The following is a 57671-nucleotide window of genomic DNA, read 5'->3' as shown; positions in this document are numbered from 1 at the left end:
TTGGCATGCCCATAATCATAATAACTAATCTCATAGTCATTAAGATCTACAACATCACAATCTACAACTTGTTGTAATTGATTTACTACTTTTGAGGTATCTCCATTAGAACGGGAACTTGCTAGGATAATAATCGTTTCTTTCTTCATATATATCTTAATATATTATGTTCTTTTATATCCATTTCTAGGTATGGAAATTCCAAACCCTTGTATTTATTGGCAAGTTCACAATTTCTTTTTCAAAACCTTGCGCATAATAAAACAGTTGTATTAATGAATATTTGAACCCTTCATCTGTGGTATTCATCAAATGACTAGTATCCTCTACAGCACGTTTATAAGTATATAGATCTATTAGTTTTATGTCCTCTAAAATGTTTTTCGCTTCTTTCTTATCATCTTCATCATCCCCAAAATGAATAACTATCTGACCGCAATAAGCTAGAAAATAATTAGAAAAATGATGTAAGTCTTTTATCAAACAGATTTCCATTTTATTTAAATCATCTATGTCTTCAAAAAAAAATATTTTCTTTTCATAGTTCCAGAAATAATCGTGGAAGATTTCTAAAAAAGCTCTGACAGGCGTTTTTGAAGGTATTTCAAAAAATAAATTAACACCATAATGCTTTAAAAACTTTAATTTATTCATTTTTAAAACATCTGCCCTAATACTACCCGTTTTTCGAATTTTACGTATTCTATTCTGATAGCTTCTATATAATGTATCATGTAAATCATCTAACCAAAAATATAGACATTCTACTTCAAGAATTGTAAATGCATTTGGATTATCAATTACTTTATCAAGCAATACCTCTTTAGACACCTTATACCAATACTCTTTCAAAAATCTTTTAAGATGCGACTCGATCTTTTTATCAATAAAAGGAGCCAAGTTTTCTTGAATTTTCTTCGTGTCTAATGCAATCATATATAACTCTTGTCCCATATTAACAAGAGTTTTACGGCGTACTTGCAGAAACTTGTAATAACTTTCCGTTATAAAATTTATTTCCTGTCAAAGAAAAATCAGCTAGGTATTCAGCCATTTCTTCAGCCGTAAGTGGCGCTTGATAGCCGGGAAATGCTTCTTCTAGCATTTCAGTTTGCACAGCACCTAAAGCCACTACATTAAATGCTATTTGTTGCTCCTTATATTCTTCAGCGAGGAGTTCGCTCCATGTAATAACAGCCCCTTTACTAGAACTATAAGCTGAAAGTCCAGGAAACTTCATACTTCCTTGCACACCTCCCATACTACTCACCGTCACTACATGAGCTCCTTCTTTCATATATGGAAGTACCACACGCGTCAATTCTGCCACACCAAATACATTTACTTTATAGACCGCTTCAAACGCTTCCATAGTCGTTTCGGCAAAAGGTTTATTAAGCAATGCACCTGCATTATTAATCAATATATCAACGCCTTCCCAATCACTTTCTATAAAATCAATGACTTTTTCAAAATGACTCGCTTGTGTGATGTCAAAAGAGAATGCTGTAATATTCTGTTTATTTAGGAGTTTACACGGAGTCTCATTTCGCGAAAGCGCAAGAACCTGATGCCCTTGATTGGCTAATATTTGAACTAATTCATATCCTATTCCCCTACTGGTTCCTGTAACTATAATTCTTTTCATATCCGTGTAGACGGATATCTCAATCCGTTATATCTATAAATGTCCATTAATTCATTTTAATCTCCTGTGCTGCCGTATTTGCCATACGTTCTAGACCCGGAATCAGTTTTTGTATCACATTTTCCATAAACGAAATATCCATTTTATCTGCCTCATCACCTACGCCATGATAATGATCAAAGTTGGTGAAATCAAACGAAGAAATCGTGTGTGCTGGTATCCCAAACTCTTGATAGAATGGGTAATTATCACTACGTCTAAAAAGATTAAACTCTTTAGCTTTAGGTAAGAAACCTATCACTTTTTCTCCTGCATATTCATTAAACTTTGCAGGCATATTTGAAAGATCATACCCAGAAATATACACTAAGTGATCTTTGTCTTTCATAGGAACTCCAATCATTTCTATATTAAACATCACATACGGCGTGATATTCTGTTTTTTAAGTTTTTTTGCTAGATGCTTTGACCCTAACAATCCTTTTTCTTCAGCAGAATATAATGTGAAAATGATGGTTCTTTTATTGGTTTTCGCTTTCGCGAAATGATCCGCAAGTGTCAACACAGCTGTAGTACCTGCTGCATTATCATTAGCTCCATTTGCAATCACATCATCACCTACAGGTTTTCCATTTCCTATATGATCGTAATGTGCTCCTATGATAATAATTTCATTTTTAAGGGTTGGATCATTTCCTTCTACTACTCCTACGATATTAAAAGCATCTTCTCCTTTTGCTGAAAAATTATCTCTATAGGTATCAAAATAAGGAGCAACACCCGCATTTTTAAAGCGTGCTTCTATAAATTGAGCAGCGATTTCTATGCCCGGACTTCCTGTATTTCTTCCCTGTAATTCATCTGCTGCAAGAAACTCAATAGATTTCTTTACAGAAGTCATGTTACTAATGTTAGGAAAAACCATAGTCACCTGATCTTTTGTAGGATCTGGCTTAGGCGTATCTGGTATTGATACTGGTGGCGGTGGCGGTGGCGGAGGAACATTAGATTCATTTACGGGTTGTAATGCAGTTCCGCATGAAATAATTAAGCTTCCTAATACTAGATAAAAAAATAGTTTCCTCATAGGTTTAAAGATAAAAAAACCCATCTTTAAAGACGGGTTTTATATGGTAAAAGTATATTAAAAGCATTATGCAAGCATTAATACTGGATTTTCAATATACATTTTTAGTGTTTGTAAGAATTGTGCGCCCGTCGCACCATCTACGGTACGGTGATCACATGCCATGGTAAGCTTCATAGTATGACCAGGAACAACATGTCCATCTTTCACCACTGGTTTTTCTACGATAGCACCTACAGATAAGATCGCTGAATTAGGCTGATTGATTATAGATGTAAAATCGGTAATACCAAACATTCCAAGATTTGAAATTGTAAATGTACTTCCTTCCATTTCTTGCATGGTTAACTTTTTATTACGAGATTTTCCTGCAAGTTCTTTTACCTCAGCGTTAATTTGCGGTAATGACTTTTCATTTGCAAAATTAACTACAGGTACTACTAACCCATCAGGAACTGCAACTGCAACACCAATATGCACATGATGATTTAGTTTCATCTTATCATCAAACCATTGAGAATTTACTTGAGGGTGTTTCTTTAAAGCGATAGCTGTTGCCTTTACAATCATATCATTATATGATATTTTTGTATCTGGCAATTGATTAAACTGCTTTCTAAATGCGATTGCATTTTCCATATTGAATTCCACATTTAAGTAATAATGTGGTGCAGAGAATTTAGAATTTGAAAGTGCTCTTGCAATGGCTTTACGCATTTGTGAGTTTGGCACTTCTTCAAAACTTTCCTCTCCTGTTGCAACAAATGGTTGTACACTAGCTCCTGCGCTCGCTGTGCTTGGCGTATAGTTTTCTACATCTGCTTTTACAATACGACCATTCTCTCCAGAACCATTTACGTGTGCTAAATTGATTCCTTTCTCTTCTGCTATTTTCTTTGCAAGTGGGGAAGCAAATATGCGTCCACCATTTGAAGTAGCTGTTGTATTTGTTGAAGAGCTTGCTTTTGGGGCTTCTACTTTTGGAGTTTCCTTCTTAGGTTCCTCTTTTTTAGGAGCTTCTTTTTTAGGAGTTTCAGCAACTGCTTTTGGTGTTGTTGATCCAGATTTAAAATTGGCAACTACTCCAGAAACATCTGTTCCTTTTGGTCCTAATACTGCTAGAAGGGCATCTACTTTTGCAGTAGCACCTTCTTCAAGTCCTATGTATAATAAAGTTCCTTCATTAAAAGACTCAAACTCCATTGTTGCTTTATCAGTCTCTATTTCTGCTAGGATATCTCCTTCTTCTACAGTGTCACCAACTCCTTTAAGCCATGTCGCTACCGTACCTTCTTCCATCGTATCAGAAAGTCTTGGCATGGTTACTACGACAACTCCATCAGGAATTGCTACTGCTTCTGTAGTCGTTTCTTCTATTGTAGCTTCAGCAAGAGTTTCTACTGTTTCTTCTTTTACAGGAGCTTCAGCTGTTCCATTTAATAATGCAGAAATATCTTCTCCCTCATCACCTATAATGGCTAGCAATTTATCTACTTGCGCCGTTTCTCCTTCTTGAATTCCTATATGAAGTAATGTTCCATCATAAAATGACTCAAACTCCATTGTTGCTTTATCAGTTTCTATTTCTGCTAGGATATCCCCTTCAGCGATAGTATCACCTACTTTTTTGAGCCAAGTAGCAACAGTACCTTCTTCCATCGTGTCGCTAAGTCGCGGCATATTTATTACTTGTGCCATAGCTTATAGTTTATGAGGTAAAAATGGATAATCTTCTTGTTCGTATACGACATCGTACATCACATTCTTCTCAGGGAATGGACTTTCTTCTGCAAATTTTTCGCATTCTGCAACACGTTCTTTTACACGTTTGTCCATTACTTTAATTTCATCTTCAGTAGCATATCCTTCTTTTAACAGAATATCTTTTACTTGCGTAATAGGATCTATTTTCTGGTATTCTGCTACTTCTTCTTTTGTTCTATAATGCTGTGCATCACTCATAGAGTGTCCTCTATAGCGATATGTCTTCAATTCTAAGAATGTAGGACCATCACCTCTTCTTGCTCTATCAATGGCTTCATCCATAGCTTCTGCTACAGCTACAGGATTCATAGCATCTACAGGGCCACATGGCATTTCATACCCAAGACCTAATTTCCAAATATCTTCATGATTTGCAGTACGAGCCACTGATGTTCCCATGGCGTATCCATTATTTTCCACACAGAATACGACAGGTAACTTCCAGTTCATCGCCATATTAAAGGTTTCATGTAAAGAACCTTGACGTGCTGCTCCATCTCCAAAGAAACATAATGTAACCGCTTCTCTTTTATGATATTTATCTCCAAAAGCCATTCCAGCTCCTAATGGAATCTGACCACCTACAATACCGTGACCTCCATAAAAACCTTTTTCTTTTGAAAATATATGCATAGATCCTCCAAGTCCTTGTGAGGTTCCTGTTGCTTTCCCATACAATTCTGCCATCACACGTTTAGGGTCTACGCCCATACCTATAGGTTGTACGTGATTACGATAGGCAGTAATCATTTTGTCTTTGCTTAAGTCCATCGCATGTAATGACCCTGCCAATATAGCTTCTTGGCCATTATAAAGGTGTAAGAACCCTCTAACTTTTTGCTGAATGTATACTTGAGCTAACTTGTCTTCAAACTTACGCCAGAAGAGCATTTCTTCGTACCAATTAAGATACGTTTCTTTAGTGATTTTCTTCATCTATAACGAGTATAAAAATGACTTTACTAAAAGCCACTAACAAAAATAAGGTATTAGATAGATACCGCAAAAAGGGTTTTGCATAAAAGTTACGAAAACGAAATAGTAATGCGCTTTATTCTGATTATTTTGTTAAGAAAACTGTAATGCTTCAAGTATACGCTTTCGCGAAAGCGTACTCATTAATAATCTCAATAATAAAAGAATGTTTTTTAAAGGTATTTTGAGGTAAAAAGTAATGGAAGTAAGTTTTCTAAAGAATCACTTTTCCATACCTCCCCTTGATCTCCCATAAAATAAATAGGAATCGCCTCTCCTTGTCGTATCTCATATTCTGCAATTGCTTGTCTACAAGATCCGCAAGGTGGAATAGGTTGCGACGTTGCTTTATCCTTCCCTTTTGCACTTATAGCGATAGCTTTAAAAGCCGTATTTGGATATTGCGCGGAAGCATAATAAATCGCAGTACGTTCTGCACATAAACCAGATGGATATGCTGCATTCTCTTGATTACTCCCTCGTATTATTTTTCCGTTTTCTAATAAAACAGCGGCTCCTACAAAAAAGTTTGAATAAGGCGCATATGCAGTATCTCTTGCAAGTATAGCTTCTTGCATCAATGAAAAAATCGTTTTTGGAAGCTCATCTATAGATGGGTATACTTCCAAAAACGATTCTATCTTAATTTTTTTCATATTTCTTTTCCGTTTACACGGAAATCATATTTCCTAGTATTCATCAAACTCATCTCCAAAATGGAAAGTAAGTCCAAAACGTAAGGTATTTTCTAACGGACTACGTACCGACCCAGTAGAGAAAAGATATGATAAATCTATATCAATAGCATTAAATTCAAATCCTGCGCCTAAGGTTGCAAATTTACGTGCTCCTTTAATATCACTTTCATTAAAGTATCCTGCACGAAGCGAAAAGGCATTGTCATACACATACTCAGCTCCAAGTGACCATGTAAATTCTTTAAGCTCTTCACTAAATCCATCTGGTGCATCTCCAAATGATTGGAAAATCCCCTGAAAGAAACTTACATTATCATCTTGTCCAGCAATAATATTTCCTTCTCCATCTCTTCTAGGAGGAGTAGGCACTAATAATTTATTGAATTCTAATCCAACAAATACTCTATTATAACCATCTAAGATAAAATCAAATCCTCCACCAAGCTTTAAGTTAGTAGGAATAAAATCATCATCATTATCGGCATCACTATACGATACTTCTGGTCCTATATTAGAGATATTAAATCCTCCTCTCCAACGACCATCGAAACTATTATAGGTGATTTCTTCAGATTGATAGTATCCTGAGATATCTACTCCAAAAGAACTCGCTGCTCTAGCATCTGGATCTAACTGTTGGATTCTAAGATCACTTCGTAAATAACGTCCTGACACTGCCATAGAGAAACGCTCACTTAATTTAAGTGCGTAGGTTGCATCTATTGTAAATTCATTAGGACGAATATCCAATCCAGGATCATTAGGTCCTGTAGTTGTCGTAATTGTTCCTAAACTAAAATATCGAAGACTTGCTCCAAAAGCACTTTTTTCATCAATACGATTTGCATAGGCAGCTTGTAAAATAGCAATATCATTTACTAAATTCCCTAAATAAGGTGTATAATTAACTCCTATATTATGCTTTGTATCTAAAAAAGCTAGTTTAGCAGGATTCCACTGTACGCCATATACATCTGGGCTCGTTGCTACTCCTTGTTCTCCAAGTCCTGCAGCACGTGCGTCTGCAGCAATAACTAAGAATGGGACCGCCGTTGTAATTGTATTAGGCTCGTCTTGGGCTTGCACCGTTGCGTTAAAAGCGAAACATGCTCCTAAGCACAGCATCATCATTTTCTTCATAAAAATTTCAAATTTGAACAAATATAGACTTTTTATAGATTTATATTTTATAGAATTACAAGCTTTTCAAACTTTTCGACTTGCTTGTTAGTTAACGTAGATTTTACGGTTATCTTATATACATACACTCCTTTTCCAATTGCCTCTCCAAAATCATCTAATCCATCCCACACGATGTCTCTAGACAAAAACCCTTCATTCACAACTGTTTGATTAATGGTTTTTACCACTTTTCCACTCACTGTAAATATCTGAACTTGTACATCAAGAGGCTCAAAAGGTCTATTATGATTGAACCAAAACTCTGTGTAATTTACAAAAGGGTTTGGATAATTAAGTACATTTTCAAGCTGCAATTCTCCATCTCCAACTACAACAAACTGTAATTCTGCTCTAGAAGAATTATTATATACGTCCCACGCGATGAACGTAAGTGTATGAAGACCTTCTTCTAAATCTCGAAGTCTCCTGCTTGCTGTTCCTCTTGTAAAATCATCTACTTCTGTTTCATAGAAATCATTTAAAATAAGAGGATTTGTTTCATCACCATCTATAATTGCTACAATATCATGCCCTATACCTCCAGCGGTATTAATTCCATTTTCATCTTCTAGTTTTGCCAATATAATAGGAGAATCGTCTGTAATCCCTCCATTCACAAAACTTTCATCATTCATAAACAATCGAATACGAGGTCCTAAATTATCGGGTGGTGCATCTTCATTAAGTCCGCCTATAATAATATCTCTATTCACACCTGCTTGATCTTCTAGCACACCTAATCGTTCTGAGTAAAAATTTAACCGTCCTTCTCCTAAAGGGATGGCGGTATCACGCGGCATAATAAATTCAAATTCAAATTGTCCATTTGTAACCGAAGCTTGTCCTCTGTACAATACAGCTCCTAACGTTTTAAAATCTAAAATCCCTAATTCTCCATCTACTATCGTACCATCATTACCTAATGTTTGACGTTGTATATCTTTATCATATAAGGTAACTGCTAATGTACCTGTATAATTAGAAATTACCTGCCCTAATTCACTGGTAACAGCACCATTTATTTTCACACGATCTAAGGCTCTTAATGTAGGTAACTCTTGTCCTACAGGAACATCATTTACAGCGGTCAATCGGATATCAGGCCTTGGAAATGCCAATGTCATCGCTGGATCTCCTAAAAAGAAAATTACCCTACGTTGACTATTTCCCTCTTGATTTTTTGCACGTCGTACATGTTCTGCAACACTTACAAGCTCGTTATTATTAAATCCAAAAATTTCTGCAGCAATGTCATCATTAAAATCTAAACCAAGACCAACAAATATCTCTCTAGTTGTTGCGATCATAGCTACTGCCCCACCATCTGGACTCCAAATAAAACCTTCTCCTCCTGTAGGACGACGTGGATTATCAAATTTTGTAAACTCACAGGTTACAGTAATGAGCAAAGGAAGACGTTCATCATTTGCGAGTTCATCTACTTCATTCTGTGTAATAATGGCTTCAGAAGCTAACAATTCTTCTCCGCCATGCCCTAAATAAGTCACTACTAAAGACCCTAATTCTAAAGCATTAGAAATCGTTTCATTTACTTGAGGATATCGATCTCCTCCTGCAGAAGATTGTTGCTGAAAAGCATCACTATATATTTTTATAACATTTGTAGAAGGTCGTTGTTCTTCAATCTCATCACTCAACGCATCTAGATTTACTTGTAATTCATAATGAGCTTGTCCTGGTTCATCAGCATCATCAGAGATCATGACTAAATTATTACGCCAGCGGCCAAATGACTCTCTTGTATCATAACTTATAATTTTATCTACAACCGTCGTAGCCAGCGATGGCGTATCTGCTACAATACGTCCTACTGCGATATCTAATCGATCATTTCCTCCTCCATTAAGCTCAACAAAGCCTTCATTGGGATCCATAAATCCAAAGTAGTCATCAGACACTATAGAACTAGCGAGACTAAAACTCTGTTCAGTCTGAAAAGAAGGAATAATATTATTGTTACCAAAAAGTCGATCTTTATAATCTACAGAACCATCTCCAAACAAACATAGATATTTAATTCTATTGGATTCTGAAGATGCATTATCATAGACATACTTTACTAAATTGCGTATCGCTCCGATATCTTGCCTACCACCTCCAAATTCTTCATAAATATCATTAAGCGTGACTACTTTTACATTCAGTCCTCTAAACGTTCTATTATGTTCTGCTAGTCGTTCTGCCTGTGGTCGTAATAAATCACCAGTAATCATCAAGTAATCTACATCTTGAAACGCTCCGCTATTATTTTGAAAGATCGTCCCTTTTAAATTTTGATTAGCAACTCTTGTATTATTACTCTCTCTAAAAGGAGTAAAATAATCTGAAGGAGTTACTGCCACAAAACGACGTAATGTCCCTAATTGACTTCTAAAGCTAATATTCCCTTGTCCTCCATCATTAAGGGTTGTTGTTATGGATGTCTGATCAGTTACGTCCCAAATTTGAGAATAATCGCTAGCATTACTAAAAACATATTCTCCTAAACCACTTAACGTAGCTGCTTCATTTTTCTTAAAATTAATTTGTTCTCCTGTACCTTGAAGTGCTCTTGGGACATCTAGACTTATATAATCAAGGTATCCTAAACTAGAAGGATTACCACCATTGTTATACGTTATTGTTATTGTTACATCTGGAGTTGAGATCGGAATATCTATTTCAAACGTTCTCCCAGTAGCTAAGCTTATATCATTTATAGGGTTTAGTATTGCTGTTCCTACTGAAGAACCATTTACAGCAATTTCAAAAGAAGTTTGAGATTCTGAAGCTGCTGCTAGAAGGACTCTCAATGCAGCTGTTTGGCTAGAAACTATGTTAGGAAATGTAAAATCAAAAGTTTGCTCGTTTTCAATATTAAATTGTTCTCCAAACCATCTACGTCCTACTAAGACAATATTTTCTGTATCTTCTTCATGGAACTGGTAATCATCAAATGTTGTAAATGTAGCATCTGGAGTTCCTGAAGGCTGACTCATGGGCTGTACACGTAAACCTTCACTTCCGCCTGCTGTTACATAATAATACGACCTATCTGAATATGGATTTATGTTTGTATTTAATTCTTCATGAAATTTCCGAGAACTTTCTCCAAAAAAGAGAATATGATCATTTCCATTAAATGTCCCATCCTCACCACCTACTACTTGTATTGGAATTTCTCTTAGATCAAACACTTCATCTCCATTATCACTATTACGTAGTGGTAACGGTGAACCACCTAACCCATATACTTTAATTGTTTGCGGATCTATTCCATCTAATGGCATCCCCATACTTTGCAAAAAATTACGCGTAATTTGATGTACTCCAGTTTCTTCTACATAAAACTTATAATAATCACCACTTGCTAATATCGAATTTGTAAGAGGAATAGAAGATATCGTATTGCTTGCTCGTGTAAAAGCATACATAACCTTAGCACTTTTAATACGCTTATACTGTCCATTAGTAATAATAAAAGGACTCACATTTAAACTAGCATAATATGTATTTCTAGCTTTTGAGGTTTGTATTGTATATGATATCTCTGATTGAATTTTACTCTTATCTAATATAGACAACTGAGAACTTGGAATAGGTTCATAAACTACATCATTAATACTCACACTGGAACTTAAAATAGGTTGATTTACTTCCCATTGAGTTAAATAGCTCCATGATGCGTCTTCATTTTGAGTAAAATGTAATGACCTATTTAAAGGGGTATTAACATCCACTAACATTTTCTCCCAATCTAATGACAATCGCTTTTCTTGAGAAAAACCTAGGGAAGAAATAAAAAACAAAAGTATAGCGTAGCGTATTTTCATCATATATCGTAACGATAAATGCCAATCAATAGTATCAAAAAAGATGATATTTTTTGATTATTTTTTTTGTTTACAATAATAAAGAATAAATACCTACGTTACTAATGGGTTGACTAAAACCACTAAAAAATAAATTTGATGACTGCTTTTAATAAATTAATATTGTCATTTTCGTGTTAATTGTTATATTGCGATCCCAAATCTACTTAAGCAAAAACCGATGAAATTAAATCTTGCTCTAAAAATCTTTGCTGTGGCCACTGTTGCCCTAACAGTTGCTAGCTGTAGCAAATCTAATAACTACAAAGACAGTTCCCGAGGTACTGGATGGAAAGTTGATGGTAAAGACGGAGGCTTTAAAGCTAATACCGACTATACCGAACAAGCGACTGGTCCTGGACTCGTGTTTGTTGAAGGAGGAACTTTTACAATGGGAAAAGTTCAAGATGACGTCATGCATGATTGGAATAACTCTCCAAATCAACAGCATGTTCAGTCTTTTTATATGGATGAAACCGAGGTTACCAATGTAATGTATTTAGAATACTTAGATTGGATCAAGAAAGTATTCCCTCCTACAGACGAAAATTACCGTAACATCTACTTAGGTGCATTACCAGACACATTAGTTTGGAGAAATCGTTTAGGGTTTAACGAAACGATGACAGAAAACTATTTACGTCACCCAGCTTTTGCTAATTACCCTGTTGTAGGTGTAAGTTGGCTTCAAGCTGTTGAATTTTCTGATTGGAGATCAAACCGTGTTAACGAATTAATTCTTGAAGAACAAGGATTTACTGCTCGTGGAGCACGTAATGATGTAGAAGCTACTTCTACTTTTGACACAGAAACATATTTAAATTCTCCTACGTTAGCATATGGAGGAAGTGATAGTCTCGCAAGAGGAGGACGTGCTAGTGAGTCAAGAATGAAGAGAAATGATAGCACTAACATATTTGTACAGCGTAAAGACGGTATTCTTTTACCAAAATATAGATTACCAACGGAAGCTGAATGGGAATATGCTGCATTAGGACTTTCTGAATTAAGAAGTTATAATGTATATAGAGGTCGTAAAAAATATCCTTGGAATGGATCGTATACAAGATCTGCTTCTAGACGTACACGTGGTGATCATTTAGCAAACTTTAAGCAAGCTGATGGAGATTACGGAGGAATTGCAGGTTGGTCTGATGATAATGCAGATATTACTGCCGAAGTACAAACATATGAACCAAATGATTTTGGATTATATGATATGGCTGGAAATGTTTCTGAATGGGTAGCCGATGTATACCGCCCAATAGTAGATGATGAGTTTAATGATTTTAACTACTATAGAGGTAACGTATATACTAAAAATGCAATTGATGAAGAAGGAAAAGTTAGAGTTGTAACTGTAGATTCTATTGTATATGACACGTTAGCTAACGGAAAAGTAGTTGCTAGAGATTTACCTGGAGAAATTCTTCAAGTGCCAGTAGACGAAGATGAAACATATTTACGTACACAATTCTCTCAAAGTGACAACCGTAACTTTAGAGATGGCGATAGAAGATCTACTCGTTACTTTGAATCTTTTGATGACGATGAAGATCAGAGTGAAGCTCCAGCAATGTATGATGCTCCTAGACATAAAGTTTCTAGTGATAGTACAGGGACATTAAGTCGTGAGTTTGATGAATCAAATAGTAGAACAACACTCATTAATGACGAAGTAAGAGTATACAAAGGAGGATCTTGGAGAGATAGAGCATACTGGCTAGATCCTGCACAACGTCGCTTCTTACCACAAGGTATGGCTACAGATGATATCGGATTTAGATGTGCTATGTCACGTGTAGGTTCAAAATCTAAAAGTGGAAAAAGAGCTAGATAATTTTAGCAATACACATAGTAAAAAAGCCCTCTTGTAGGGCTTTTTTAATACCATAAAAAGTATAAATCAAGAACCCGCTAGATACTAACGAATTCAGAAAATAGCAGGATTAGCTTAACTTACAATGTTGATATGTCTTATAGGCTTTTAAACATTGAGTTTCACTAATAAATTATGAATATAGAACAATTACATCATCTCTTTTTAAAAAGTACAGGCATATGTACTGATACAAGAAAATTAGAAAAAGGACAATTATATTTCGCCTTAAAAGGAGCTAATTTTAATGGAAATCTATTTGCAAAAAAAGCAATAGAACAAGGTGCTACTTATGCCATCATTGATGAAACACAAGGAGAGCTTGAATATACTATTCTAGTAGAAGATGTATTACAGACATTACAACAACTGTCTACCTATCATAGAGAATACTTAGATATTCCCATCATTGCGCTTACAGGAAGTAATGGAAAAACAACAACAAAAGAACTCATTAATTCTGTATTATCCCAAAAATATAATACGACTGCTACCATTGGTAACCTCAACAATCACATAGGAGTCCCTTTGACGCTTTTGTCTATGACAAAAGAAACTGAGATAGGCATCGTCGAAATGGGTGCAAATCATCAAGGAGAGATTGCAGCTTTAAGCGAAATTGCCAAACCAAATTTTGGATATATCACAAATTTTGGAAAAGCACATTTAGAAGGTTTTGGCGGTGTGGAAGGTGTTATAAAAGGAAAAAGCGAACTATACAAATACATACAAAAAACAAATGGTCTCGCTTTTATCAATAAAGAAGATCCATTACAGATAAAGCAATCTACAGGGATTCAGGTCAAAACATTTGCACCAAATAATGCAGATTACACCATTACTTTTAAAGGAGCCTCACCTTATGTACATATAGATTTTGATGACCTTACTATCAAAACACAACTAACAGGAGCATACAACGCATTAAATGTTGCTGCAGCTATTGCCATGGGAGCCTATTTTTCTGTAGATAAAGAAGTTATAAAAAAAGGCATCGAAGGGTATATTCCAGCTAATAACAGATCTCAAGTTATTAAAAAAGAAAATAATATTACTATTATTTTAGATGCGTATAATGCCAATCCTACCAGTATGGAAGCTGCTTTAGATAACTTAAGTAAGCAATCGTCTCAACACAAAATTGCTTTCTTAGGAGATATGTTTGAAGTTGGCGAAACCACACTTCAGGAGCATCAGCATATTCTTAGCTATGCAAATACATGTTCTATTGACGAAGTCTATGCGGTGGGGCCTACTTTTGGGGTTTCAACTCCTGAAAATAACAATCACCTTGTTTTTCTGACATATAACGCTTTCGCGAAAGCGTATACAGGAGACATTCCTCCCGATACAACCATCCTCATTAAAGGATCACGCGGTATGGCAATGGAACGTGTTTTGGATTTAATAAAATAATAGTGGGTCATACTGGATTCGAACCAGTGACTTCTACCCTGTCAAGGTAACACTCTGAACCAACTGAGTTAATGACCCTTTTTGACAGTAAATATAAACAACATCTTAAGACTATAAAAGTGTATAGTGCACCTCATTTTGTTCTTTTATAGTTGCCGCAGCTTGTTCAGCCGTAATATCACGCTGTGGATTGGCAAATAACTCATACCCTACCATGAATTTCTTTACCGTAGCCGACCTCAACAATGGCGGATAAAACGACATGTGCATATGCCACTCAGGATGCTTTTCTCCATCTGTTGGAGCTTGATGTATCCCTGAAGAATACGGAAAAGAAGTTTTAAAAATATTGTCATACTTAATCGTAAGCCTCTTTATAGCTTCTGCAAAACTCATTTTTTCTACTGCTGTTAAATCAGTTATAGCAGCAACTTTCCTTTTGGGTACAATCATCGTTTCATATGGCCATATTGCCCAATAAGGAACTAAAACAACAAAATGTTCATTCTCAAAAATGATACGTTCATTAGTTTCGAGCTCTTGATTGATATAATCTCCTAAAAGAGAACGCCCATGCTCTTTCCAATAGGATGATTGTCTATCTGTTTTTTTAACTACTTCTTCAGGAATTGTACTTTGCGACCATATTTGCCCATGCGGATGCGGATTACTACACCCCATAATAGGTCCTTTATTTTCAAATATTTGCACATGATTAATCTCTTGTTTCCCACCCAAAGTAGCATATTCTTCTTGCCATAAAGAAATTACTTTCTCAATGTCTTCAACCTCCATAAGTGGTAACGTTAAAGAGTGATTTTCAGAAAAGCAAACAACTCTACATTCTCCTTGTTCTCCTTTTGCAAGTAGTAAGCCATTTTGCACTGTTTCTGACGATGTATTTGAAAGTAATGCTGCAAAATCATTGGTAAACGCATAAGGCGCTTTATACTTTGGATTTATAACACCCCCAGCTCGTTCATTGCCTGGACACAAATAACAGGTTGAATCATAAGAGATTGATTCTAATAAAGCAGGAGTTTCACTTTTACCTTGCCAAGGTCGTTTCGTTCTATGTGGAGACACAAGAATCCATTCTCCTGTTAAGATATTAAATCTCCTATGCGGGTGTTCTTGTAAAGATGCCATATACTATGAATACATTGATGTTCCTTGACTCGGAACGGTTACAAATGATGTTAGATCTATATCAAACGTCTTTTTATATGCTTTTGATGCTTCTTTAATAAAAGTATCTACCATATCTCTATGAATTAAATTAATTGTACAACCACCAAAACCACCTCCCATCATTCTTGCTCCAAGTACTTCTTCTTTTGTTTCTGAAAAATCTACTAAGAAGTCTAACTCAGGGCAACTTACATGATATTGATGCTGTAGTCCTCTATGTGAAGCATACATCAAAGAACCAAATTGCTTTAAATCTCCAGTTCTTAAATAGGCAACTGCCTCTAGAACCCTCTCATTTTCTTCTAAAACATATGCCGCTCTTTCATAATGAACACTTGACAATCGACTCTTATATTCTTCTAATTTTGAAAGTGTAATATCTCTTAAAGAAGACACTTTAGCATCCTCTTTTTGAATCATTTGTACTACAAATTCACACTCTTCTCTACGCGTATTATACTCACTAGACGCTAGATTATGAGAAACATTTGTATTTAAAAGCAATACAACATACGGATCAAAATTTACATCTATATATGTATGTTTATTCACTAAGCAATCTAAAAGCAATACAGTTCCCTCTTTACTTTTCATTACTGCATATTGATCCATAATACCACATTTTGTCCCTACATAATTATGCTCTGCGTTCTGTGATAATTGTATCATTTGCAATGTAGACATGTCCAATTCAAAAAGTGCATTCACTCCATAAGCGATTCCACATTCTAAGGCTGCCGAAGAACTTACACCACTCCCTAGCGGAAGGTCACTATCTATAATACAATCAAAAGCACCAACACCATTAGTTACCTTTTGTATTTCTGCAATCACCCCTACGATGTAATTCTCCCAAGTAGCTTCTCTAATTGTAATTTCATCAATAGCAAAAGTAAAAAGCTTCTGATATGTTGTACTTAAAATAGTACACTGAGTTTTAGAAGAAGCCTTTCTAAAAGAAAATGTAATTTTCTTATCAATAGCGGTAGGAAGCACAAAACCATTGTTATAGTCGGTATGCTCTCCAATAAAATTGATTCTACCAGGTGATATTACTTTTAATTCACTCTTAAACGAGTTTACAAAAGATGTAATTTGTTCATTCATAGCTATAAATACTACATTTAAAATCTGTGCTACTCTAGTCTACTCGCAAAAATAACAATCCTATAGAATAATCAATTTATTTTGAGTTATATTTATTAAAATAATACTTTAGCAAAGTATCCTAATTACATCATATGTCTTCGTTGTTCGAAAAAATATACGATTTACAACATATTCCTTCTATATCTAAACATGAACAAATCGTTCATGGGATTATGAATGCCATTGACGCAGGTGTATTAAGTGTTGGAGACAAACTACCATCTATTAATGTGATGGTTGCCGAAATAGGATATGCCCGTAAAACTATAGTAAAAGCATATACAGAATTAAAAGAACGAGGACTTGTAGAGTCTAAAAACCTTAAGGGGTATTTTATAATAAGTCAAGAAACAAATACGACATTAAAGGTTGCCTTAATTTTATTTGCATTTCATAGTTTTCAAGAAGATTTTTACAATACGTTTAGAAAAGAATTAGGGAAAAGATTTCAAATTGATATTTTTTTTCATCACAACAACCTTAGTCTTTTCAAAACGATCATGGATAACATAAGTAGAAAATATGGAGCCTATGTGATTGCTCCTATACAAGACCCTGAAGTTATTCCACTTATGGAAACAATACCTCCAGATAGACTTTTAATCGTTGACCGCCATTTAAAACTCCCTTCTATATATTCTTATATAACGCAAGAATTTGAAGAAATCACCTATAATAAACTTGTAGAACTTGCCCCACGTCTTAAAGAATATGATAAAATGATTTTATTCTTTAAAGCAAATACAGACTTACCAAAAGGGATTTTAAAAGCCTTTCAACGATTTATAACAGACTACAACATCAAAGGGGAAGTATTTCCTGATTACCGTTCTAAACTACTTAAAAAAAGAACGGTCTTTTTCACGATTGCAGATTCGAGCCTATGGCAAATTTTAAAAGATGCTCGAAAGCTTGAATATCGTATTGGACAAGATATCGGCATATTAGCACATGATGATAATATTGTAAAGGAAATAGCCTTTGGCGGAATCTCCACAATCTCTACAGACTTTACCTTAATGGCCAAAAAAGCTGCTGCCTATGTCAAAGATGGAAATCCTATCCAAGAAACGATTCCTACGTATCTAAGACAACGAAACTCTTTATAGTAAATAAGGTGTTTCCACATCTAAGAATCCTTTTTTTCTTACAAAAGACAATTATTACATCCACACTCAAATAGGATTATTATTGTCATATTATCATTTTTTTTAACACAAAATTATAAAAAACAGAAAAAATACTGTACTTTTGAAAAGTAGCATAGTGTATCATAGCATTATTTAAACTACAAAACACAAAGCATGTCTAATCAATTTATAAAAACCAATTGTATGAATCTAACAAAACTCAAACCTATTGTTACGCTTCTAATGGTCATTATTTCCAGTTGTTTATATGCACAACAAACAATAACTGGAACCGTAACAGAAGAATTAGGACCATTACCTGGTGTAAATATTCTTGTTAAGGGTACTCAAAATGGAACAACTACTGATTTTGATGGTAATTACACACTTTCAAATGTTACTGATGATGCCATAATCGTTTTCTCTTATACAGGTTTTACGACACAAGAAGTCCCTGTAGATGGACAAACCATTATTAATGTAGTAATGCAAGTAGATGCAGCTGCATTAGATGAAGTAATTGTTGTAGGATTTGGATCTCAATCTAAACGAGATGTCACAGGTGCTATCTCACAGATAAAAACGGAAGATATTGCACAGGTAGTTACTGCAAACCCAACTTCAGCATTACAAGGGAAATTAGCTGGGGTGCAGGTTGAAACTGCGGGGGGTGCTCCTGGGAGCCCAGCAAATGTTTTTGTACGTGGGGTAAGTTCCTTAACAAATTCTGCTCCTTTATATGTAGTAGACGGAGCTATATCTGACAATATTAATTATTTGAATGCAAAAGATATTGTAAACATCCAAGTATTAAAAGATGCAACTTCAGCCGCTATTTATGGATCGCGTGCTGCTAATGGGGTTGTTATCGTAACTACAAATAGAGGTAAAACTGACACTGCTCCTACTGTAAACATTGATATAAGAAGTGGTATAAATACACAGGGAAGAACACTTGATTTCCTGAATGGTCCTGAATATATTGCTTTCCTTAACCAACGACTTATTAATGATGGTCTTGAAGGAAATATTCAAAACCCAGGAATCGATACTGATTTTCAAGACTTAACTATTAATTCAGGTATTATTCAAGATTATGGATTTAATGTATCTGGTGGCGGTGAAAATGCAAGATATTTCTTTAGTGCCAACTATTATGATGAAGAAGGTTTACTAATTAGTGAAGATTTCAATCGTAAAAATATACGCTTGAATAGTGAATTTAAACTAGGTAAATTAAAAATCCAAGAATCATTTGGTTTTTCTGAAAATCGTTTTACACGAAATAATGCTTTTGGTAATCAAGGAGGTACTGTTCCTATCATAAGACCTTTTGTTCCTGGAAATTTAGGAGGATTTGAAGCTGTAGATGGTAATACCTTTGGTGTTGGAGGCGCTAATAAATTTGCGCAAGCACAACTCGTAAATGACCAAAATACAGAGCGTAACTTCTTAGGAAACATCAATTTTTCTTATGAAATTATAGAAGGGCTTACTGCTAAATTGAACATTGGTACAGAATACACAAGTATTTACAGAAATAACTTTCAGCCTATCTTTAACTTAGGCGGACCAAATGTAGATTCGCCAGTATTTGATCAGGTATTCAACCTAAATGCACTTAATGACTTAACAGAAGTTAGAGGAGAACGTTATGCAACAAACGTAGAACCAACTATCAATTACAAAAGAAGTCTTGGAGATCATAATTTTGATGTATTATTAGGAGGCGCACGTCAAGACATCACAGACAATAGTCTTGCCATCTACGCAGAAGGATTACCAAGTAATAGTATTACGAATGTTGCACAATTTGCTGATAATATCATCAACTCTGGAGGAGGTCGTTTTGACAATAAGCTTTTCTCTGTTTTTGGGCGTATTAATTATAATTACAATAAGAAATATCTATTTACAGCCATTGTGCGTCGTGATAGGACTTCGCTTTTTTCTGATGGTTTCAACGAAGGAACATTTCCCTCATTCTCTGCAGGTTGGGTAATTAGCGATGAAGATTTCTTTAATAAAGATGGTCTTTTTAATAGTCTAAAGTTGAGGGCTGGTTATGGAGAATTAGGTTCTCAAAATGTTCCGCCATTCTCTAATCAATCTGTTGTAGGTTCTACCTCTCCAATTACAGTAGGAGGTATTTCAGGGCAAATTCCAGGATTTGCCATTACCTCTATTGTTGACCCAACGTTGAGTTTTGAAACCTCTACAACAATTAATATTGGTGTAGATGCAGCATTACTTGATAATGATTTAAAATTAAGTTTAGATTACTTTAATAGAGACAATGATGATGTTATACAAGCAGTAGCTATTCCAGATTCTAATGGATCTGTAACTCCTGTATTTCAGAACGCTTCTTCTATTAATAATAAAGGATTTGAATTTGAGGCACAATACCATTATGACAAAGGAGGAGATTTCACTTTTGACGTAGGCTTCAATTTATCTGCTATTCGAAATGAACTTACTAGCTCTCCTAATCCAATTGTAGGTCCTTCTTATAATGAGGAAGGATTGAGAGCAAATCGTTTTGAAGTAGGACAGCCATTAGGTTTTTTCTTCGGATTTAAAACAGATGGAATTTATAACGATCAAGCAGAGATAGACAATGATCCATTTCTTGCAAATGACCCAGATAGAAGAGCTTTATTACAACCAGGAGATTTTAGAAGAGTTGATGTAAATGGAGACGGTCGTATAAATGATGAAGATCAAACAGCTATCGGAAACCCTACACCAGATTTTACATATGGTATTAATTTTTCTGCAAATTATAAAAAGTGGGATTTATCAGCATTTTTTAATGGAGTACAAGGAAATGAGATTTACAATGTCACTAAGTTTTTTGGATATTTCTTCTTAGACGATAATAAACTAGGTATTGTTAGAAATGCATTTACTCCTGAAAATCCGAATACAAATTTACCTAGAGTGTCTGTACAAGATCCTGCAGGAAATCAATTACCGTCAGATTTCTTTGTTGAAGATGGTTCTTTCCTTCGTTTAAAAACAATTGAACTAGGATATAATTTTACTGATTTTATTGGAAAAGAGTGGGTTTCAAATGCACGTGCTTTTATAAATGTTCAGAACTTATTTACAATTACAAATTACTCTGGTTATGATCCTGAAGTTGGATCTAATAATGCTGGATTAGGTACAAATAGAGGCTTTTTTGGATTTAATCCTACTTTTGCTTCTGACGCTGTCTTTGATAGAGGATTAGATATTAGAGCACAACCTAGACCTCGCACTCTTATAATGGGTATACAAATGTCATTTTAAAAAAATAAAAAGAATACGATATGAAAACAATTAAAAAACTATTCCCAGTTATAATACTGCTATTTGCTGTAGTACTTTATTATAGCTGTGATGAAGAAGACTTAGATATTTCAAATCCAAATAATGTAGCAGAGCCTGAATTTTTCCAATCTGAAGGTGATTTTAGACTTGCTGTAAATGGTATGTATCATCCTATTACTGCTGTTTTCTTTTGGGGACGTGTGATTCATACTGGAGCTATGCTTCGTTCTGATGCCTATAATGTAATTCCATTCCAGCAAAACACGACCATGTCTACATTAGAAGGACAACCTGGCATCTCAAGATGGGCTGTAGATATGTATCCACAATTATATCAATCTATATCTAGAGCTAACAGAATTATTGAAGAAGATGCAGAAAACGGAGTCCTATCTGGAGACGTTCAAAACGAAATTTTAGGACAAGCACATTTCCAACGTGCATTTTGCAACTGGTATTTATTAAATCTTTTTGGAACAGCACCATTAGTAATGCAAACACCAGACCCTCAAAACCCAGATGAATTTTTCCCAACCAATGCTACTCCTGCCATGTTTAATGAAGCTATTATTGCAGATCTTACTGAAGCAGTTAATAGATTACCAGACACATGGGGATCTGAAGATTTAGGACGTCCAACAAGAGGAGCTGCTTTAGCTTTACGTGGTAAAACCTATTTATATATGCAAGACTGGGCCAATGCGGCTGCAGATTTTACTACGGTAACAACATTAGGATATTCATTACTCTCAGGTGCAAACTATGGGGATAATTTTTCTTCTGACTCATCTCTTGAGAATAACAGTGAATCTATTTACGAATTACAATATGTAGGACAAGATAACTTTGTATGGGGATCAGACACTCCGCTTACAGGAACACAATCAAACTGGCATATTGATTACTCGCCACCTCATGTAAGTTTAGATCAAGGTCATGTTATAAACCCACATATTCGTGATATTTTCGATGCAAATGGAGATACTGTGAGACGTAATGCTACGATGGTATTTGATTATCCAGGCGCAGAAGGGTATGCAGGAGCACCTTATTTAGAAGATTTTGCACCTAGTATAGAAACTATAAATGCACTAGGAGTAGAGCCTATTTTTTCTGTAAAATACACAGGTATTGAATCAGGATTATCTAGTTCTTCAATTTCTGGATTTGGAAATGATTTAGGAACAAATTGGCGTATCATACGTTATGCAGATGTATTACTAATGCTAGCAGAAGCACTCAATGAAAGTGGTGCTACTGGACAAGCTGTTGGTTTTATAAATCAAGTACGTGATAGAGCTCAAATCAGCACATTAGCTAATAACATATCACAAGCAGATTTACGACAAGCAATTAGAGATGAACGTGTAATGGAATTAACAGGAGAAGGACACCGTTTCTTTGACCTTGTAAGATGGGGGATTGCAGATGAAATTCTTGGTCAAGGATCTACCGTTGCTGATGGAAATCATCCAAAATCACTCGCGGGACCTGCTGCATTTTTCACACCTAGTCAAGACGAAGTTTTATGGATTCCATTATCAGAATTACAAGCAAACCCTAATCTAACTCAGAATCAAGGGTATTAAATGATGTATTTTTTTAAATTATAATATTTGAATTTAGTTTGTTTTTAATTTGTCGAGCAGATCTTATCTTGTGGTCTGCTCGACGTTAAAAATAACCCCTTAAACACTATACAATTTGAAGAATAGCCTGTATATTTTTCTTATCGCACTATACTTCTCATGTCAAGGAAGAGATACAAAAACTCAACTGTTTTCGTATGTACCTCCATCACATTCCCAAATAACATTTGAAAATACAATCACAGAAAATGATACTATAAATGTCATCAACTTTCAATATTGTTATAACGGAGGCGGTGTAGGCATTGGTGATTTTAATAATGATGGGTTATCTGACATTGTATTTACAGGCAATCAAGTTGCTAGCGCTATATACCTCAACACAGGAAATATGAAATTCAGAGATATTACCATTCCTTCTGGGGTAGTTACTGATCGTTGGGCAACAGGGGTAAGCATTGTAGATATTAATACCGATGGATATGATGACATCTATATAAACGTAGGTGGTGCACATTGTAACAATGATTGCCCAAACCTACTCTACATCAACAAAGGACTTAATGAAAATGGGATTCCAATTTTTGAAGAAAGCGCAAAAGCATATGGACTAGATGATGCACAGTATAGTCAACAAACACTCTTTTTCGACTATGATTCAGATCATGATCTAGATGCTTACATTGTGAGAAATGGGAATACCAAATATGGCAGGAATAATCCAATACCAAAAGATAAATTCCCAGATCACTTACAAGATGTATTATTAGAAAACAAGACAAAAGAAGGGAGTTCTCACCCTGTTTTTGAAGATGTTTCTGAAGAAAAAGGCATTACCCATAAAGGTTTTGGACTCGGTATTGCCATCACAGATTATAACAATGATTTATTGCCAGACATCTATATTACCAATGATTTCATTACAAATGATGTATTGTATATAAATCAGGGGAGTGCTGCTGAGTACGCTTTCGCGAAAGCGGACACCGACATACTTACAACACAAACATACAACGCTATGGGTGTAGATATTGCCGATATCAATAATGACGCATTACCAGATATCGCTGTAGTAGATATGCTTCCTAATGATTATGAACGTCAAAAAAAGATGCTTGGCTTTAATAATTATGACAAATTCTTACTCTCCCAACGTAATGGATATACACCACAGTATGTTCAAAACACCCTACAAATCCATAATGGTATACACCAAGGCATTGCCTTACCTGCTTCTGAAGTAGGATATAAAGCAGGGATTGCAAAAACCGACTGGAGTTGGGCACCCCTTATCGCCGATTATGATGGTGACGGACAAAAAGACCTATACATTACAAATGGATATGTAAAAGATATTACTGATTTAGATTTTATTAATTATTCTGGGCAAAATAATGTTTTTGGAACTCCAAAATCGCGTGCTAAAAAATTACAAACACTCGTACAGAATCTTCCTGGTATTTACCTCCCAAATTTTATGTTTAAAAACACAGGAGATAGTTCTTTTGAAGATGTATCTGAGCAATGGATCGCTCCTGAAAATTCATTTTCAAATGGTGCAGCATATGCAGATTTAGATGGAGATGGAGATTTAGATATTATTGTAAATAATATTAATGCCCCTGCCTTTATACTTGAAAACCATGTAGACAAAAACGCGAATGATTATGTACGCATTCAATTAAAAGGGGCTCCAAAAAACAAAGCTGCCATAGGAGCTAAGGTTACTATGTGGCAACAAGGAACATCGCAAACACATTATCAGTCTGTTGTAAAAGGGTATCTATCTTCTGTAGAACCCGCCATTTATTTTGGAATCAAAGCTGCTCCTATAGATTCTCTAGAAGTTATATGGCCAGATGGAAAATCTTATACCACTAACGAGGTATCTGCAAATTCTGTAACTGTGTTAACATACCAAGACACTGCGACAAAAAAAGTATCAAAAAACACCCCTCCTACTATTCTACAAAAAAGAGATCATATTCTATCCTATAAGCATTCTGAAAACCCTGCAAATGATTTTATACAACAATCATTAGTCCCACTACAATTCAATGCAAATGGACCTGTCATTATTGCTGGTGATATCGATGGTGTACTTGGTGATGAATTATTTATAGGTGGTAATAGCAAAATACCAAGTCAGGTATTAAAAGAAAATAACCAAGGTACCTATGAAGTAATCCAAACATTTACGCAAAACTCTGATGTTACTTCGGCACTCTTTGTAGATATCGATCAGGATAATGACCTAGATCTGTTTATTGGTTATGGCGGTACAGATGCACGTGACAAAGTAGACGAAATATTGCTTAATACGGGCAAAGGTAATTTTGTAGTTCCTAAAGAATTACTAGTACCAATAATGGATATAAATACGACTAGTGTAACTAAAACAGACTATGACCAAGATGGAGATGATGACCTATTTGTTTCTGGAGGTGTTTTAGCAGGCAGTTACCCTCTTGGAATGGAAAGTTATTTATTAGAAAATAAAAATAAGAAATATCATATTGTAGATACGATATCTAATACTAATGGTTTTTTAAAGAGTTCAACTTGGGCCGATATCACGACAGATGGAACTAAAGAACTTATTACTATCGGTCATTGGAATGGTGTAACAGCATACACGACAAAAGAACATCAATTAGAGGAAATTCCTTTACAGTTTAAAAATGAAAACGGAGCGTCTGTCTCTATGCAAGGATGGTGGAACACTATAGAAACTGCAGATATTGATAATGATGGTGATATAGATATACTACTAGGAAACCAAGGAACTAATGGATTTATAAAACCTAGCCAAGAACAACCTATATACGTATATACGAAAGACTTTGATACTAATGGGAGTATTGATCCTGTACTAGCACAATACTTTACGCAAGCACAGACATCTACACTAAAGCCTATCCATACCAGAGATGATATTTTTAAGCAAATAGTTTCTTTAAAAAAGAGGTATGGAACGTATAGCGAATTTGCAAAAGTAGATTTTAAAACACTTTTGAATATTCAAGATATAGATACAGATACATTTCATGCGACTACTTTTGAGTCTGTTTATGCAGAAAACATAGGTGATGATACCTTTATTATACATGCGCTCCCTCAAGAATGTCAGCGTGCCCCAATACAAGACATCCTTATACAGGACATTGACCGAGATGGATATAAAGACGTCTTACTTGTAGGAAACGATTATACTGCCGAGTCTAATTACGGAAGACACGACGCACTTATAGGTGTGTTTTTAAAAGGAAGTGATAAAGGATTTACTGTCCTTAAAAATCAAGAAAGTGGCTTTATAGTTCCGAAACAATCAAACTATATAACTACAGCAATTAGTAACAAAAAACAAGTACGTGTTATTGCCTCTCAAAGTAATGAAGAAGCATGCGTATTTGAAATTAATCAAGGAGATAGCCCGACTATAAACGAATAATAGGCTTACATGGAAGAAGTAATTACACATCGTTTTAATATCACCAAAAGTTCAGATGCTTTTGATGTTACTATTACGCCACATACGAAGGATAAAAATATAGATATTTATTCAATACGCTTTTCAGCATATAAGGAGTTCATTCCTGTACCTGTAACAATATCTTGGAAAATTCCTGCAATAAACATAAAAGGAGTTTGGAAACCTACTTCAGATTTTTCTAAACGCATTATGGATGACTGGGAATTAAACCATATGGAATCTCGTATTTCTGTAGATGCACCTGTCCTATCTCTATATGGACATGATGACACAAACACACTTACATTTGCTTGTGCTGATGCGATCAATACAACATCTTTAAATGCATTGTATAGAGAAGAAGATAATTGCATCTATTGCCACATTACATTATTTCCAGAACCTCATCATGCGATTACCGAATATTATACAGAATTACGAATAGATCAAAACAATCGTCATTTTTCTAAAGCATTAAAAGACATAGGGCTTTGGTGGGAAAGTTTTGAACATTTAACACCTATTACTACGCCACCACTCGCACAAACACCAGTGTATTCAACGTGGTATCAATTTCATCAAAATCTTGAACCTGAACTCCTTTTACAAGAATGTAAATTGGCTTCAAAATTAGGATATGAGCTCATGATATTGGACGACGGTTGGCAAACTAAAGACAGTAATAGAGGCTATGACTATACAGGAGACTGGGAACCAGAACGTATTCCTGATCTCGCTGAATTCACAAAAGCAGTTCATGATACAGGTATGAAATTAGCCTTATGGTATTCTGTTCCTTTTTGTGGAAAATACAGTAAAGCGTATCAAAAGTTTAAAGGGAAGTTTCTCACTGAAAATCATCGATGGGCTCCTGTATTTGATCCTAGATACCCAGAAGTGAGAGCATATCTTATTGGTTTATATACTAAAGCACTTACAAATTGGAATTTAGATGGTTTTAAACTGGATTTTATTGATGAATTTAGAGCCTATCCAGACACGATATTAACACAAGAAAATGGAAGAGATTTTTCTTCCATTAATGAAGCAGTAGATAGATTATTAACAGACATTATCACTTCTTTAAAAGCGATCAAGAAAGATGTTGTGATTGAGTTTAGGCAAAAATATACAGGTCCAGCAATGCGTAAATATGGAAATATGTTTAGAGCATTTGATTGCCCTGGTGATACTGCCATGAATCGTGTACGTATCGCCGATATAAAAATGATCTGTGGAGATACAGCTGTTCATAGTGATATGTTTACATATCATAAAGATGAACCTCTTGAAATAAAGGCATTACAACTTATCAATACATTATTTGGTGTTCCTCAGTTATCTGTTTTATTAAAAGATACCTCTCAAGATGAGGCAAAAATGATTGCATTTTACACAAACTACTGGAATCAGAATGCAACGACATTATTAAAAGGAGAATTTACACCTCACAAACCATTAGCAAATTACCCTATATGTGAATCTTTTTTGAATGATCAACATATTATTGGTGTTTTTGATAATTATAGCATTCCCATCACATCGAAAGCTTCAAAAATTGATATCATAAATGGGCAAGTAAACGATCATGTAATTATAGATTGCTTAAATAATTTAGGGGATTATAATATCGTCATTTACAACTGTACAGGAGAAAAAACACATGAATCATCTATATCATTACAAAAAGGAATTTTGAAAATTGAAGTTCCTTCTAGTGGGTTAATAAAACTATCTAAGAATACTTATCTTTAAGAGCAAAAGAATCTGTCTTATACACTATGAGTAAAGAATATATTATCGCTTTTGATCAAGGCACAACAAGTACACGTGCCATCATTTTTGACAAAAAAGGCAACATATGCGGCATCGCTCAAAAAGAACTAACCCAACAGTATCCAAAACCTGGATGGGTAGAGCATGATCCTATTGAAATTGTAACACACCAACAAGAAGTATTTGAAGACGTTATAGAAAAATCTTCTATATCAATAGATCAAATTGCAGCTATTGGTATTACCAATCAACGAGAAACTACTGTTGTCTGGGATAAAACTACTGGCAAACCCATACACAATGCTATTGTATGGTTAGATAAACGTACATCAGGAATTTGTGAGCAATTAAAAGCACAAGGGTTAGAAGAGTATGTTGCAAAAAATACAGGACTTGTTATCGATTCTTACTTTTCTGGAACAAAAGCACGATGGATTCTTGATCATGTAGAAGGAGCTCAAGAAAAAGCTGAGAAAGGAGAACTCTTATTTGGAACCATAGACAGTTGGTTGATTTGGAAATTTACACAAGGAAAGCATCACGTAACTGATCATTCGAATGCATCACGCACCTTACTCTATAATATTTTAGAACTAGATTGGGATTCAAAAATGCTAAATGCATTACAAATTCCCAAAGCGATGCTTCCTAAGGTACAGCATTCTTCATCAGATTTTGGGCACTTTACATATAAAGGGCATGAGATTCCTATTTATGGAGTGGCTGGAGATCAACAAGCGTCATTATTTGGACAAGGAGGGTATAAATCTGGAATGGCTAAAAACACCTATGGTACTGGCTGTTTTATGCTTATGAATACAGGTAAAAAACCATACCAATCTAAAAACGGATTATTAACGACACTCTGTGCAAGCTTAGAAACTGATAACATAAAATATGCCCTAGAAGGAAGTGTATTTGTTGCAGGAGCTTCTGTACAATGGTTACGAGATAAACTTCAGGTGATTGACCATGCCAAAGAAACAGAAGCCATTTGTGAGGCAACCACCTCAGCAGACGACTTATATGTTGTACCTGCCTTTGCAGGACTCGGTGCGCCGCACTGGGATATGAAAGCAAAAGGTGCTATCTACGGACTTACATTAGATTCTGGTAAAAATGAAATTATCAAAGCAACCATAGATGCACTTGCCTACCAATCTAGAGATGTATTAGAAGCTATGGTAGAAGATAGTGGTAAGCAAATGAAATCCCTCAAAGTAGATGGAGGTGCGACTGCAAATAATTATCTAATGCAATTCCAATCAGATATTCTAAATGTAGAAGTAGATCGTCCTAAAATGCTTGAAGTCACTGCCCTTGGAGCTGCATTCTTAGCAGGTATAAAAGCAGGTATTTGGACCAAAAAAGACATTGCAAAATTACGAGAAGTAGATACCTTATTCACTCCTGAAATAACCGAATATACCAGAACCAAGAAATATACTGGCTGGAAACAAGCCGTCGCACGTACCAAGTCTTCTAATCAAAACATGCTTTCTGTAAAAGAAGAAGGCCCTATACGTTTTTCTATTCTAGATCGAGACACGCAATTACGAAGAGCTAAAAAAGAACGCTTTGATCTTATTATTATAGGCGGTGGTGTTACGGGAGCAGGTATTGCACTAGATGCTTCCTCCAGAGGTATGAATGTATGTCTTATAGAAAAAAATGATTTTGCTTCAGGAACCAGTAACAAATCCACCAAACTTATTCATGGAGGACTACGTTACCTCAAACAAATGGAAATTGGACTTGTAAAGGAATCTGGTAGTGAACGAGCAACCGTACATAAATTAGCACCTCATCTTGTGGTTCCAGAGAAAATGTTATTACCCCTTATTGAAGGAGGCACCTATGGAAAGATGATGACTGCCATTGGATTAAAAGTATATGACTTCCTCGCAAATGTTGAAGGAGAAGACAAACGTAAAATGCTTTCTGTAGAAGAAACAGCAAGTAAAGAACCATTACTTAATAAAGAACATCTTGTAGGAGGTGGTTATTATGCAGAATATCGTACCGATGATGCTAGACTTACTATTGAGCTTCTTAAAAAAGCAGCTTCATTTGGAGCCTGTGTCATCAATTATTGTGAGATGAAATCATTTAATTATGACGATGATGGAAAAATCAAAAACCTACATTGTTATGATTATAATACCAAAAGTAGCTTTAAGTTAAAAGCAACAAATTATGTATCTGCGGCAGGACCTTGGGTAGATTTAGTGAGAGAGAAAGATCACTCTATGAATAACAAACACCTCCATCTAACCAAGGGTGTACATATTGTATTTTCAAGAGAACGTTTCCCATTAACACAATCTATTTACTTTGATGTCCCTGACGGTCGTATGATTTTTGCCATTCCAAGAGGCAGATCTACGTATGTGGGAACAACAGATACCAACTATAATGGAAACCTTAATCGAGTAGTAGCAACGAAAGAAGATGCCACCTATTTATTAGATGCTGTAAACAATATGTTTCCAGATGTACAACTCACTATAGAAGATATTGAATCTAATTGGGCTGGATTAAGACCCCTTATTCATGAAGATGGAAAAGATCCTTCAGAACTTTCTAGAAGAGATGAAATCTTTGTTTCCAAAACAGGTCTTATCTCTATTGCAGGAGGAAAACTCACAGGATACCGTAAAATGGCGCAACGTGTGATTGATACCGTATTGAAGAGTGTTCCTGAAAAGAAAAAACAACATCTTATCAAATCGTATACAGAACGTATCCCACTTACGTCTTCTCCCATGAATGATACAAAAGAGGTGAATACCTATGAAAAAGAGATTGCATCTCAGCTCAAAACTATAGGCATCACTGATAGTTATCAAAGCGAATACCTTGCAACTACCTATGGAAAACAAGCAAGCGACATCATACAGAAAATAGATTATTTCTTAAATGAATCTGTAGAAGAACGCTTAATACGTGCTGAAGTATGGTATAGCGTGCACCATGAAATGACCAACTCTTTAGCCGATTTTTTCGTACGAAGAACGGGAAGACTTTATTTTGACATACATAGTGTTCATACATACAGACAACTTGTACAGGAAGACCTCATCAAGTATTTAGGATGGGATGAAGCTCGTGTGATTAATGAAAATAAATGGCTGGATATGTTAGTAAAAGATGCATCACATTATTATGATCAAGAAATTGAAGCATAGCCAAAAACACAACTATAACGTTGTAGTGAATACAAAGGTATACGCTTTCGCGAAAGCGTACTCAAAAAGCAACCCAATATTCAATGAAATTTCATATTTTCACTGCAACACTATAAACTAAACGACCTATGGGAATCATTTCTTTTATTGCATTTACACTACTAGTAGCAGGCTTTGCCTGGTGGAAAACAAGAGGAACAGACGAAAAATCAGCAGATGGATATTATCTAGGAGGTAGAAGCCTTGGAGCTATTACCATTGCAGGTTCTTTACTTCTCACCAATCTATCTGCTGAGCAAATTGTAGGTCTCAACGGGCAAGCATTTTCAGAAGGTATTTTAGTAATGGCATGGGAAACGCTAGCCGCTATTGCCATGGTGATTACTGCCGTATGGTTTCTCCCTAAATATATGAAAGGAGGAATTACTACAATTCCTGAATTTATAGAAAAACGATTTGATGAAAACACAAAGGCTATATTATCTGTATTATTCTTGATAGCCTTTGCCATTGTATTATTACCTACCATTCTTTATTCTGGATCGCTTGCATTCAGTACCATGTTTGATTTACCTGCATTATTAGGCTGGGAAGAATCTTCTGTGATCTGGTTGTGTGTATGGAGTATTGGATCAATTGGAATTATATATGCCATTTTTGGAGGCTTGAAAGCCGTTGCAGTTTCTGATTTGATCAATGCTATCGGACTATTAATAGGAGGATTATTAATTCCTTATTTTGGTTTAAAACTCATTGGCGATGGAGATATGTTTGCTGGACTTAGTACTTTATGGACTGAAAATCAAGATAAATTTGATGTTACTGGAGATGTGACCTCATCAATACCTGTGGGTACTATTTTTACAGGAATGATGATTGCTCAGATGTATTATTGGGGAACCAATCAGTCGATTTTACAACGTGTATTTGGAGCTAAGAGTTTAAAAGAAGGACAGAAAGGAATGATGCTTGCCGCTTTTGTCAAGTTCCTTATTCCTGTTATTGTAGTACTTCCTGGTATTATTGCTTGGAATGTATTTAATGGAGATCTTAGTTCTGCAGATCAAGCATATCCACAATTAGTAAAAGAAGTATTACCTCCTGCCCTATTAGGATTTTTTGCAGCCGTACTTTTTGGCGCTGTTTTAAGTTCGTTTAATAGTTTATTAAATAGTAGTGCAACCCTGTTTGGATTTGATTTATACAAGAAGTTTTTCAAAAAAGATGCTTCTGAACATCAAACTGTAAAAGCTGGAAAACTATTTGGACTTCTTGTGGCTATTGTCTCTATGACCATTGCCCCATTTATTGCAAACGCACCTGCAGGATTATTTGATTATATCCAACAAGCATTGGGTAGTTTAAGTGTGCCTATTTTAGCAGTTGTTATTATCGGAATACTAACAAAGAAAGTACCTGCTCTTGGCGCAAAAGTCGTTATGATTGTAGGTGTTATTATGTATGTGTGTACAATATTTATGAGACCATCATACCAAGAAGCTGCTCTTGCTGAAGCAAAAACAAACGGTATAACAGATATAGCTGAACTGGCAATTATTAAAGCAGAAGCGTTCCCTCACTTTTTACATGTGATGGGAATTTTATTTGTAGTCAACATTATTATTATGCTAGTGATAGGAATGGTAAAACCAAAAACAGACATTTATGTTCCTGAAACCACCGAAGTAATAGATACAAGCCCTTGGAAGTATGCATATATCGTAGGTGGGCTTATTACATTATTAGTATTGAGTACGTACTTGATATTTTAAATAAATCTGAATACGCTTTCGCAAACCTATCTGCCGGCAGGAAGGAGCGTATAAAAACAATAGTCATTTGTATATAAAGGTACACGTAAAAACGTATGCTATATTAAATGGCAAGACACATTAATAAATAGAATATATAGATAGTTGAAAGACTTATCTAATCAAATAATAATTTAGATAGCAGGATGAGATTCCTGCATTCGCAAGAATAAAATGAAGATAGTCGTTACTGGAGGATTAGGATTTATAGGGTCTCATACCGTTGTAGAATTACAAAACAATGGGCACGAAGTGGTTATTATAGATAACTGCTCAAACTCATCAAAAGAGGTCTTAAAAGGCATTACTTCTATTACTGGCACTACACCTATTTTTGAAGAGTTTGATTTACGAGAAAAATCAAAAGTTCAAGACTTCTTCAATAGACATCAAGATATTGCAGGTGTGATTCACTTTGCAGCATCAAAAGCTGTAGGAGAAAGTGTAAAAGAACCATTGCTTTATTATGAAAATAATATTGCTACGTTAATTTATATACTTCAGGAGTTACAAAAAAAGGATCAAGCTAGTTTTATTTTCAGCTCTTCATGTACCGTATATGGGCAAGCAGATGAATTACCAATTACAGAAAATGCACCTGTAAAACCTGCAGAATCCCCTTATGGTAACACCAAACAAATAGGAGAAGAAATTATACGAGATACGTGTAAAATAGCTTCACAGGTAAAAGCAATATCGCTACGTTATTTTAATCCTATTGGAGCACATCCATCCGCAGAAATTGGAGAATTACCTATAGGTGTTCCACAAAACTTAGTTCCTTTTATTACGCAAACCGCTATAGGTTTAAGAGAACAGCTATCTGTATTTGGAGACACTTACCCTACTCCTGATGGTACTGCGATACGAGATTATATTCACGTAGTAGATCTAGCCAAGGCGCATGTAGTTGCCTTAGAACGATTACTTCAAGAGAAAAATAAAGATAACTACGAAGTGTTTAATGTAGGAACTGGTGTAGGTAGTTCTGTACTTGAAGTCATTACTTCTTTTGAAAAAGCAGCCAATACACCGCTCAATTACAAAATTGTTGATAAGCGAGAAGGTGATGTCATAGCAGCCTATGCAGATACACATAAAGCAAATGAAGACCTTGGATGGAAAGCAAAAAGCACCCTAGACGAAGCAATGGCATCTGCATGGACATGGGAACAAAAAGTACGTAGCAAATAAAGCATACTATTTAAGTAAATAGTGACTTATAGCAAACTTTCCTCTAGTATTGGATACATTCTAACAAAACTCTCCCCCTTAATTATGTTAAATTTTAAGTTTAACTGTTAGAGAGAAGTTAATTTGTGTCGGGGTTTACCTTCACTATAAGTGATAATTGTTATTTTAGCGCCCTAAAAAACTACAAATATGTTAAGAACCCTTATCATCGCACTATTATTATGTTCTACGGTAGTGTGTGGACAAAGCGAAGGCGTAAACCCAAACAACAATGTACTTATTGGACTTACAAACTTAGGAGCAAATAGAGCCGCTTTTGGATCCCCATCTCTTATTAAAAATCCTAAAAAACCCATTGATGGTACTGTATATATCTATGATGAATGGGACAACAATGGGACTGTATCTTCAGAAGAAACAAAAGTACGTTTAAGCAACTTAAATTTTAATGCACAACGTAATGCTTTTCAATCTAAAATAAATAGAGACTCTGTATTTACATTTAACTTTAGAAATTTAAAAGAAGTTGTAATTAAGGATAAAACATTTAAAAATGTATACTCCCCTATCCATCAAAAAAGCAGAGTTTTTGAAGTTTTAATAGAAAACAAAGATTTTTCTATTTATAAAGATTACCGCATAGAGATTAAAGATGGAAATCCTGATCCACAAAGAGGATCTCCTAATGACAAATATCTTTTACGTTATGATTACTACGTAAGCCAAGGCGAAAATTTTGAAAAGTTTCAACTTAAAAAATCTAAACTCCTAAAACTTATGGGAGATAAAGCAGATAAAGTAGAAGCATATATTAAAAGCAATAAGCTAAAGATTAAAAAGTCTAAAGACCTCTTAAAAATCATGAAATATTATAATGAATTATAATATTAACAATATTTAGATGATAATCCCTTATGAAGCTTCATAAGGGATTATTTTTTTTATAACACACAAAACAATCACTACACACTGTTAAAGTTGTTAAAAAGCTATCCCAATCTTCCTCAGTTAAACACTCTATATAGGATTAAATTTAAAAAAATCGTATCTTAAATGTCAGGTATGTATTATTCTGATAAATACCTTTAAAAGACACAACTATGAAAATTTCTTATTTATTACCAGAAAAAATAGGAAAATTAATGTCAACCATCTTCTTATTAATTTTCCTCGGCACGTACGCCACAAACTTAAATGCACAATCCGAAAACACCATTATAGAAATAAATGGTCAGGTTGTAAACATTACTACAGGAGAACCTATTATTGCAGCATCTATTCAGGAAGTTAACAGTAATACCAGTACCATCACCAATACTGAAGGAGCATTTTTATTAAAGATTAACAATGCAGAAACTATTGTTTTAAAGATTGATGCTCTTGGTTTTAAACCAAAAACTATCAATGTAAGTAAAGATAATGTAAAAGACCTTCGTCTCACATTACAAACCTCATCTATAGAGCTTACAGAAGTAAGCATTACTGCATATAAGAATGCACGTGATCTTGTAGATAAAGTGTTTGAAAACAAACGTTCTAACTATTTAGAAGACAAAACATTAATGACATCGTTTTATAGAGAAACTATCAAGAAGAGAAATAAAAACGCTTCATTGGCAGAAGCTGTATTAAATATCTATAAGCAACCCTATGGAGATTCTAGAGAAGATGTTATTAAATTAATAAAATCACGAAAAAATACAGACTATTCCAAACTTGATACTATTGCTTTAAAACTACAAGGAGGACCGTTTAGCACATTATATATTGACTTGATGAAATATCCAGAATATGTATTCACTTCATATACCATGGAAGGATATGACTTTGAGTTTGGCCCAACATCAGAAATTAATGGAGCACCAGTATACACTGTTAACTTTAAACAAAAAGACAATGTAATAGACCCTCTTTACAACGGGAAGCTATATATAAACACAAATTCACTCGCATTAGTGAAAGCAACATTTAATTTAAATCTTTCCAATCAAAGCGAAGTCGTTAAATTATTGGTAAAAAGAAAGCCGGATAATGTACGTATCAAAGCAAAAAATATAGAATACACTGTAGATTATCGAGAAAAGAACGGAAAGTGGTATTATGGGTATAGTAAGGCAAATATGACTTTTGAAGTCAAAAAACGCAGGAGATTATTTAAATCTATATATTCATTAACATGCGAAATGGCTGTTACAGATTGGGAGCTTTTTGACAATACTCAAGACTGGACTTCAAAAAATACCTTAAGCTCTTCTATTATTATGTCTGATGAAGCTTCAGGATTTTCTGATCCAACTTTTTGGGGAGAGTACAATGTCATAGAACCTGAAAAATCAATAGAAACGGCAATTCGAAAAATACAAAGACGCTTGCAAAAAGAAGAAGGGAAAACAGAAGCTTCTGTAGGTAAAAAACCCTAAATAACACTTTTCATGTAAGTATACATATTAAAAGAGACTCTCTAAAAAGAAAATTCATCATATGTAATGATATCTTTTTAGAGCGTCTCTTTTAGTATAACCACCTATGAACACAAATCGAACTATAGATCATATCGTATACGCAGTTTCAGATCTTGATCTTGCACGTAAAGAATTTGAAAAGAAATTAGGCGTTACTCCTATATTTGGAGGACATCATACCACTGAAGGCACAAAAAATGCACTTATCAATCTACAAGATGGGATGTATTTAGAACTTATTGCAATAGACCACAATACTAAAAATAGCATCCAAAATAGATGGATGGGTGTAGATGTTTTAACCAAAAATCAAATTACACGATTAGCTTTAAAATCAAAAAATCTTGCAAAAGACAGTCGTATTTTAAAAAAATACCATCCCGCTATGGGATTACAAAAACAAGGCTCTCGCCACACAGCAAGTGGCCTAGTATTACAATGGGAATTACTCATGCCTCTACCCACACCAGAAGTAGAGCTTATCCCCTTTATGTTAGATTGGTCAAAAAGTAATACACATCCACATGATATATTGCCTAATATGGGTTGTAAATTAGTAGAAATACGCGCAACACACCCTACTCCAGAAAAAGTACAACCCTTTTTAAAAGAAATAGGTTATCATTTTCATATAGAAAAAGGAGAACAAATAACGCTTCAAGCCGTTCTAGAAACCCCAAATGGAATTATACATATATAACAATAAACAACATGGCACTACTTGATGTATTAAAAATGGGAAATCCGCTGTTACGTAAAACAGCTATTCATGTAGATGAGATAAGAACAAATGAGTTTCAGCAAACTATTGATGACCTTATCGATACCATGCGTTTTCAAAATGGAGCAGGTATCGCAGCACCACAAGTAGGCATTTTAAAGCGAGTATTCACCATGGAAATGGAAGAAAACCCTCGGTATCCTAATAAAACCCCTTTCCCTTTATACGTTGCTATCAATCCTGAAATAGAAATCCTAGATGATACTCTTATAAATAGTTGGGAAGGATGTTTATCCATACCTAATATTCGAGGCCAACTTAAACGTTACAAGCGTGTTTTATTAAAAGCCACAGATCGCAATGGAAATCATTACGAAGAAAAACTAGACGGTTTTGCAGCTATTGTTGCCCAGCACGAACTTGACCATCTTAATGGGACACTTCTTATATATAGAATGGAATCCATGGAAACTCTTAGTTTTCAAGAGGAATATGAGAAATACTGGCTATAGCATGTACTTCTATGCCATTTGAACCAATTCATGTTTAAACGCATATACAACGAGTCCTGCTATATTTCTAACCCCTAATTTACTCACCAGGTTTTTCCTGTGCCCTTCTACCGTTCTCGCGCTTAAAAAAAGTAACTCTGCAATCTCATTATTTGTATGTTCCTTACATATAAGTTCTAAAACTTGTGATTCTCTAGGACTAATAGCTACTGGAATGTCTAAATCTCCTGAGTTCCTCCCTTTATAACGAATAACTTTTTGTAATAGAGAATTTATTTTATCATTAAAATAATAATCATTTTCAAGAACCAAATTTATGCTTTCTATTACATCATCTGGATGCGCATTTTTAAACAAGTAGCCATGAGCACCAAGCTCTATCATACGAATAATATGCCTCGCACTATCATGCATACTTAATACAACAACCTTAATAGATGGAAAATTATTAATTAACACTGTCGCTGTATCAAAACCATCCATCTCTGGCATCCTAATATCTAACAAGACAATATCTGGCAAATGTAAAGAAGTTTCTATTTTGTCTAATAATACCTTTCCATTACTTGCTTCTAGAATGACTTCAAATTGTGAATACCCTTGCAAAATTTTCACAATACCCGCTCTAAACAATTCATGATCATCCGCTATCGCAATTTTTATACTATCTTCTTCTATACTCATACTTATAATTTTAAAGTCAAATATGCTTCCATTCCTCGAGTCTCTACACTTTTTATATCCAATATTGCATCGAGTATTCTTGAACGATTCATCATATTTCTCATACCACTTCCTTTACTACTAGCATCATATATAAATCCGCTCCCATTATCTTGATAACTTAAGGTAAACACTCCCATATTATATAAAACTGACAAGCTTATTTGGGATGCTTTTGCATGTTTAATTGTATTACTTAATAATTCTTTACAAATTCTATAGATAGCTAATTCTTTCGAGAAATCTAAACGTTCTTCTTTCCCTTTACATTCAAAAAGAACAACCAATTGTCCACTCTCTTGTATCTGATAACACAAATCACTTAGCGTTGCTATTAACCCATAAGTTTCTAACGCATTAGGAGTAATATCATAAGAGATTTCCCGCACACTATCTAACAACTCATTCAATTGTTGTCTGACACCTTCGACTTTTATAGAAACTTTCTCTTTAATTGGAGATTGAAAATGGTTTTCTAATCCTGAAATTGATAATAAAATTGTAGAAATCCCACCTCCTATTTCATCATGTAAATCAGCAGCAAACCGTTTACGCTCTTCCTCCTGAATTGCTACAGCTGTTAGAATTAAACCTTGTTGATGGACTAATTGCTCCTCTATAATTTTACGTTTATAGATTAATACAAATAATATAATAGCAATGGCAAGAGCAAACATTCCTGTCATACCTACAATGAGTATTAATGAGAAATCTTCTGACTGGAGACTATCCATACACCTACTGTAATTAATATATAATGAACGATAAGAAAAATACCATGAAGTCCCCATACTTCTCGTATTTTATAACTACTTAGATTAAGCAATAAATTACTAAACCCAAATAATAAAAAAGCACTTGAAAAATAAACAAGTACTGCTGCATTTATCCAAAAAGAAGCATTATACTCCAATCGAGAGACTCTTTTCTCTCTAAACATTTTAACATAATAAGCTATAGAATAAAAAATTAGCAACACACTCTCTAGAGATCTACTATTAGTATTAAAAGTTTCTAATGCTTCCCAAAAAATACTATTGATTATAGCGAAAGCAACATATCCAATCCCAATCCAAAAAATCATACGTTTCATAAACGTACTTTCAAAAAGCAAATAAAAAATAGCAGCCCAACCACAAAACTCTATGACAGTATAATAATGTAATAAATAAAGGTTATTCTCCTTAATACTCCATAAATACCTAGCCACAGTAGATGTCAAAGCAGAGAGAATCAACAGTCCTAAAAGTAATTTTTGTATCCGTCCTAAATGTCTAAAACGCCAACACGCTATGCCTATAGGTACAACAATTACTACTTGAGCTATTTTAATAATCCAATCCAAAAAACAATATTTAAAAAATATTAAAAACTCACACTACACATCGTGATATAAAGGACTCAACATATCACATATATTTGATCCTCTATCATCTTTACTACAAAGAGAGATTTCATTTATCTGGTACACGTCTTTTTTTACATCATATCCATTAATATCGACACCAACCATAATAGCAAGAACTCTATTACTTGTATTTAATCCAAAGTAAATACGTACTCTAGATGCATTTGTATCTCTCATAGCACTATATAGTTGATCTATGTCAAACAAAAAAGACTTGATGTCATATTCCTTTTGCCAAGCTAATGTCCAGATAAATGAATCTCTCATAGAAATTTCTTGAAGTTGTTCTCTACAATTCGAAAACGTTTCTTCTAAATTTAACACATCACAATGCGAAGTCTCTTCTCTATTGGCATGATATAATTCACTTGTCGTATCACAAGTAGAAGGACACGGCATGGGGAAATTATACACTTTACTATTTTGAGCATCCCCTATAAGATCTCTTTTGGAAGAAACTCCAACAGCAACCATATCAACTTGTGCCCCTTCTTTAAGTGCCATATAAAATCGTATACCATCACCACCTGACTCACTTTGAATACAATCTAATTCATTGCGATGAAATAAAAATGCACTTAGAGGATATATACGTTGCCAGCGTTCTGTATACAGCTGTGACTCTTGTGAAGACACTACACGCCATTTATTATTAAATCCAATCACTTTCATAAAAAATTATAATAGAGCAACAATATTAAAAGAATCTCTTCTCAAATCTATAGGTATATACACCTATTTATACGTATAAATCTGCAAAATACACTACGTATTTTCCCGTGGTAAAATTCAACAAGTTTTACTCTTTCATAAAAAACAAACTTCCACCAACTTTGTTACCAGCTAATTATCTCTTTCTAAGTTTCTGGATCCATAGCGTTTAAAGAAGAATAATTACATCAACCATTATTAATTTAAAACTTTACACTATGAGTAAGCATTCAATAAAAATCAATTCTATTTACTGCACACACACCTCTGAAAGCAATATTACAGATGGAGACGAAGTATACTTAGTCTGTCAAGCAGATGGAGGAATACCCATTCGAATTCCATACGGAATCAATGAGGCACATAATATGGAAAAAGGCGACACTTGGAATCTCACCAATAATGACGGGGACTCACTCATTCTCAATTTTGAATACGAAGTTCTTGTTACTCTTTGGGATCATGATTTAAATGACGACCCTAACTTAGCTACGTATTTACAAAGTCATGATTTTCAACCAGGATCTGGTTCGGGATCTATACGTCTCAAAAATTATAATGATGCAGATTACACGATTAATTACAGTTATATAGATTAACTCAGATTATGCATTAGAAAATCTATTACATCTTTTGAACTACTTCAAAGTCTCATAACGAATCCTTAATACATAATCTGGACTTAATCATTCTTCTTTAAATTTAATTATAAAAAACATTCATATGAATACGATATTAAAAACACAAATTTCGGCATATACAGAAAAATATCAATCTTTAGGAACCACAGCCGTTACAAAACCTAAGCAAACGTTAACCATATCTGACACAAAACAAAAAGTACTTAAACAAGCGCAACAATGCTGGGAAAATTATAGTACATCTACTCATGGTGCCGCACAATTAAAAGCAGTAACAACTACAGACTTACCTACCACACAAGCAATGGTAGCCAACCTTATCAATAGCCCTGAATTTGCAGACTTAAAAGCAACACTAGACACTTTAAACATTCCTGCAAGCAGTTTTTCTATAGGATTAAATATAGAAGTAGAGTTTATCATTGGTTTTGCAGCAACTATAGGAGTAGCTATTGGTATTGGAGATTCTAAAGGAGTAGCTACCTCTGAGTTTCTAAGCGTAGGAATTACTGAAGGTATAGACGAAGGTGGTTTAGTAGGTGTACAATTTGGCATTTGGGATAATGCTCCTTCAGACTTAGGAGGATATGCCTGGAGTACAGAAGTTGATCTTGGCTTTGGAGCAGAAATATCTACAGCAGTTTCATATAGTGTATCTGGTGGCATTTTAGGAGCAACATTAACTATAGGTGGAGGTGAAGAAGATGGGATTATGGAAGAAGAAAGTTATACATTTATCATTGGCTCCCAAGAAGGAAATAGCGATGGATATTTAAGACCTGCATATCAACCACAAAAAAACAATTTACTTATCGTTACTAGTCTTAAATGTAAACATCCTTCAAATGATGGAGCAGGAAACGAAAACGAAGTTTACTTTACATTCCAAGCAGATAGCGAAACAATGTATTACTATCCTACCTATGATTATTACTCTATGAAAGAAGGAGATACCTGGTCCTGTGGTCGCTCTATTTGGTTTAATGAATCAATAAACATAAAGATATATGATGATGACGGTCTTCATAGTGATAATGATCTCATGGGCAATTATGTTATTAATCTTTCTAATCTAGTCCTAGGAGAAACAAAAACCTTTAATAGTACAAAAGATTATTCTCATGGTCTTGACAATATAGAATATACCATCAACGTAAAACTTGTCGCACAAAACGCGCAAAATTAATTAAAGTCAAAATTCGGTCACTTATAAACAAAAGTGACCGAATTTATTTATTGAGGTATTCCATCTTATAAAGGGCGCTCCCTTTATCCTGAAACACATTCAGAATAAAAGTCGGGCTATTCATTATATCTTTTTTGAGCATAAATGCCACTCAAAAAAGGATGCCATTCCTATCCCTAACGCAACAGAAATAAAAGCATACACTCATTTTATTATAATTTGAAATAAACTACCTCGGAGCCAGTCCACTAGGTATTTACACGAAACTGAATTTTAATTTCGAGGCAAGCCTCGGAGTATTAAACCTTTTGGCGGTGCCAATAAAAAATAAAAGACTGCTTCAAGATGTGTGGCAAGAAAATCTTAAAAGCAGCCTTTAATAAGTGGTACTATACATATGTGAAAGTCCATCTAGACACTACAAACGTCTCATCTTATTGTTTGTTTTGCCCGTTTAGGGTCTTGTGGAGAATCACATATAAAAAGTAAAAAACTACCTGTATGATGCTCGTATAAAACATCGGTCTTATACACTAATTAGGCATTCAAATTACTCCCTAGTCCCACTCAATATGTGAACAAATAAGGTCTATAGCCACCTCATTTTTTTTATTTTCTTGATTGACCAGCAATGAATTGGTAGTAAACTCACAATTACGTACTACCTGAGTAACAATATCATCGTCATTCAAATAACTAACAATAATATCAAAAGCTGGAATATTTTGTAATTCTTCATCTTCAGAAAGCACTTGAAGAATCACATTTATACTATCTCGATTCAGTGTCATTGAGGCCTTTGCCTCATAAGCATTGCTTTTTGAAAACACTGGAAATCCATCTATTTCATAATGACTTTCTTCTCCTATAGAATCGCTATATCGAACAGAAGTAATTCCTGTAATAATTTGATCTAGCACAAACACTTCTATACTAGACCAGTCATATTGTTGGCCGTTTATGAATGGTGATTTACTCATGATTGTAGCATTTTATTAGTAACTAGCTCTAATTCTTTTAGTCTAAAAGGATTTTTGAAGTTCACATCTACAACTATTTTACGAGCCGTTCCTATAGGTGTTATTTCAACTTTAAGTTGCAATTTCGAATTCGCAAGAATATGTTGAGATGGATCTATAAAAATGTCAAAAGTTGAAATCTCTCTACTTGAAACCATATGTCGTAATGCCTTTCTACATAATCCTTCCAATCCTTTTATTATAGACAATGCCAATATCCCCTTTGTATTCACTAAAATTGAAGCATTTAATTTTGGCAATAACGCTTTGTGTACTAAACGTACAGCTTTATGTATTGTCCTATTATTTTCTATATAAGCAACATCAGAAATCCCTGATGTTGCCGTATGGCTATCATTAAAATACAATCCTGGCAAGCCTATATGTTTTCTTGCAAATACATACCTTCTTTGGTTTAAAACTTCAAGTTCTTCCTTTGATGTTATTTCTGCTCCACCTATAAATCCTGGATTTAAAAACCCTTTCCCTAAAAGATTGAATTGTTCTGCCCATACAATATTTTCAGACACTTTTGCATAAGAAACAGCTCCTAAAGCCATTCCTACTGCTGCTGTGTTTGAATATATTAACGTAGCATCTGCATCCATAGCAATAACAACAGACACATTACTAGCATTACAATCAGCAAGGTCATCTAATTCAAGGACTCCTTTTGAATACACCTCAGCAAATCCTTTTCCTTCTATTAATACCTCAAAAGGCATATGATCTGCATAGGCTTTATCTGCTTGCAATTGTGCTTCTTGTATCGCACATTTTGTATCATCAAAAGTGGCTTCACCTGAAAATATTAAAGCCATTTGGCGTATCTCTCCTCTAGCTAATTCTTGCATTTTTTTTGCATTACGCGCGACCCCTTCAAAAGAAGTCTCATCAGTAACCATTATATACAAATCACCTACTGGATTCAATCTAAAATATTGCTTGATTTGATAATATGCAGACTGTTCATGACTATCATATGCTTCTGTAATTCCTAATTTTTCAGCATCTTCCGATGATGCTAAACGAAAAATAGTATGGTATTTTAAGCCTTCTGGAGTTATGCTACCATTAAAGAGTAGTCCAGATATCATATCATGATTTGGGTTTCTATTACTTAAAATATCAGAAGCGTCTTCTACAACTATGTCTTTTAATACACTCATATTCAAATCGTATTACATTATTTTATTCTAATTTGTGCATACGAGATCTGCATGAAGAAGTATATATCCTCATAAGTCTTAGTATTCAAAAATTAAAGTGGGATGCTTCTTAAGAAGGAAAGAAGCGTTTAAAATTATGATCGATCATTGTATTTAGATAGTAATCTGCGCCTAGTTTTATCACACATACAATGAAAATTAAGTAGTAAATACTGGTACATTTAAAAACCAGTAATTACATCACATACATTAAGAAGCTTTAAGCTGCGTACCTTCATTAATTATTGTATAAATTGTACGCTCAGTTACAAATAATTTTTCAGAAAGTTCACTCACGATTACCTTCATTTGTTTCTCTTGATTCTCCTGTATATATTCTAATACAAAAGCTCTTCTTTTTTCTAATAACTTATTACTGCGTCTCATAGTTTATTATAATTTATTTTATTAATTATTATTAAATGATGTGTTTATAATTTCATACATCTCTTGATCTTCTAAAGAAATAAACGGACCCGAAAAGTGTTCTACACGAGTATGATTTTGATTTTCTACTGGAATCTTATGAATCAAACTATAGAAATTTTTATCATTGTTTTCTACAAGTGTGGTAGTATACGTTAACTCCCATACAAAGTGATTTACATTATTGTCACTATCTTGCATATGATTAGGACATTGCTTTTCTTCTACTTTAAAAGTTAACATCTCACTACTACTTTCATCTACCCCTCTTAATCTTTTATTACTCGAAAGGATCGCTTTATCAACACTTTTAGAAAAATCAAATACACATTCATGTTGTTTTAAATTTGCCTTATTATCTTCTATTGGCAATACGATAAAGAGAGAAAAAGAAACCTCAGCAATATGGTTTTCTTCTGAAGAAGTTTTCCAGTTTACAGCATTGTACTTAAACAATACTGTAGGTGTTTTTACTGAATTCTTAAAAGCTGTCTTGGTATAAAGTGCTATTGTAGGCATGAAACCGCTATAACTCATCTCGGTTTCAATACGTTCCTTTTTGTCTAAATAAAACTTCTTTAAAATCATTTGTTTGCTTCTATGATTCAAATATACAACATATGTTTGTTTTAAGCAATGATTTTTATTTAAAAATATTACAAAATACAAATTTTAACATATTTTACTAAATTCAAAAACCTCTTGAAGAGTAAAAATACTTATTTTAAAAACATGAAAAACAAATACTTAACATAAAAATACTATATTTAAAACAAGTATTAAACATATTACATATATCAAATAAGTCAAGTTATTTTATTAATTATATTACAAAACGATATTTAACCAAAATAAGAAAGCTTGCAAATAAACAACAGGAAAGACTTCATCTTCGGAGATTTTCTTTTAAATACACTGTAGCAATACATTACAGAATACATAATAGCTATAAGATCCATAGTTAATTATATTAATAGTATTTTAATCTTAATAAGATGCTTGGGTTTCTTTTTGGGATATAGAATTACAATTTTCTATTAATTGTTCTAAGCTATCCAACTTATGTTTAATACGAATATCTTCTTTATTTTGAGTATTTCTTTTGTAATCCGTTTGACATTGTTCATTCAAAAGAAGAAACAACAATACACATCCTATAAACACATATTCCATTTTAAACCTAAGCATCTTCTTTATCTTTAAATAATTACTCGATATCCTAAAAGTTGAGAAGCAGGATAACTAGAGATGTTTACTTGATTATTTTGATTTCCACCTAATACAAATATTTCATCATCTACTTGATTTATATAAAATCCCACATGACCTTTTCTACTTTTTTTATCTTCTCTCCAGAAAACAACAACATCTCCTAATTGAGGGCTTGTAGTTTCCATACCTAAATCCAGCCAACTTCTTGCATCTAATTTTCCAGTATATGGAGCATCACTCATTTTAAACACCCAATTAACAAAAGCAGAACACCAGGCTGTTTCTTCTTTTAGTTGTTTGCCTTTATATCCTAGTTCTTTAAAATATTTAATTACCTCTGGATTATTTTTAGTCCCTATTTTTTCTTGTATGCCATACTGACTAAAGGCATATTTCATATGTTTTATCATTCTTTATATTATTGTAGATTGTATCTATTGATATACTCCATCTTATTTTATGTAGTACTTTATTATTCGTTAATTTTGACTGAGTACGCTTTCGCGAAAGCATACCATTCCCTACTACAGTAAGATGGAATCTCACTGATATAATTTTCATTATTAAAAAATTATAATTCCCTAGCTATTTATTGAAGTTCTCTCTAGGCAATACTGTTCTTATATATTAATAGGAGTTTAGATTTGTCGTGTTAATAGTAACATTAGCTCCTAATCCTCCATTTGAAAGTATTGTTCCAATTTTAGTAACATTAATACCTGTGCCTGTATCTTTAAATATATTCTCACCAGGCACATCAAATATGAATTCAGAGTTTTTAATAATGATCTCTTTATTCGTATTGTCACTATTAGGATTGTGTCTTATAAAATCATCAACTGCCTCTATCCTAGAATCGTATATCTTTATTTTCGCATTAAGTTTTGTACCTGCATATATCGCATAATTCCCTGCTGCCCTAGAACCTATTTTACCATAAAAAGAAAAAATATTTAGGGTATCAAAGCTAGGATCAAAGATGATGATATCTCCTGTATTTCCTGGCTTTGAATGCCCTGTCAAGTCAACATTACCTCTTAAGTTGATCCTTGCAGTTTCTCTAACCACTTTACTGTCATCATATAATCCATGCCAATCTATAGCTCCTCCTCTCATTTTCTTAAATGAAAGTAGTCTTGCAGTAGGAATAGGTGTCCCAAATATTCCCATTGTTCCAGACACAGATAATGTTTCTATATTATAGAACCCTGTATCTGCTGAATCTGTTAAATATTGACGTCTTGAAAATGCAAAAACATTACAAGTCACCTGATAATGTTTAAAACATCCTCTAACTCTATCTCCACCGCTATCTCCAAATATCATTTCATTTGCATATGCTGTGCTATTACCATTTACAGATGAATCAAAAAGAAAATTATTTGTATCAAAAGAATTACTATTCATAATAATTCTATCTGCGACGATATGACAATTTGAAAAATTGAACGTTATAGGATTTTCACTTCCTGTATTAATATGTCTAAATTCTGAAAGTGGTGCATAATAATACCAAGTTCCTCCTGACAATCTTCCTGTTATATTACTAAAGTCTATTGTTATAGCTCTATCAGAATAAAAATAGGTATTTGACGTTGGTGGAGAATCCAAAACAATACTATTTAGAAAATAATAGGTACTAACTCCTGATAATGCTTTTGCCTTTGCTGCCGAAAATGTTTTGAACGGCTTACTACTATTAAACAATTGTGCTGTAGTATCATCTCCATTAACGCTATCTATATATATCGTGTAAGGCGATAATGAAGAGAATTGTACTCTTTTATTAATTGGATCAAAAGAAGCTCCTTCAAATTCTATAAATTCATCTGCAGTAAACTGTACATTTCCACTTTCATCTCTTACTTCTATTCCTTCAAAACTAGTAGATACTGTATCTTCTTTAAAGTCTTGAATTAAAGTGTCATTTGCATTATTAGAAAGACTTGTAGCATTGGTGCTAAATCCACCAACATCTATTGTAATACCTGAACCTGTTGAATTAATTAAATGGGTAGGGTTCTTTTGACGTACCGTCGTATTATCAATTCTAACAGCGCCAATATTTGACTTTGTCATTAAATATGTATCGGTTACTATACTACAATTTCTATAATTTAAGTCACCATCATCTACGGTAAGAACGCCTGTAGAATTAGCGACAACAAGGTTTATAAAATCAATAGCCCCATTTGTAGAATTTCCTGTAAAATTAAGTAGCTTCACATGACCTGTAAATGTCACTTGTGTTACTGTTTGAGCTAATAAAACTGTGGCTTCTGGTGTATTTAAAAACTCAACAACAATAGGTGAGTTTGAATAATGAAATCTCAAATTTCCTGAGACGTTTTCAAAAGCTATTTTTCCAGATCGTACAATTCTAATTAAGCCTACATCCCCTGTGATAAGTAGGTTTGTTGACACTTCAAACCCTAAACTATCAATTGGCGCTAATAAAGCTGCATTTGCTGTATATCCTGTAGCGTCTATATAATCAAAACGTAATCGTCTTGTTATAGAAGCCCCCATAGCAACTCTCATAATCAAACGATTAATATTCTCTACGTAATATCTCTGTCCAAAATATCTAGCAGTACCTCCTGGTGAGGTAATGTTAATTTCATGCACATTAAAATAGCAAAGAAGATCTTCCATACTTAAAGAAGAAAAACCGGTTGTTTTATTATCTAAAATTCGTCCATTTGGAATATTAAAGTACCAACGTATAGTACGAGTGCCATTAGTTGTAAAGAATAAAGTTCCTGAATTAGTGTTATTTGTAAAACTTATATTAACTGCTAAATTAGATCGGAATTCAACATTCAAATAAGGTACTGTTTCGTTTATTTGATGCGTAGCTTGATTCACTAAAATGATCACTAGATATTCTCCATCTAATTGAACATTCTTATCATAATTAGCAAATACCCCATCAATTGTTTTATACGGTTTTGAGGGATTATTAATTCCTCCTGTTGTATCATCTCCTACAACACTATGCACATAATAATAAGTAGTAACATCATCAATAAATTTGATTCTATTCGTAGTAGGATCAAAAGAAACACCTTCTAACTCTACATATTCATCTGCCGTAAACTGCACAATTCCTTTTTCATCTCTAATCTCTAATCCACTTAAAGCTGCCGTTGTAACATCAGTAGTTCCAATTTTAGTATCTAATGTTTCTTGAAGGCTTTCAACTTCATTAATTTGATGAAAATCTGGATGTACATAATTTTCTAATTGTTCTACCTTAGCTTTTAATGAAGATGTAAAGTCTTCTGTAGAAAGTTGTTTCCCTGCTACTTTATCTACTTTTCCGTAAAGGCTATTCTGAAGTTCTTCTAAAAAATTACTAGGAAGTCCACTAGAGGATTGCGTAATTACTTGTTCTGTACCATCAGAGAGCGTAAAAACAAAATCTCCATTTTTATCTTTAGAAATATCTTTAATTGCCGACCCATCGTCTTTATGCAAAAAGCTATCGATAAGATCTTCGAACTCTCCTTCTGTTGGCCTATCTCCTTTTTCAAAATAAGATTTAAGTATTTCTATACTTTTTTTCATAGTTTATTTTTTGTGTAGTAATACTTTACTATTACATTCTGTTATTTTTTTCGTCTATGGTATCTAAAAATCTCTTAAAGAGCTTTATCAATGAGCACCTTACAGTCTTCAATAGTTTGGTTAATGCATCAAAGTTTTTCACTTCATTTTTTGTTCTAATAGCAATCACATTACTAAAAATGGAGATCCCATCACTCACAATAAGTAAATCCATAACAAGTGTTACAAACCATTTAAAATCGTAATTAAGTCCTTTCCCCATAAGTGTTAAAGACATAGGGATAAGCAAAACGGCTATTTTTGATACAAGTCCGAGTATTAATTTTTTAAAAGAAAAATCTTTCTCTAAAACAAAGACTTTGACGACTCCTAAAAATGTATCTATCAGGATAAGACAGAATAATACTTTTAACAACTCTACATCTATATCTATATATACAAAGAAGGAATAAATCAGAATCTTCAATTCATTCGGGCATTCTAATATTTTTTCGTACATCTGGCTATCAATTATTTATCTTCAACAATAGATTTTCTTGCATGATCAAAATCGAAGACACTTAAAAGATTTGAGAATCTCTTTCCAAATGAGGTTAATGTTTCATCTCTTTCATTTTCTCCTAGGTTATCACTGATAGTTTCTTGAGTAACACCAAATCTATGTGCAGATGTATCGGTTATAAAGTTGTCGTTTAAAAGTTCTCCAACTACAATATTTCCAGCTATATCTATATTAAGACTTACTTTTCGCAAATAACTTTTAAACGATTTCCACTTTACTATTCTGTACAAAAATCCAAGAGGATATATTCCTACAGCACTAATAATAGCAAAGAAGAAAAGGATCCATTCTCCATAGTACTTTTTTGAGATTAGTAAAAAAGGGGTTAATCCCAAACTTACAGGGATCATAAAACTTACAGTAACAACGAGCCATAGCAATGCCATTGTTGTAAATAAAACTTTTACAGTTTTCATAACATTTTTTTAAGGGTTAAATCTGATTTGGGGAGTTTGAATGTCTTTATCTCACACTACAATTCAGTAAGTTCTTCAAGTAGAAACTTGCATATAGTGTAGTGTAATTCTAAAGCGAAAATGCGTTTTTCTAACTCACATTTCCTTTTAGCTTCTCTACAAAGTAATATCGTATGGTATTACCCTGCATATCATTCAATTCAAGCGCATCTATATATGATTGAAATATTGTGGCTTCTTGCTCTGTCTTTCCAGATCCAATTAATTGTTCTTTTGTAGGCACAAAAGTGTTCAACCAAGGCAATGAAGACTCTGTCTCTATGAGTCCATAAAGATCTGTTGTAGCGTATGACTTATACTCTGTAAAATCTGTAGAAAATTCTCTAGAAAGTTTCCTTAATTCATCATATGCTTTCTTTTTTGCTGTTGAATTTTCATCGTCTACCAAAACTCCAAGAATCACTAAAATAGCACCTACTTTTTCTGACAATACACGAGTAATATTTGTTCTTCTTTTAAGACCTACTTCTAGAATTTGCCTATTCGTTTCGTACATCTTAAGTCTTACTTTCGTGTTTTCTTCGCTAGTATCTAATACTCCATTTTCAAAATAGTATTGCCATTTCTTTTCGCGAGAATACATTCCGCGTTCTGCTGGATGAAATTCAAGATCTGTATTTCTGTATTCGTATTTTTCAGAAACCATAACCACAGGTCTCATTTCTTCTCCATCTTTATAATGATAAATAGTTTCTTTTACCAAACCATCATTTGTCAATGTAACATCTTCAATAAGCCGAACTCCTGATTGTAGTTCCGTTACATAGTTTACCGCGGTGATCTCCTTATCATGTTGAGAAGGTACTACCAATGCTTTTAGAAGATGTTTGGGGTCTGGATTTTCATATACTGCTACTTCTTCCCAAGTCAATCCTAAATGTCCATTTTCTGGCTGAAAATCTAATTGTGCTCTTACGCTATTATTTGTGTCTTTTCCTATCCAAATACTCATGATTATATAATTTTAAATTGCACATCTGCTCTTAGCTCCCACCAATTACGCATTCCTCGTGGTCTAAAATTGACTGCACTACTAGGAGACACATAAATAATAAAACCAACTTCTTCTGTAGGCAATTGTACAATATCTACAGCTCCTCCATCACCTACACCTAGTGCGCTTTGCCATTGACTAGAATCTCTACCATTAGCTTCTCCTATACGTATTTTTTCACTAGTAATACTATTTAAAGCGACATCTACATATTCGTTTGCACCACTAAAATCTCCTCTAAACTCAATATTATTTAACTCTAATTGATGTCCTGGTTTTAAGACCCCATAAGAAGAGAGGTCTACAAAAAATTCTTGATCAGCTGTATTATTGGAAGATCCTCCTAGAAAAACATTGGTTACATTAAAGTAAATAGGCTCTATCTCATGATATCCTTTTACGCCTTCTCCATTGGTTCCGTAATAACGACTTGGCCCTGGAGTTTGCTGATCTCCTTGTAATTCTAGATTTCCAGAGACATCTGTAATAGATTTTGCAAAAGCAGCTTTATCTCTTTTTATCGTATCTAAATCTTGCGCCGTTCCTGTGTATCCTCCTTTATCTAATTTGGTATCCTGCAAAAGAGCTGTCGTTGCTTCTAGTGTAGCTATATTAGCTCTTAAGCCCGTTAAGTCTTCTTCCAAACTAGATAGATCAACATCTATTGTAGAGCCATTTACAAGCTCTAATGTTAATATTTTGGTAGCATCATCAAAGGTTGTATTCCCAACAAAAAGATCTGTTGCAATTGCTTTAACATCTACAGTACCATCAGCTTGAACAACTAAATTACGGAGTCCTGATCCAGAAAAACTTGAAATCTTTAAACCATTAATAAGCTCTACAATCTCACTGAATACTTTTTGCCCTTCAATAGTTTCATTAGCTGTTGCAGAAACTTTATCATCTAGAGATGGTTGTAAGTTTTCAATCTCATCTATACGATGCGTCGGTGGGTGAACATAATTTTCTAGTCTTTCTAATTTTAACTTTAGGGTACTAGTAAAATCTTCTGAAGACAATTGTCTTCCAACATCATTAGACACTTTAGAATTAAGCTCATTTTGGAGCCCTTTAATAGCACTAATTGGAATTTCTTCTGGAGTTTGTTTAATTACTTCTGTCGTTCCGTCAGAAAAATCAAACACAAGATTCCCAGTTGCATCTAAATTTACATTTTTAATAGCGACTCCTTCATCTTTATGCAGGAAGCTATCAATAAGGTCTTCAAAATCTTTCTCAGTAGGCTTATCACCTCTTTGAAATAAAGATTTTAAAGTTGTTATACTTGCTTTCATTTAATCATCATTTTATTTTTTAACATAATCTCCCCTTGTACACATCTATAAAATGCATATTATCAGTATTTTAATATATTTTTCAAAACATATAACAGCCTATTTAGTGCTTAAAAGCACTTTAGAAGCTAAGAAGCTTTCTACAACTGTTATAAAACCTTTTTGACAAGAATCAAATTGGCTATAGTCACTATTATTATCCTTTAGTGTATACTATATTTTTATTTATACAATCAAAATCTCATTTTTCATATAGCGTATTAATGTACTCTGTAACAAACTTTATTCCTGTAGGCACAACCAAGAATAGTATTGTTTTCTCACTTTAACACTCTTTATTCTTTTATTTATTTACAGTGTAAAAATACTGTAAGAATTAGATAAAAAATAAGGTTTATGCTCTGTATATCTGTAGTTTCAGCACAATACGCATGAGCACGTATGTTTCTTAAATAACAAAAAAATTACCGCAAATACCATTCAATTATTAAGTCCTAATTAATTAAAAAGAACGAACAACAATCCTATTATGATGTATACTAAGTAAACTATAAAACGCTGACGATTTATTTAAAAAATAAACCTTCAGCGTTTTGAAAAGCACATCAATGTTATAATAAAATGAAATTGCTTTCTGTCATTTTGTATTGATTTTACTTTTATACGCTTTCGCGAAAGCGTATATATTACTCATAAAATAGTATACTCAATATGACTCGACTACTTGTTGTCTTTTTCCTTAATAGATAACGTTAAAAATTCCTCAAGCATAGGCACTCCTAATACTTGAATTGCACATCCGTCTGGACAACTATGAATAGCTGTCTTAATCTCTTGTAATCTTGTTATTTCTTCTGGTGTCATATTCTTTTATTTTGCTCTTGTAAGTATTTCTGTAGATAACGATCTTCCTCCTGTATCTGTCACATTTGCTTTTCTATACACTAATACGCCCTCTTCACTTGTAAAAATATATTTACCAAATAGGTTAGGCATATCTTCATATAAGAATCCGAAACGTCCTTTAGGTGGGTTTAGATCTGAAGTATCTATACTTATATTATTTGTATAAAAATCTCCTGCATGTTTAAAGGCGGTTAAAAACATGATGCTATCTGAGTATTTAATGTACTGTCCTCGACTATAACCAAATAGACATTTATTAGTTTGCGTATTACTAAATGACAATCTATCTACACGTTTCCCGCCTATTATTGTATTTCTGATACGACAGTTTTCATCAAATGAGACGCTTAAACTTGTTACTCCAAAAGGAGTGGCATTTGCTAGCATTCCTCCTATTGTCAAATACTGTATATCGCCACTATTATTAATCACGCAATTACTTAACAGAGTTAAGTAAAATACTGAACCTTTATTAGATAATTGAGAAACTGCATCAATTGCAACTACATTAAACAAAGCACCGTCAGATGTTACCAAACCACCTACCATAAAAGTAGAATCAGTGATACTATTAGAAACTGTAAAATCAATTTTGGGATTTACAGAAAATTGTCCATCATTATTTCTTACTACTGTATTGTTTAAGTTTTTTACTACAAAACGCTCCACTGTATCTATAGGATTACCCTTATCATCTAAAGGGAAAATAAAAAAATCTTTTCCATTTGCTACAGTAACAGCATTTACATCAAGCTTATACACATTATCTGCAACAGTTTCCATTCGCTGACCATATACTATTGATGAGCCGTTAGTAATTCCTGTCTCAAACTCGTTAGCAATAGTTCCAGTTACTGTAAAATCTTGATAAAAATTTTGATTTTCAACTCTAGGTAAGATATACCTATGTGCTTCTGTCGTATTTATATTGGATAAAGAAAATGCATGGTTACTTCCCACATCATATAATGAGCTGTTCACTGGATTTTTAAGAATATAATTTATCCAATCTTCATTAGAAAGTTTATAACGTCTGTAACGTTGAACACGCCAATCTTTATTGACATCTATAAGTCTATTTGCAGAGATTCTTCTTTTAATGATTCCGTTACGCTTACCAATAACCACATCATCTTCATTTTTAATATCTACATCTGTAAAATCGTATTCCAGTAATTCTCCAGGGAACGTAACACTCTCTGCTTGTAATGAAAATGTATTTCCAGAGATAGCGGTTACTAATATTTTCTCTGTAGGCACTGCCCTATTCTCGTTGGCAGTCATTTCCATATAGGGAGTACCATCATGTACTTCTGTATTAATAACCCCATTAGGCTTCATCATTATTTTAAGATTAGCATCTAAAACAACGGCATCTTCATCTATAGTATCAAAACGTTTTATAGAAAAACTAAATACTGCTCCAGGTACATTTTGTAAACCATTTGTGAATTTCATGAAAAAAGCAGAAAACAAACTAGTAACTTCTGCCGTATCGCCTACTTTGATATCTCCTGCATAGTCATCAGGCAAGCTTACAACTTCAATAGGAGTACCATTACTAATCTCTGTGAGTGGTGGATCAAAAAAAGCAAAACCAGAAATTGTACCTGAGCTAGATGCAGTTCTATTTATATTAGTAGTATTTGTCCCTTCAATATAATAACGTGTTTGATAATCAGAAATCGTATACTTTTTCCCTACTATCAACGCATTGTTTTCTATTAATGTATTTAAATCTGAATAACTGTATTCTGTAGTAGATTCTCCTGCTAAATCCTCATCAAGAACCATACTATCAATAAGATCTATAAACTCTAACTCAGTAGGTCTATCTCCAGTTTCGAAATATGTTTTTAAAGTACTTCTAGTTTGTTTCATTCGTATCTATGTTTAGTATTTTATTTTATAAATCAAGCTTAGCACTCGTCTAAAAGACCAGTACGTATTATAATGCCTTATAATAATTATGTGGGATTTAAATTGAGATACTCTGTATTACTTTTTATAGAGCTATCCTATTTTTAAAAGAATGTAAAAGTAGTATAGATCACACGTCCTACAATAACACAATGATTTGAATATCAATAGTTTCACTAAAATTCTAACTAAAGAACAATTAACAAACGCGTATTTTTTCAACCTTCCAGCGGACACCGAAGGAGTAGTATTATTGGCAGAAGTGGTAAAGAGATACCAATAACGCCTCCTTCGGCCGGGACAGTATTTTGTGAAGCTATAAAAAAATCACTCTTTTATTTAGATTCTTATATATACAATAAAGGTATCAATGTGTCTCAATAACCGCATAAACATTCTTTTTCAACATCAATAATCTCGTATCATTTTCTGTCAATATCATGACAACACCTGGATACAAAAATACAATCTAAGAGTAGTATTTATACATTTTAACCTCCATAAAATCAGTAGTTTCAGCAAACCAACAGTTCTACTGAAACTATTGAAAACGCGATGCCTTTAGTTATTTTTTACGCTACTACTTATCTAATTTTATCATCATAAAGAAACATAATTAATGATAGCTATATAGCACTACCTAATATGGTACTGACAAGAAGAAATAACAGTTACTCACTTGAAATAATTTAGAATAAGAACTATGAATAGCTATATAAAGATTCAGAAGAAAATCTCAATACTAACAAATAAAAGAGAACTATAACTTGGGGTGAGTTAGTAAGGCCAGGAAGTTTCGATACTACTTCAATCATCGATAAGCATTTTTATTGTGTGTACGCTTTAAGTGATCATATTCTACAACATCACTTAACGACCTGGTCTTATAACTCGATTACCATAAAAATACATAATCTAATAAAAACGTTCTTCAATCTAAGAAGAACGTTTTTTATGTATATCGTAAGAGACTCTAATAGTATTTTAAATGTGTGAAAATATAAGGTTCGGAATCTGTAAGGTTCTTTATATGCTTTCGCGAAATGATATGCTGAACCTGTCGAAGTAGTATATAAAAAATATAACATTAACCTTCATTGAAATTTTAAGCCTGACCACATGTAATTTTAGTGTATGAAGTAAAAAAAGAGCATAAAAAAAGGCTTTCATTTCTGAAAGCCTTTGTGGGCGCGAAGGGATTCGAACCCCTGACCCCTTGGGTGTAAACCAAGTGCTCTGAACCAACTGAGCTACGCGCCCTATTTTTACAAGTCGAACTTCTTGTGCATTGGAGAAAGTATTGTGGGCGCGAAGGGATTCGAACCCCTGACCCCTTGGGTGTAAACCAAGTGCTCTGAACCAACTGAGCTACGCGCC

General features: G+C 33.9%; 43 protein-coding genes and 3 tRNA genes (1 of these 46 running past the window's edge). 16 read left to right on the top strand and 30 right to left on the bottom strand.

The features are described 5' to 3' along the window. The 9 genes from Q1A60_RS18440 to porU all read right to left on the bottom strand — a co-directional run. On the bottom strand, positions 1-149 hold the start of the coding sequence (locus Q1A60_RS18440) for an NAD(P)H-dependent oxidoreductase (RefSeq protein WP_299767864.1). 349 nt of this gene lie to the left of the window's left edge; 149 of the gene's 498 nt are visible here — the first part of the coding sequence; the start codon lies at positions 147-149; its stop codon lies beyond the left edge, outside the window. A gap of 37 nt (positions 150-186) precedes the next feature. Beyond that, positions 187-954, bottom strand: coding sequence for a hypothetical protein (locus Q1A60_RS18435; RefSeq protein ID WP_299767866.1), 768 nt, complete (start codon positions 952-954; stop codon positions 187-189). Positions 955-967: 13 nt separating this feature from the next. Further along, positions 968-1648, bottom strand: a complete 681-nt coding sequence (locus Q1A60_RS18430) for an SDR family oxidoreductase (RefSeq protein WP_299767868.1) — start codon at positions 1646-1648, stop codon at positions 968-970. A 46-nt stretch (positions 1649-1694) separates the two neighbouring features. Further along, positions 1695-2735 carry a M20/M25/M40 family metallo-hydrolase gene (locus Q1A60_RS18425; RefSeq protein ID WP_299767870.1) on the bottom strand — a complete coding sequence of 347 codons (1041 nt, stop codon included), beginning with the start codon at positions 2733-2735 and terminating at the stop codon, positions 1695-1697. 66 nt (positions 2736-2801) lie between these two features. Further along, positions 2802-4433, bottom strand: a complete 1632-nt coding sequence (locus tag Q1A60_RS18420; RefSeq protein WP_299767872.1) for a pyruvate dehydrogenase complex dihydrolipoamide acetyltransferase — start codon at positions 4431-4433, stop codon at positions 2802-2804. Between the two features lie 3 nt (positions 4434-4436). Continuing rightward, entirely contained in the window at positions 4437-5435 is a 999-nt protein-coding gene (gene pdhA / locus Q1A60_RS18415) for a pyruvate dehydrogenase (acetyl-transferring) E1 component subunit alpha (protein WP_089372881.1), read from the bottom strand. A 212-nt stretch (positions 5436-5647) separates the two neighbouring features. Further along, complete coding sequence (locus Q1A60_RS18410; protein ID WP_299767875.1) at positions 5648-6130, bottom strand: cytidine deaminase; 483 nt, start codon at positions 6128-6130, stop codon at positions 5648-5650. 33 nt (positions 6131-6163) lie between these two features. Next, on the bottom strand, positions 6164-7312 hold the full coding sequence (gene porV / locus Q1A60_RS18405; RefSeq protein WP_299767982.1) for a type IX secretion system outer membrane channel protein PorV: 1149 nt from the start codon (positions 7310-7312) through the stop codon (positions 6164-6166). A 47-nt stretch (positions 7313-7359) separates the two neighbouring features. Continuing rightward, on the bottom strand, positions 7360-11190 hold the full coding sequence (gene porU, locus Q1A60_RS18400; RefSeq protein WP_363322600.1) for a type IX secretion system sortase PorU: 3831 nt from the start codon (positions 11188-11190) through the stop codon (positions 7360-7362). A gap of 217 nt (positions 11191-11407) precedes the next feature. Between porU and gldJ the strand changes: the two genes are divergently transcribed. After that, positions 11408-13066: a gliding motility lipoprotein GldJ gene (gene gldJ / locus Q1A60_RS18395; RefSeq protein WP_299767878.1), complete on the top strand. Its 1659-nt coding sequence runs from the start codon at positions 11408-11410 to the stop codon at positions 13064-13066. A gap of 174 nt (positions 13067-13240) precedes the next feature. After that, the gene (gene murF / locus Q1A60_RS18390) at positions 13241-14521 is read left to right on the top strand and encodes a UDP-N-acetylmuramoyl-tripeptide--D-alanyl-D-alanine ligase (protein WP_299767880.1); all 1281 of its coding nucleotides are present in this window, start codon (positions 13241-13243) and stop codon (positions 14519-14521) included. Positions 14522-14524: 3 nt separating this feature from the next. Here the strand turns inward: murF and Q1A60_RS18385 are convergent. The 3 genes from Q1A60_RS18385 to galK form a co-directional block, all read right to left on the bottom strand. Beyond that, positions 14525-14599, bottom strand: a tRNA-Val gene (locus tag Q1A60_RS18385). Positions 14600-14632: 33 nt separating this feature from the next. Further along, on the bottom strand, positions 14633-15670 hold the full coding sequence (locus Q1A60_RS18380) for a UDP-glucose--hexose-1-phosphate uridylyltransferase (RefSeq protein WP_299767883.1): 1038 nt from the start codon (positions 15668-15670) through the stop codon (positions 14633-14635). 3 nt (positions 15671-15673) lie between these two features. Further along, positions 15674-16819: a galactokinase gene (gene galK / locus Q1A60_RS18375; RefSeq protein WP_299767886.1), complete on the bottom strand. Its 1146-nt coding sequence runs from the start codon at positions 16817-16819 to the stop codon at positions 15674-15676. A gap of 134 nt (positions 16820-16953) precedes the next feature. Here galK and Q1A60_RS18370 point away from each other — a divergent pair, with 134 nt between their 5' ends. From Q1A60_RS18370 to def, 12 genes are all read left to right on the top strand, one after another. After that, positions 16954-17970, top strand: a complete 1017-nt coding sequence (locus Q1A60_RS18370; protein ID WP_299767889.1) for a GntR family transcriptional regulator — start codon at positions 16954-16956, stop codon at positions 17968-17970. A gap of 225 nt (positions 17971-18195) precedes the next feature. Beyond that, positions 18196-21288, top strand: coding sequence for a TonB-dependent receptor (locus Q1A60_RS18365; protein WP_299767893.1), 3093 nt, complete (start codon positions 18196-18198; stop codon positions 21286-21288). A 20-nt stretch (positions 21289-21308) separates the two neighbouring features. Next, positions 21309-22898, top strand: coding sequence for a RagB/SusD family nutrient uptake outer membrane protein (locus tag Q1A60_RS18360; protein WP_299767896.1), 1590 nt, complete (start codon positions 21309-21311; stop codon positions 22896-22898). Positions 22899-23013: 115 nt separating this feature from the next. After that, positions 23014-26349, top strand: a complete 3336-nt coding sequence (locus Q1A60_RS18355) for a CRTAC1 family protein (RefSeq protein ID WP_299767899.1) — start codon at positions 23014-23016, stop codon at positions 26347-26349. A gap of 9 nt (positions 26350-26358) precedes the next feature. Continuing rightward, a complete protein-coding gene (locus Q1A60_RS18350) occupies positions 26359-28125 on the top strand; it encodes a glycoside hydrolase family 36 protein (RefSeq protein WP_299767902.1) in 1767 nt (588 codons plus the stop codon). Positions 28126-28151: 26 nt separating this feature from the next. Next, on the top strand, positions 28152-31334 hold the full coding sequence (gene glpK, locus Q1A60_RS18345; protein ID WP_299767905.1) for a glycerol kinase GlpK: 3183 nt from the start codon (positions 28152-28154) through the stop codon (positions 31332-31334). A 128-nt stretch (positions 31335-31462) separates the two neighbouring features. Next, positions 31463-33106, top strand: coding sequence for a solute:sodium symporter family transporter (locus Q1A60_RS18340; protein ID WP_299767908.1), 1644 nt, complete (start codon positions 31463-31465; stop codon positions 33104-33106). 213 nt (positions 33107-33319) lie between these two features. Next, positions 33320-34339, top strand: coding sequence for a UDP-glucose 4-epimerase GalE (gene galE / locus Q1A60_RS18335; protein WP_299767911.1), 1020 nt, complete (start codon positions 33320-33322; stop codon positions 34337-34339). Between the two features lie 189 nt (positions 34340-34528). After that, on the top strand, positions 34529-35224 hold the full coding sequence (locus tag Q1A60_RS18330) for a hypothetical protein (protein ID WP_299767914.1): 696 nt from the start codon (positions 34529-34531) through the stop codon (positions 35222-35224). 215 nt (positions 35225-35439) lie between these two features. After that, positions 35440-36759 carry a carboxypeptidase-like regulatory domain-containing protein gene (locus Q1A60_RS18325; RefSeq protein ID WP_299767917.1) on the top strand — a complete coding sequence of 440 codons (1320 nt, stop codon included), beginning with the start codon at positions 35440-35442 and terminating at the stop codon, positions 36757-36759. Positions 36760-36865: 106 nt separating this feature from the next. Then, positions 36866-37501, top strand: coding sequence for a VOC family protein (locus tag Q1A60_RS18320; RefSeq protein ID WP_299767920.1), 636 nt, complete (start codon positions 36866-36868; stop codon positions 37499-37501). A gap of 11 nt (positions 37502-37512) precedes the next feature. After that, a complete protein-coding gene (gene def / locus Q1A60_RS18315) occupies positions 37513-38034 on the top strand; it encodes a peptide deformylase (protein ID WP_299767923.1) in 522 nt (173 codons plus the stop codon). 9 nt (positions 38035-38043) lie between these two features. On the opposite strand, the gene Q1A60_RS18310 is transcribed toward def, so the two are convergent. The 4 genes from Q1A60_RS18310 to Q1A60_RS18295 are packed head-to-tail and all read right to left on the bottom strand — an operon-like array spanning position 38044 to position 40837. Beyond that, positions 38044-38718 (bottom strand): response regulator transcription factor, encoded by a 675-nt coding sequence (locus Q1A60_RS18310; protein WP_299767926.1) that lies wholly within the window; start codon positions 38716-38718, stop codon positions 38044-38046. Positions 38719-38720: 2 nt separating this feature from the next. Further along, entirely contained in the window at positions 38721-39491 is a 771-nt protein-coding gene (locus tag Q1A60_RS18305) for a histidine kinase (protein ID WP_299767929.1), read from the bottom strand. Then, complete coding sequence (locus tag Q1A60_RS18300) at positions 39458-40102, bottom strand: hypothetical protein (protein WP_299767932.1); 645 nt, start codon at positions 40100-40102, stop codon at positions 39458-39460. Before Q1A60_RS18300 ends, Q1A60_RS18305 begins: the two co-directional genes overlap by 34 nt. A 33-nt stretch (positions 40103-40135) precedes the next feature. Next, positions 40136-40837: a hypothetical protein gene (locus Q1A60_RS18295; protein ID WP_299767936.1), complete on the bottom strand. Its 702-nt coding sequence runs from the start codon at positions 40835-40837 to the stop codon at positions 40136-40138. 257 nt (positions 40838-41094) lie between these two features. On the opposite strand from Q1A60_RS18295, the gene Q1A60_RS18290 reads away from it, so the two are divergent. Beyond that, the gene (locus Q1A60_RS18290) at positions 41095-41475 is read left to right on the top strand and encodes a hypothetical protein (protein WP_299767941.1); all 381 of its coding nucleotides are present in this window, start codon (positions 41095-41097) and stop codon (positions 41473-41475) included. Between the two features lie 124 nt (positions 41476-41599). Further along, positions 41600-42703 (top strand): hypothetical protein, encoded by a 1104-nt coding sequence (locus Q1A60_RS18285; RefSeq protein WP_299767944.1) that lies wholly within the window; start codon positions 41600-41602, stop codon positions 42701-42703. A gap of 557 nt (positions 42704-43260) precedes the next feature. Here Q1A60_RS18285 and Q1A60_RS18280 read toward each other — a convergent pair. The 14 genes from Q1A60_RS18280 to Q1A60_RS18215 all read right to left on the bottom strand — a co-directional run bounded on the left by Q1A60_RS18280 (position 43261) and on the right by Q1A60_RS18215 (position 57671). Continuing rightward, positions 43261-43683, bottom strand: a complete 423-nt coding sequence (locus tag Q1A60_RS18280) for a hypothetical protein (protein WP_299767947.1) — start codon at positions 43681-43683, stop codon at positions 43261-43263. Next, positions 43680-44891: a DUF2586 domain-containing protein gene (locus tag Q1A60_RS18275; protein WP_299767950.1), complete on the bottom strand. Its 1212-nt coding sequence runs from the start codon at positions 44889-44891 to the stop codon at positions 43680-43682. Before Q1A60_RS18275 ends, Q1A60_RS18280 begins: the two co-directional genes overlap by 4 nt. Before the next feature lie 249 nt (positions 44892-45140). Continuing rightward, the gene (locus Q1A60_RS18270) at positions 45141-45317 is read right to left on the bottom strand and encodes a hypothetical protein (RefSeq protein ID WP_299767953.1); all 177 of its coding nucleotides are present in this window, start codon (positions 45315-45317) and stop codon (positions 45141-45143) included. A 21-nt stretch (positions 45318-45338) separates the two neighbouring features. Continuing rightward, entirely contained in the window at positions 45339-45944 is a 606-nt protein-coding gene (locus tag Q1A60_RS18265) for a hypothetical protein (protein ID WP_299767956.1), read from the bottom strand. Positions 45945-46555: 611 nt separating this feature from the next. After that, a complete protein-coding gene (locus tag Q1A60_RS18260; protein WP_299767959.1) occupies positions 46556-46966 on the bottom strand; it encodes a TIGR02594 family protein in 411 nt (136 codons plus the stop codon). A gap of 229 nt (positions 46967-47195) precedes the next feature. After that, positions 47196-50138 carry a hypothetical protein gene (locus tag Q1A60_RS18255; RefSeq protein ID WP_299767962.1) on the bottom strand — a complete coding sequence of 981 codons (2943 nt, stop codon included), beginning with the start codon at positions 50136-50138 and terminating at the stop codon, positions 47196-47198. A gap of 31 nt (positions 50139-50169) precedes the next feature. Beyond that, a complete protein-coding gene (locus Q1A60_RS18250; protein ID WP_299767965.1) occupies positions 50170-50604 on the bottom strand; it encodes a phage holin family protein in 435 nt (144 codons plus the stop codon). A 44-nt stretch (positions 50605-50648) separates the two neighbouring features. After that, positions 50649-51116 (bottom strand): hypothetical protein, encoded by a 468-nt coding sequence (locus Q1A60_RS18245; RefSeq protein WP_299767968.1) that lies wholly within the window; start codon positions 51114-51116, stop codon positions 50649-50651. A gap of 130 nt (positions 51117-51246) precedes the next feature. Continuing rightward, complete coding sequence (locus tag Q1A60_RS18240; RefSeq protein WP_299767970.1) at positions 51247-52128, bottom strand: hypothetical protein; 882 nt, start codon at positions 52126-52128, stop codon at positions 51247-51249. Between the two features lie 2 nt (positions 52129-52130). Further along, positions 52131-53468, bottom strand: coding sequence for a hypothetical protein (locus Q1A60_RS18235; protein ID WP_299767973.1), 1338 nt, complete (start codon positions 53466-53468; stop codon positions 52131-52133). 720 nt (positions 53469-54188) lie between these two features. Then, the gene (locus tag Q1A60_RS18230) at positions 54189-54332 is read right to left on the bottom strand and encodes a hypothetical protein (protein ID WP_299767976.1); all 144 of its coding nucleotides are present in this window, start codon (positions 54330-54332) and stop codon (positions 54189-54191) included. A gap of 6 nt (positions 54333-54338) precedes the next feature. Then, positions 54339-56255: a hypothetical protein gene (locus Q1A60_RS18225; RefSeq protein WP_299767979.1), complete on the bottom strand. Its 1917-nt coding sequence runs from the start codon at positions 56253-56255 to the stop codon at positions 54339-54341. Positions 56256-57479: 1224 nt separating this feature from the next. Then, a tRNA-Val gene (locus tag Q1A60_RS18220) sits at positions 57480-57554 on the bottom strand. A 43-nt stretch (positions 57555-57597) separates the two neighbouring features. Continuing rightward, a tRNA-Val gene (locus Q1A60_RS18215) sits at positions 57598-57671 on the bottom strand.

Origin of the sequence: uncultured Dokdonia sp. (assembly GCF_947492535.1) — a bacterium.
Lineage (GTDB): Bacteria > Bacteroidota > Bacteroidia > Flavobacteriales > Flavobacteriaceae > Dokdonia.
Note: the sequence above shows the minus strand (reverse complement) of the source record. Positions and strands in the feature narration are given on the sequence as shown.

What these genes read in the sequence shown, in the direction of transcription:
- Q1A60_RS18435 (WP_299767866.1), bottom strand. Translation starts at nt 954, where the DNA reads ATGGGACAAGAGTTATATATGATTGCATTAGACACGAAGAAAATTCAA.
- Q1A60_RS18430 (WP_299767868.1), bottom strand. Translation starts at nt 1,648, where the DNA reads ATGAAAAGAATTATAGTTACAGGAACCAGTAGGGGAATAGGATATGAA.
- Q1A60_RS18425 (WP_299767870.1), bottom strand. Translation starts at nt 2,735, where the DNA reads ATGAGGAAACTATTTTTTTATCTAGTATTAGGAAGCTTAATTATTTCA.
- Q1A60_RS18420 (WP_299767872.1), bottom strand. Translation starts at nt 4,433, where the DNA reads ATGGCACAAGTAATAAATATGCCGCGACTTAGCGACACGATGGAAGAA.
- pdhA (WP_089372881.1), bottom strand. Translation starts at nt 5,435, where the DNA reads ATGAAGAAAATCACTAAAGAAACGTATCTTAATTGGTACGAAGAAATG.
- Q1A60_RS18410 (WP_299767875.1), bottom strand. Translation starts at nt 6,130, where the DNA reads ATGAAAAAAATTAAGATAGAATCGTTTTTGGAAGTATACCCATCTATA.
- porV (WP_299767982.1), bottom strand. Translation starts at nt 7,312, where the DNA reads ATGAAGAAAATGATGATGCTGTGCTTAGGAGCATGTTTCGCTTTTAAC.
- porU (WP_363322600.1), bottom strand. Translation starts at nt 11,190, where the DNA reads ATGATGAAAATACGCTACGCTATACTTTTGTTTTTTATTTCTTCCCTA.
- gldJ (WP_299767878.1), top strand. Translation starts at nt 11,408, where the DNA reads ATGAAATTAAATCTTGCTCTAAAAATCTTTGCTGTGGCCACTGTTGCC.
- murF (WP_299767880.1), top strand. Translation starts at nt 13,241, where the DNA reads ATGAATATAGAACAATTACATCATCTCTTTTTAAAAAGTACAGGCATA.
- Q1A60_RS18380 (WP_299767883.1), bottom strand. Translation starts at nt 15,670, where the DNA reads ATGGCATCTTTACAAGAACACCCGCATAGGAGATTTAATATCTTAACA.
- galK (WP_299767886.1), bottom strand. Translation starts at nt 16,819, where the DNA reads ATGAATGAACAAATTACATCTTTTGTAAACTCGTTTAAGAGTGAATTA.
- Q1A60_RS18370 (WP_299767889.1), top strand. Translation starts at nt 16,954, where the DNA reads ATGTCTTCGTTGTTCGAAAAAATATACGATTTACAACATATTCCTTCT.
- Q1A60_RS18365 (WP_299767893.1), top strand. Translation starts at nt 18,196, where the DNA reads ATGAATCTAACAAAACTCAAACCTATTGTTACGCTTCTAATGGTCATT.
- Q1A60_RS18360 (WP_299767896.1), top strand. Translation starts at nt 21,309, where the DNA reads ATGAAAACAATTAAAAAACTATTCCCAGTTATAATACTGCTATTTGCT.
- Q1A60_RS18350 (WP_299767902.1), top strand. Translation starts at nt 26,359, where the DNA reads ATGGAAGAAGTAATTACACATCGTTTTAATATCACCAAAAGTTCAGAT.
- glpK (WP_299767905.1), top strand. Translation starts at nt 28,152, where the DNA reads ATGAGTAAAGAATATATTATCGCTTTTGATCAAGGCACAACAAGTACA.
- Q1A60_RS18340 (WP_299767908.1), top strand. Translation starts at nt 31,463, where the DNA reads ATGGGAATCATTTCTTTTATTGCATTTACACTACTAGTAGCAGGCTTT.
- galE (WP_299767911.1), top strand. Translation starts at nt 33,320, where the DNA reads ATGAAGATAGTCGTTACTGGAGGATTAGGATTTATAGGGTCTCATACC.
- Q1A60_RS18330 (WP_299767914.1), top strand. Translation starts at nt 34,529, where the DNA reads ATGTTAAGAACCCTTATCATCGCACTATTATTATGTTCTACGGTAGTG.
- Q1A60_RS18325 (WP_299767917.1), top strand. Translation starts at nt 35,440, where the DNA reads ATGAAAATTTCTTATTTATTACCAGAAAAAATAGGAAAATTAATGTCA.
- Q1A60_RS18320 (WP_299767920.1), top strand. Translation starts at nt 36,866, where the DNA reads ATGAACACAAATCGAACTATAGATCATATCGTATACGCAGTTTCAGAT.
- def (WP_299767923.1), top strand. Translation starts at nt 37,513, where the DNA reads ATGGCACTACTTGATGTATTAAAAATGGGAAATCCGCTGTTACGTAAA.
- Q1A60_RS18310 (WP_299767926.1), bottom strand. Translation starts at nt 38,718, where the DNA reads ATGAGTATAGAAGAAGATAGTATAAAAATTGCGATAGCGGATGATCAT.
- Q1A60_RS18305 (WP_299767929.1), bottom strand. Translation starts at nt 39,491, where the DNA reads ATGGATAGTCTCCAGTCAGAAGATTTCTCATTAATACTCATTGTAGGT.
- Q1A60_RS18295 (WP_299767936.1), bottom strand. Translation starts at nt 40,837, where the DNA reads ATGAAAGTGATTGGATTTAATAATAAATGGCGTGTAGTGTCTTCACAA.
- Q1A60_RS18290 (WP_299767941.1), top strand. Translation starts at nt 41,095, where the DNA reads ATGAGTAAGCATTCAATAAAAATCAATTCTATTTACTGCACACACACC.
- Q1A60_RS18285 (WP_299767944.1), top strand. Translation starts at nt 41,600, where the DNA reads ATGAATACGATATTAAAAACACAAATTTCGGCATATACAGAAAAATAT.
- Q1A60_RS18280 (WP_299767947.1), bottom strand. Translation starts at nt 43,683, where the DNA reads ATGAGTAAATCACCATTCATAAACGGCCAACAATATGACTGGTCTAGT.
- Q1A60_RS18275 (WP_299767950.1), bottom strand. Translation starts at nt 44,891, where the DNA reads ATGAGTGTATTAAAAGACATAGTTGTAGAAGACGCTTCTGATATTTTA.
- Q1A60_RS18270 (WP_299767953.1), bottom strand. Translation starts at nt 45,317, where the DNA reads ATGAGACGCAGTAATAAGTTATTAGAAAAAAGAAGAGCTTTTGTATTA.
- Q1A60_RS18265 (WP_299767956.1), bottom strand. Translation starts at nt 45,944, where the DNA reads ATGATTTTAAAGAAGTTTTATTTAGACAAAAAGGAACGTATTGAAACC.
- Q1A60_RS18260 (WP_299767959.1), bottom strand. Translation starts at nt 46,966, where the DNA reads ATGAAATATGCCTTTAGTCAGTATGGCATACAAGAAAAAATAGGGACT.
- Q1A60_RS18255 (WP_299767962.1), bottom strand. Translation starts at nt 50,138, where the DNA reads ATGAAAAAAAGTATAGAAATACTTAAATCTTATTTTGAAAAAGGAGAT.
- Q1A60_RS18245 (WP_299767968.1), bottom strand. Translation starts at nt 51,116, where the DNA reads ATGAAAACTGTAAAAGTTTTATTTACAACAATGGCATTGCTATGGCTC.
- Q1A60_RS18240 (WP_299767970.1), bottom strand. Translation starts at nt 52,128, where the DNA reads ATGAGTATTTGGATAGGAAAAGACACAAATAATAGCGTAAGAGCACAA.
- Q1A60_RS18235 (WP_299767973.1), bottom strand. Translation starts at nt 53,468, where the DNA reads ATGAAAGCAAGTATAACAACTTTAAAATCTTTATTTCAAAGAGGTGAT.
- Q1A60_RS18230 (WP_299767976.1), bottom strand. Translation starts at nt 54,332, where the DNA reads ATGACACCAGAAGAAATAACAAGATTACAAGAGATTAAGACAGCTATT.
- Q1A60_RS18225 (WP_299767979.1), bottom strand. Translation starts at nt 56,255, where the DNA reads ATGAAACAAACTAGAAGTACTTTAAAAACATATTTCGAAACTGGAGAT.